The 43,904-nt window shown below is 61.7% G+C and carries 37 protein-coding genes, 1 tRNA gene and 1 riboswitch; of the genes, 25 read left to right on the top strand and 13 right to left on the bottom strand.

From position 1 onward, the window contains the following. Positions 1-396: 396 nt before the first annotated feature. From tolQ to serA, 12 genes are all read left to right on the top strand, one after another. Complete coding sequence (tolQ, locus tag CO666_RS26495; RefSeq protein ID WP_003582115.1) at positions 397-1,116, top strand: protein TolQ; 720 nt, start codon at positions 397-399, stop codon at positions 1,114-1,116. Positions 1,117-1,134: 18 nt separating this feature from the next. Beyond that, positions 1,135-1,590 (top strand): protein TolR, encoded by a 456-nt coding sequence (gene tolR / locus CO666_RS26500; RefSeq protein ID WP_003566333.1) that lies wholly within the window; start codon positions 1,135-1,137, stop codon positions 1,588-1,590. A gap of 8 nt (positions 1,591-1,598) precedes the next feature. Next, on the top strand, positions 1,599-2,741 hold the full coding sequence (locus tag CO666_RS26505) for a hypothetical protein (protein WP_097615012.1): 1,143 nt from the start codon (positions 1,599-1,601) through the stop codon (positions 2,739-2,741). Between the two features lie 153 nt (positions 2,742-2,894). After that, positions 2,895-4,202, top strand: a complete 1,308-nt coding sequence (gene tolB, locus CO666_RS26510; protein WP_097615013.1) for a Tol-Pal system beta propeller repeat protein TolB — start codon at positions 2,895-2,897, stop codon at positions 4,200-4,202. A 153-nt stretch (positions 4,203-4,355) separates the two neighbouring features. Beyond that, entirely contained in the window at positions 4,356-4,892 is a 537-nt protein-coding gene (pal, locus tag CO666_RS26515) for a peptidoglycan-associated lipoprotein Pal (RefSeq protein WP_097615014.1), read from the top strand. Positions 4,893-5,053: 161 nt separating this feature from the next. After that, positions 5,054-6,040, top strand: a complete 987-nt coding sequence (gene ybgF, locus CO666_RS26520) for a tol-pal system protein YbgF (protein WP_097615015.1) — start codon at positions 5,054-5,056, stop codon at positions 6,038-6,040. Positions 6,041-6,051: 11 nt separating this feature from the next. Beyond that, entirely contained in the window at positions 6,052-7,530 is a 1,479-nt protein-coding gene (gene tilS / locus CO666_RS26525; RefSeq protein WP_097615016.1) for a tRNA lysidine(34) synthetase TilS, read from the top strand. Between the two features lie 97 nt (positions 7,531-7,627). Further along, positions 7,628-9,559 (top strand): ATP-dependent zinc metalloprotease FtsH, encoded by a 1,932-nt coding sequence (gene ftsH / locus CO666_RS26530; RefSeq protein ID WP_097615017.1) that lies wholly within the window; start codon positions 7,628-7,630, stop codon positions 9,557-9,559. Between the two features lie 245 nt (positions 9,560-9,804). Beyond that, entirely contained in the window at positions 9,805-11,157 is a 1,353-nt protein-coding gene (gene glmM, locus CO666_RS26535; RefSeq protein ID WP_085738266.1) for a phosphoglucosamine mutase, read from the top strand. A gap of 321 nt (positions 11,158-11,478) precedes the next feature. Then, entirely contained in the window at positions 11,479-12,315 is an 837-nt protein-coding gene (locus tag CO666_RS26540) for an outer membrane protein (protein WP_097615018.1), read from the top strand. Between the two features lie 187 nt (positions 12,316-12,502). Then, on the top strand, positions 12,503-13,681 hold the full coding sequence (locus tag CO666_RS26550; RefSeq protein ID WP_097615020.1) for a phosphoserine transaminase: 1,179 nt from the start codon (positions 12,503-12,505) through the stop codon (positions 13,679-13,681). 83 nt (positions 13,682-13,764) lie between these two features. Beyond that, on the top strand, positions 13,765-15,360 hold the full coding sequence (gene serA / locus CO666_RS26555; protein ID WP_097615021.1) for a phosphoglycerate dehydrogenase: 1,596 nt from the start codon (positions 13,765-13,767) through the stop codon (positions 15,358-15,360). Positions 15,361-15,437: 77 nt separating this feature from the next. On the opposite strand, the gene CO666_RS26560 is transcribed toward serA, so the two are convergent. Together CO666_RS26560 and CO666_RS26565 are read right to left on the bottom strand one after the other, a co-directional pair. Further along, positions 15,438-15,704, bottom strand: coding sequence for a hypothetical protein (locus CO666_RS26560; protein ID WP_097615022.1), 267 nt, complete (start codon positions 15,702-15,704; stop codon positions 15,438-15,440). A gap of 177 nt (positions 15,705-15,881) precedes the next feature. Next, the gene (locus tag CO666_RS26565; RefSeq protein ID WP_097615023.1) at positions 15,882-16,838 is read right to left on the bottom strand and encodes a DMT family transporter; all 957 of its coding nucleotides are present in this window, start codon (positions 16,836-16,838) and stop codon (positions 15,882-15,884) included. Between the two features lie 264 nt (positions 16,839-17,102). Between CO666_RS26565 and mnmA the strand changes: the two genes are divergently transcribed. After that, positions 17,103-18,302, top strand: coding sequence for a tRNA 2-thiouridine(34) synthase MnmA (gene mnmA / locus CO666_RS26575; protein WP_097615025.1), 1,200 nt, complete (start codon positions 17,103-17,105; stop codon positions 18,300-18,302). Between the two features lie 136 nt (positions 18,303-18,438). Then, positions 18,439-18,515 (top strand) — tRNA-Met (locus tag CO666_RS26580). A 555-nt stretch (positions 18,516-19,070) separates the two neighbouring features. Here CO666_RS26580 and CO666_RS26585 read toward each other — a convergent pair. From CO666_RS26585 to pobA, 7 genes are all read right to left on the bottom strand, one after another. Further along, positions 19,071-19,919, bottom strand: coding sequence for a VCBS domain-containing protein (locus CO666_RS26585; RefSeq protein WP_280951827.1), 849 nt, complete (start codon positions 19,917-19,919; stop codon positions 19,071-19,073). A 319-nt stretch (positions 19,920-20,238) separates the two neighbouring features. Then, the gene (locus CO666_RS26590; protein ID WP_097615027.1) at positions 20,239-20,955 is read right to left on the bottom strand and encodes an ABC transporter ATP-binding protein; all 717 of its coding nucleotides are present in this window, start codon (positions 20,953-20,955) and stop codon (positions 20,239-20,241) included. Then, the gene (locus tag CO666_RS26595; protein ID WP_097615028.1) at positions 20,936-21,700 is read right to left on the bottom strand and encodes an ABC transporter ATP-binding protein; all 765 of its coding nucleotides are present in this window, start codon (positions 21,698-21,700) and stop codon (positions 20,936-20,938) included. Before CO666_RS26595 ends, CO666_RS26590 begins: the two co-directional genes overlap by 20 nt. Next, positions 21,697-22,701, bottom strand: coding sequence for a branched-chain amino acid ABC transporter permease (locus tag CO666_RS26600; protein WP_097615029.1), 1,005 nt, complete (start codon positions 22,699-22,701; stop codon positions 21,697-21,699). Before CO666_RS26600 ends, CO666_RS26595 begins: the two co-directional genes overlap by 4 nt. 1 nt (position 22,702) lies before the next feature. Continuing rightward, complete coding sequence (locus tag CO666_RS26605; RefSeq protein ID WP_097615030.1) at positions 22,703-23,566, bottom strand: branched-chain amino acid ABC transporter permease; 864 nt, start codon at positions 23,564-23,566, stop codon at positions 22,703-22,705. Positions 23,567-23,629: 63 nt separating this feature from the next. Then, positions 23,630-24,802: an ABC transporter substrate-binding protein gene (locus CO666_RS26610; protein ID WP_097615031.1), complete on the bottom strand. Its 1,173-nt coding sequence runs from the start codon at positions 24,800-24,802 to the stop codon at positions 23,630-23,632. A gap of 200 nt (positions 24,803-25,002) precedes the next feature. Next, a complete protein-coding gene (gene pobA, locus CO666_RS26615) occupies positions 25,003-26,175 on the bottom strand; it encodes a 4-hydroxybenzoate 3-monooxygenase (RefSeq protein WP_097615032.1) in 1,173 nt (390 codons plus the stop codon). 118 nt (positions 26,176-26,293) lie between these two features. On the opposite strand from pobA, the gene CO666_RS26620 reads away from it, so the two are divergent. Next, entirely contained in the window at positions 26,294-27,184 is an 891-nt protein-coding gene (locus CO666_RS26620; protein WP_097615033.1) for a helix-turn-helix domain-containing protein, read from the top strand. A 210-nt stretch (positions 27,185-27,394) separates the two neighbouring features. Here CO666_RS26620 and CO666_RS26625 read toward each other — a convergent pair whose 3' ends face one another. Further along, positions 27,395-28,573 (bottom strand): acetate/propionate family kinase, encoded by a 1,179-nt coding sequence (locus CO666_RS26625; RefSeq protein ID WP_097615034.1) that lies wholly within the window; start codon positions 28,571-28,573, stop codon positions 27,395-27,397. Positions 28,574-28,864: 291 nt separating this feature from the next. Here CO666_RS26625 and CO666_RS26630 point away from each other — a divergent pair, with 291 nt between their 5' ends. After that, positions 28,865-30,466, top strand: coding sequence for an inorganic phosphate transporter (locus CO666_RS26630; protein ID WP_097615035.1), 1,602 nt, complete (start codon positions 28,865-28,867; stop codon positions 30,464-30,466). 9 nt (positions 30,467-30,475) lie between these two features. Here the strand turns inward: CO666_RS26630 and CO666_RS26635 are convergent, their stop codons facing one another. Both CO666_RS26635 and CO666_RS26640 read right to left on the bottom strand, forming a co-directional pair. Beyond that, on the bottom strand, positions 30,476-32,047 hold the full coding sequence (locus CO666_RS26635) for a putative bifunctional diguanylate cyclase/phosphodiesterase (protein WP_097615036.1): 1,572 nt from the start codon (positions 32,045-32,047) through the stop codon (positions 30,476-30,478). A 446-nt stretch (positions 32,048-32,493) separates the two neighbouring features. Continuing rightward, positions 32,494-33,048: a histidine phosphatase family protein gene (locus tag CO666_RS26640; RefSeq protein WP_097615037.1), complete on the bottom strand. Its 555-nt coding sequence runs from the start codon at positions 33,046-33,048 to the stop codon at positions 32,494-32,496. 77 nt (positions 33,049-33,125) lie between these two features. Then, a riboswitch (adenosylcobalamin (AdoCbl) riboswitch) is annotated at positions 33,126-33,282 on the top strand. Between CO666_RS26640 and CO666_RS26645 the strand changes: the two genes are divergently transcribed. The 3 genes from CO666_RS26645 (at position 33,281) to CO666_RS26655 (ending at position 35,058) form a co-directional block, all read left to right on the top strand. After that, positions 33,281-33,490, top strand: coding sequence for a CbtB domain-containing protein (locus tag CO666_RS26645; RefSeq protein ID WP_085738252.1), 210 nt, complete (start codon positions 33,281-33,283; stop codon positions 33,488-33,490). It overlaps the preceding riboswitch by 2 nt. A 138-nt stretch (positions 33,491-33,628) precedes the next feature. Beyond that, entirely contained in the window at positions 33,629-34,375 is a 747-nt protein-coding gene (locus CO666_RS26650) for a CbtA family protein (protein ID WP_097615038.1), read from the top strand. 113 nt (positions 34,376-34,488) lie between these two features. Further along, positions 34,489-35,058 carry a hypothetical protein gene (locus CO666_RS26655; protein WP_425352436.1) on the top strand — a complete coding sequence of 190 codons (570 nt, stop codon included), beginning with the start codon at positions 34,489-34,491 and terminating at the stop codon, positions 35,056-35,058. Here CO666_RS26655 and CO666_RS26660 read toward each other — a convergent pair. Next, entirely contained in the window at positions 35,043-35,705 is a 663-nt protein-coding gene (locus tag CO666_RS26660) for a sulfite oxidase-like oxidoreductase (protein ID WP_097615040.1), read from the bottom strand. The two genes, CO666_RS26655 and CO666_RS26660, sit on opposite strands and share 16 nt — an antisense overlap. Positions 35,706-35,816: 111 nt before the next feature. On the opposite strand from CO666_RS26660, the gene CO666_RS26665 reads away from it, so the two are divergent. From CO666_RS26665 to CO666_RS26690, 6 genes are all read left to right on the top strand, one after another. Next, positions 35,817-37,691 (top strand): sensor histidine kinase, encoded by a 1,875-nt coding sequence (locus CO666_RS26665; RefSeq protein WP_280951826.1) that lies wholly within the window; start codon positions 35,817-35,819, stop codon positions 37,689-37,691. Further along, on the top strand, positions 37,688-39,022 hold the full coding sequence (locus CO666_RS26670) for a sigma-54-dependent transcriptional regulator (protein WP_097615041.1): 1,335 nt from the start codon (positions 37,688-37,690) through the stop codon (positions 39,020-39,022). The genes CO666_RS26665 and CO666_RS26670 overlap by 4 nt, the downstream gene beginning before the upstream one ends. 228 nt (positions 39,023-39,250) lie before the next feature. Then, the gene (locus CO666_RS26675; protein WP_097615042.1) at positions 39,251-40,234 is read left to right on the top strand and encodes a tripartite tricarboxylate transporter substrate-binding protein; all 984 of its coding nucleotides are present in this window, start codon (positions 39,251-39,253) and stop codon (positions 40,232-40,234) included. 222 nt (positions 40,235-40,456) lie between these two features. Then, entirely contained in the window at positions 40,457-40,918 is a 462-nt protein-coding gene (locus CO666_RS26680) for a tripartite tricarboxylate transporter TctB family protein (RefSeq protein ID WP_097615043.1), read from the top strand. 9 nt (positions 40,919-40,927) lie between these two features. After that, positions 40,928-42,433, top strand: coding sequence for a tripartite tricarboxylate transporter permease (locus CO666_RS26685; RefSeq protein WP_097615044.1), 1,506 nt, complete (start codon positions 40,928-40,930; stop codon positions 42,431-42,433). A gap of 108 nt (positions 42,434-42,541) precedes the next feature. Continuing rightward, positions 42,542-43,711 carry a M20 aminoacylase family protein gene (locus CO666_RS26690; protein ID WP_097615045.1) on the top strand — a complete coding sequence of 390 codons (1,170 nt, stop codon included), beginning with the start codon at positions 42,542-42,544 and terminating at the stop codon, positions 43,709-43,711. The last annotated feature ends 193 nt before the right edge of the window (positions 43,712-43,904 follow it).

Raw genomic sequence — 43,904 nt, forward strand, 5'->3', positions numbered from 1 at the left:
TTCTATTTTTTGATTTAGATGCTCCGAACCGCCTGGAATTCAGGCTTGTCAAAACTTGAACTTTATGTGAAGGAATTCCCGCGCCGCAGGATGAGCGCTCTCTCGGCAGCCGGATCTTGCTCCGGTCAAGTAATCCACGGAACGAAATCTTCCAAATACAGGCTTACTGTCACAGTCCAGCACTAACGATCTATTAACCATAATAGTGTCTTACTGGGAAAGTCGGAGTTTGTGCGGTGCACGCCTTCCTTTGACCAAATTTGACGGCAAGAAGGCGGAAGATGAGCTTGGAAGCTTGACCAGGGCTTTGGGCGGCGGTCGCCGGACACTTCTTGCGAGATCACTTTGTGCCGCCCGGTCCAGCACCGGGCGTTTGGATTCGGGGATTTTGGATCAATGGAACAAGTAGGATTGGCAGCAGCAACGACGGACGTCAGTCTCTGGTCGCTTTTCATGCAGGCCGGCATCGTCGTCAAGCTCGTCATGCTCGGGCTTATCGCGGCCTCGGTGTGGACCTGGGCAATCGTCATCGACAAATACCTCGCCTACGGCCGCGCGCGGCGCCAGTTTGACAAGTTCGAGCAGGTCTTCTGGTCGGGCCAGTCGCTGGAAGAGCTCTACCGCTCGCTGTCGGAACGCAACAATACCGGACTGGCGGCAATCTTCGTGGCTGCGATGCGCGAGTGGAAGAAGTCCTTCGAGCGCGGCGCCCGTTCGCCGATCGGCCTGCAGATGCGTATCGATCGGGCGATGGACGTGACGCTGTCACGCGAATCGGAATTTCTCGGCGCCCGTCTCGGGTCACTGGCAACGATCGGTTCGGCCGGTCCGTTCATCGGTCTCTTCGGCACGGTCGTCGGCATCATGACCTCGTTCCAGGCGATCGCCGGTTCGAAGTCCACCAACCTTGCGGTGGTGGCCCCCGGTATCGCCGAAGCGCTGCTTGCGACCGCGATCGGCCTCGTCGCCGCTATCCCGGCGGTTATCGCCTACAACAAATTCTCTGCCGATGCCGGCAAGCTGTCTGGCCGCATGGAAGGTTTCGCGGACGAATTCTCCGCCATACTTTCGCGCCAGATCGACGAGAAACTGCAGCCGCGCGCTGCCGCTCAGTAACCAACGGAGTATACTGACATGGGTATGGCTGTTGGAGGCAATGGCGGCGGGGGCGGCGGACGCCGCCGTCGCGGCGGTCGGAACAAGGCCGTGATTTCCGAAATCAACGTGACGCCGCTCGTCGACGTCATGCTGGTGCTGCTGATCATCTTCATGGTCGCGGCACCGATGATGACCGTCGGCGTGCCGATCGACCTGCCGGAAACGCAGGCCAAGGCGCTGAACTCCGAGACGCAGCCGATCACCATCTCCGTCAAGAACGATGGCGAAGTGTTCCTGCAGGAAACGCCGATCCCGGCCGCCGAGATCGCCGCCAAGCTCGAGGCGATTGCCACGACCGGTTATAACGAACGTATCTTCGTGCGCGGCGACGCAACGGCGCCTTACGGCGTCATCGCCGACGTCATGGCCCGTATCCAGGGCGCCGGCTTCAAGAATATCGGCCTCGTGACGCAGCAGAAGAAGGACCAATAGCGTTCAAGATGAAGACCAGCGTCGTCACATCTGCTGTTCTGCATTGCCTGGTGCTGACCTGGGCGATGGTATCGCTCAGCGCGCCGGAATCCTTCAAGGTGGAGGATTTCGAGGCGATGCCGGTCGATCTCGTGCCGGTGGAATCCATCACCCAGATGCAGCAAGGCGACAAGAAGGCTCCGAAGAAGGAGACATCAGCGCCTGTGCCGACGACCCGGCCGCCGATCGCGCAGCCGGCCGAAAATGCCGGCGACAACAATGTCGACCTGAAGACGCCGCCGGTTCCGAACGCCAAGCCGAGCAATAGTGAAGCAGCGGCGGCGAATTCGAGCGACAAGCCGCTGCCGACGATCGATCCCAAGCCGAACGACGTTAAGGAAGTCAACAAGGAAGAGACCGAGGTCGAGCAGCCGAAGGAAGTGGCTTCCATTCCGCCGCCGAAACCCGTCGAAGTGACGCCGCCGAAGCCGGAGGAAAAGCCGCCGGAAGAGCAGGCCAAGCCCGAGGAGCCGCCGAAACCGGATGCTGAGGCGCTGCCGGACAAGGTGCCGACCCCTGTCGCCAAGCCGCAGGTGAAGCCGCCGGAACCGCAGAAGCCTGCCGAAAAGCCGCCGGAAAAGACTCCGGACGAGCCGAAGGCCGCGGAAGCGCCGACGGACAAGAAGAAGGCCGACAAGAAGCAGGAAGTGGCGAAATCGGCCTCGACGATGAAGAGCGATTTCAATGCCGACGAGATTTCGGCTCTGCTGAACAAGACCGATCCTTCCGCCGGCGGCGCCAAGCGCTCGACGCAGGAGGCCTCGCTGGGGAACAAGAAGAGCAACAGCGGAGCCAAACTCAGCCAGAGCGAGGAGGATGCTGTAAAGGGCCAGATTTCCAGCAATTGGAGTGTTGTTTCAGGGCTAGCAGGTGCTAGCGAGGTGCAGCTTAAGGTTCGTTTTCAACTCGATCAGGCCGGCAATGTGGTTGGCGATCCAGAGGTCATTGCGACAGGTGGGCCGGATTCGACACGTCAAGCTCTTAAGAGCAGCGTTTATCGCGCTGTCATGAAATCATCTCCCCTCAAGAACTTACCAGCAGATAAGTATGAGGGCGAGAACGGCTGGAACGAAATGCTTCTTACCTTCGACGCAAGCGATTTTGGAATCTAGATGCTGAGAAGCTTATGCCATTTTTGCGTGCAATTATATATGCAGCTCCTTACACGATGTTTCCAAAAGACAAATACGATGCCTGGAAGGAAGTCATTTTGAACTTCGACGCCAGCCAACTGAACCTATAAAGTGCTGAAAGGCTTGTTTGACATGGTCAAGTGTTCCCTCATCCGCGCCCTGATGGTCGTCGCCGGTCTAGTCGGGGCCGCAGCCTTTACGACTCCGGCCAACGCTCTTGTCGAGCTCAATATCAACAAGGGTAATATTCAGCCGCTGCCGATCGCGGTGACGGACTTCCAGGGCGACATAGGCGCGCAGGTTTCGCAGGTCATCGCCGCCGACCTACAGCGTTCCGGCCTGTTTGCCCCGATTAACAAGGCGGCCTTTATCGAAAAGATCTCCAATCCGGATGCCGCGCCGCGTTTCGAGGACTGGAAGGTCATCAATGCGCAGGCCCTGGTCACCGGCCGGGTTACCAAGGAAGCGGATGGCCGCCTTCGCGCCGAATTCCGCCTGTGGGATACTTTTGCCGGGCAGCAGATGACCGGGCAGCAGTTTTATACGCAGCCGGAGAACTGGCGGCGTGTGGCTCACATCATCGCCGACGCGATCTACAAGCAGATCACCGGCGAAGAGGGTTATTTTGATACCCGCGTCGTCTTCGTCTCTGAATCCGGCACCAAGCAGCAGCGCAAGCGCCAACTGGCGATCATGGATCAGGATGGTTTCAACGTGCGGATGCTGACCGACGGCAGCGACCTTGTGCTGACGCCGCGCTTCTCGCCGAGCCGGCAGGAAGTCACCTACATGTCCTTTGCCAACCAGCAGCCGCGGGTCTATCTGCTGCAGCTCGAAACCGGGCAGCGCGAGGTCGTCGGCAATTTTCCGGGTATGACTTTCTCCCCACGCTTTTCGCCGGATGGCCAGAAAGTGATCATGAGCCTGCAGCAGGAAGGCAATTCCAACATCTATACGATGGACCTGCGCTCGCGCACGACGACGCGGCTGACCTCGACGTCTGCGATCGACACCTCGCCGTCCTATTCGCCTGATGGCGCGCGCGTCAGCTTCGAAAGCGATCGCGGCGGAAAGCCGCAGATCTACGTGATGAATGCCGATGGTTCCGGCCAGACCCGCATTTCCTTCGGCGACGGTTCCTATTCGACGCCGGTCTGGTCGCCGCGCGGCGATCTCATCGCCTTCACCAAGCAGGCCAATGGTAAGTTCTCGATCGGCGTAATGAAACCCGATGGTTCGGGCGAGCGCATCCTGACGACCGGCTTTCACAATGAGGGCCCGACCTGGGCGCCGAACGGCCGCGTGCTGATGTTCTTCCGCCAGGCGGCAGGCGCAGGCGGCCCTCAGCTCTATTCGATCGATCTGACCGGTTACAACGAACAGCTCATCAAGACTCCGAGCTATGGTTCCGACCCGGCCTGGTCGCCGCTTATGGAGTAGCAGGTGCGGCAATGCCTTCATGTCGCCTCAGAATCATGAAAACCGGGCGACTACGGGACAAATCAGTAAATTGTTAACCATAAACTTTGAGGGGCGGTTAACCGAGTGCGGTTACTGTCCGGAAACCCTGATGAACTCGCAAGGAGACCGGCCATGAGCCGAATTCATACCCCGGCAATGAGCCGCATGCAGAATTTCGCCCGCAACCCCGTCATGATCGCGCTTGTCGCCGGTCTCGCGCTTGCAAGCTGCGCCAAGAAGCCGCCGAACAGCGCGGGTGATCTTGGCCTCGGCGGCGCCGGCGCGGGTGGTGCCGCCACGCCCGGTTCGGCCCAGGACTTCACGGTCAATGTCGGCGACCGCATCTTCTTCGACACCGACTCCTCTTCGATCCGCGCCGATGCCTCGCAGACGCTCGACCGTCAGGCGCAGTGGCTCGCCCGCTACCCGAACTACCAGATCACCGTCGAAGGCCATGCCGACGAGCGCGGCACCCGCGAATACAACCTGGCACTCGGCGCCCGTCGTGCCGCTGCTGCCAAGGATTATCTCGCTTCGCGCGGTGTTCCGGCACAGCGCCTGAAGACGATCTCCTACGGCAAGGAACGTCCGGTTGCCGTCTGCGACGATATTTCCTGCTGGTCGCAGAACCGCCGCGCAGTCACGGTTCTCGGCGGCGCCGGCATGTAATCTGCCGATTTCAGTTCGCTTTCGAAAGGCGGTCCCATCCGGGGCCGCCTTTTCTTTTTGACCACACTTTGGCCAGACTCCGTTGCTTTTTGAAAGCAATTGGAAAAATCTCCTGTTCGTGCCATCGAGGTGCGAAGAATCACTGGGACAGGACGATACATATGAAGAAACTTGTCGTGGCAGGCATGCTGTGCCTCGCGGCTGTGACCGGGAGCGAACGGGCGGCCTATTCCGCCTCGTTCTTCGGGCTGCATCTCGGCGGCCGATCGGCGGAAAACCAGGCGGCGCCGCCCGTCGTCAAGGTGCAGAGCGGCGACGCCGAGATTCGCGTGCAGCAGCTCGAAGAGCAGTTGCGGCAGCTGAACGGCCGGATCGAGGAGATGAGCTTCCAGCTGCTGCAGATGCAGGAGACGATCCGCAAGCAGCAGGAAGACAATGAATTCCGCTTCCAGCAGTTGGAAAAGACGGGTTCCGGCGGCGGCGCCAAGGCGCCTGTCAAGAAGAGCGAGACCGATCCCGCTCCGGCGGCTTCCGGCAGCGACGACGTTGCCAGGGTGATCCAAGCACCGCAGGGAGCCGAAACGGCTCCCTCCACCAACGTGCCTGCCAATAGCGGCCTCGGCCAGCCGCCGAAGGAGCTCGGTTCGATCGATTTCGATCAGAACGGCAACGCGGTCGGCGGCACCGTCGACGACAACGCCACTGTCGGCTCCGGCCCGATCCCCGATGCCAATTCCGGCACGTCGCAGCAAACAGCCTCGCTCGGCGGTGAGGCGGATCAGTACAAGTCGGCCTACGGCCACGTATTGTCAGGCGATTACAGCACGGCCGAACAGGAATTCACGCAATATATCACCCGCTACCCGAGCAGCGCACGGGCGGCGGACGCTAATTTCTGGCTCGGCGAGGCGCTCTATTCGCAGGGCAAGTACAATGAGGCGGCCAAAACCTTTCTCAATGCGCACCAGAAATACGGCACGTCCGAAAAGGCGCCCGAGATGCTGCTGAAGCTCGGCATGTCGCTTGCCGCCCTCGACAATAAGGAGACGGCCTGCGCGACGTTGCGCGAAGTTTCGAAGCGTTATCCGAAGGCTTCGCGTGCCGTCATCAGCAAGGTTGCGAGCGAACAGAAACGCCTCGCCTGCTAAGGTCTTCCGGCATGTCTCCGGAAGCCACGTCGCCTCAACAGGCGATCCTCCAGTTTCTCACATCGCTTCAAAGCCCCGCACGCATTCTCGTCGCGATCTCGGGCGGCAGCGATTCCACCGGCCTGCTTCTCCTGCTCGATGAAGCCGTGAAGGCCGCGCCGCATCTCCAGTTTTCTCTATGCGCTGCAACCGTCGACCATGCGCTGCGCGCCGGCTCCGAAGACGAGGCGCGTGAGGTCGCGGCCCTCTGCGCATCGCTCGGTATTTTCCACACCGTCGCCACCTGGCGGGGCGACAAGCCGAAGACCGGCATCATGGCTGCAGCCCGCGAGGCGCGCTATGGCCTTCTGGCCGAGGCAGCGGAAGCATTCGGCGCCGACCTCATCGTCACCGGCCATACGTTCGACGATCAGCGCGAAACGCTTGCCATGCGTGAAATGCGAACGGAGCAGATTTCCACGGGTATTGCAGATGCGGTGCTTTTCGACCGGCGTTTCTGGATTTTAAGGCCGCTTCTTTTTTCCACCCGGGCAGATATCCGCACTTTCCTGAGAGAGCGAGGCGCGGGGTGGATCGACGATCCCAGCAACGAGGATATGAACTATGAGCGCGTGCGGACGCGCCGGCAGCTTTCGGCCAATACATCTGCTGAGAAGGATGTTCGTGCGGCCTGGGCGGAGCGGTTGGCACTGTCGTCCGCAGGTGCGGAATGGCTGGATCGTCATTTCACACTTCACGGTGGTCTGCTTGGGCAGGTGATGCCGGATGGATTGCGGCAGGATCGGGCCGTCCTCGATTATGCGCTTGGGCGCCTGACGGCGGTTTTCGGCGGGCAGCCGTTTGCGCCGGGGAGGGCGCATATGGAGCGCATCCTTGCATTTGCCACCGGCAGTGACCCGGGACGGATGACCGCCGGCAGGGTGGTGTTCGATCTCAGGCGTGACGGGCTTTATCTCGCGCGCGAGAGCCGGGGGATCTTGCCGCTGGTATTGCAGCCGGGAGAGGCGGGGGTGTGGGATGGGAGGTTTGAGGTTGCGAACGGCTCCGCGTCCAGCGTCGGGATCGAGGCGGTAGGGGTAGGGGCGAAACCTCGCTCCTCCCTCATTCCTGTGCTTGTCACAGGAATCCAGCCACCGCGCGTCGGCGCGGTGAATGACTCAATAATGCGTGAAGAGTCTTCCGCGCCCAAAGACTTGGGCGCACTGGATTCCTGTGACAAGCACAGGAATGAGGGAGAGGGCGGAACCGCGACGCTTCCGAAGACGGCTGTGAAACGTGCGATTGCGGCATCGCCGATCGTCTTGCCCTTGGAAGAGAGCGCACCGACCGCGAGATCGGAAGGCTATGTGCGCCTCACGCCTTATTTCGCACCCTTCGACCGCTTTTTGACACGATTTGATTTCATCTTTGCCAACAGGCTTTCGGCGGTTTTCGCGACGGCGCCCTATGCGAGGCCGCCTTTAAGAAGTATTGACGGAAAAACCATCTGACCTGGGGGATCGCCTTGGCAATCGCACGGCGCAACCCTATGTTAAGACCGAATAAGACGGTCGCCATGAGGCGGCTGTTCCAGTGCTGGGGAGTTCAATGAACCCTAACTTACGTAATTTCGCCTTGTGGGCGATCATAGCGCTTCTGCTGATCGCCCTTTTCAGTATGTTCCAGACGGCGCCGGCGCAGACAGGCTCCCGCGAAATCCCTTATTCGCAGTTTCTGCGTGAGGTCGATGCGGGCCGCGTGAAGGATGTCGTGGTCACCGGCAATCGGCTGAGCGGAACGTATCTGGAAAATAACAATAACTTCCAGACCTATTCGCCCGTCATCGACGACAGCTTGCTCGATCGCCTGCAGGCCAAAAATGTTGCTGTTACCGCGCGTCCGGAGACCGATGGTTCCTCCGGCTTTCTGAGCTACCTCGGAACGCTGCTGCCGATGCTGCTCATCCTCGGCGTCTGGCTGTTCTTCATGCGGCAGATGCAGGGCGGCTCACGCGGCGCGATGGGTTTCGGCAAGTCCAAGGCCAAGCTGCTGACCGAAGCGCATGGCCGGGTCACCTTCGAAGATGTCGCCGGTGTCGACGAGGCCAAGCAGGATCTCGAGGAAATCGTAGAATTCCTGCGGGATCCGCAGAAGTTCCAGCGCCTCGGCGGCAAGATCCCGCGCGGCGTGCTGCTCGTCGGTCCTCCGGGCACCGGCAAGACGCTGCTCGCCCGCTCGGTTGCCGGCGAAGCCAACGTGCCCTTCTTCACCATTTCCGGTTCGGATTTCGTCGAAATGTTCGTCGGCGTCGGCGCAAGCCGCGTGCGTGATATGTTCGAGCAGGCGAAGAAGAATGCGCCCTGCATCATCTTCATCGATGAAATCGATGCCGTCGGCCGCCATCGCGGCGCCGGTCTCGGTGGCGGCAATGACGAACGCGAGCAGACGCTGAACCAGCTGCTGGTCGAGATGGATGGTTTCGAGGCGAATGAAGGCGTGATCCTGATCGCCGCCACCAACCGCCCTGACGTCCTCGACCCGGCGCTGCTGCGTCCCGGCCGTTTCGACCGTCAGGTCGTGGTGCCGAACCCTGATATCGTCGGCCGCGAGCGCATCCTCAAGGTGCATGCCCGCAACGTGCCGCTGGCACCGAATGTCGATCTCAAGGTTCTCGCCCGCGGCACGCCCGGTTTTTCCGGCGCCGACCTGATGAACCTCGTCAACGAAGCCGCCCTCATGGCCGCCCGCCGCAACAAGCGCGTCGTCACCATGCAGGAATTCGAAGACGCGAAGGACAAGATCATGATGGGCGCCGAGCGCCGTTCTTCGGCCATGACCGAGGCGGAAAAGAAGCTCACTGCCTACCATGAGGCCGGACATGCCATTACCGCGCTCAATGTCGCGGTTGCCGATCCGCTGCACAAGGCGACGATCATTCCGCGCGGCCGTGCACTCGGCATGGTCATGCAGCTTCCCGAGGGCGATCGCTACTCGATGAGCTACAAGTGGATGGTTTCGCGCCTCTGCATCATGATGGGTGGCCGTGTTGCCGAAGAACTGACCTTCGGCAAGGAGAACATCACCTCAGGCGCTTCCTCCGATATCGAGCAGGCGACCAAGCTTGCCCGCGCTATGGTCACGCAATGGGGCTTCTCCGATCAGCTCGGCCAGGTCGCCTATGGCGAGAACCAGCAGGAAGTCTTCCTCGGTCACTCGGTTTCGCAGTCGAAGAATGTTTCGGAAGCGACCGCGCAGAAGATCGACAATGAAGTGCGCCGGTTGATCGACGAGGCCTATACGCAGGCCCGCACGATCCTGACGGAAAAGCACGACGAATTCGTCGCTCTTGCCGAAGGTCTGCTCGAATACGAAACGCTGACCGGCGAAGAGATCAAGGCGCTGATCCGTGGCGAGAAGCCGTCGCGCGATCTCGGTGATGATTCGCCGCCGAGCCGCGGTTCGGCTGTTCCGAAGGCCGGCGCACGGCCTGCCACCAAGGGCGATGAGCCCGAAGGCGGCCTCGAACCGCAGCCGCATTGAACGGCGGCGCCGCCACCCTGAACAAGGCCGGATTTCCCATCAGGGAAACCCGGCCTTTCTGTTGGTAACGGGATATATTCATTTTTCTCGGTAATTTACGTGCCGATTTCGATGTTTTATGGCATCCCGATGAAATAAGGCAGGTCCGACTCGCACGCTCTGGGATTGACGACGGACCTTTGAAGCCACATTCGCTTGGAACGATGCGCTGCCTTGAATGGCGCGCGGAAAGCGCAGGAGTGCAGATGAAAAGACGCTATTTCGGTACCGACGGCATTCGCGGCCAATCCAATGTCTTCCCGATGACACCGGATCTCGCGATGCGGGTCGGCATTGCCGCCGGCACGATCTTTCGCCGCGGCAACCATCGCCATCGCGTCGTCATCGGCAAGGACACGCGCCTTTCCGGCTACATGCTCGAGAATGCCATGGTCGCGGGCTTCACGGCCGCCGGTCTCGATGCCTTCATTCTCGGCCCGATCCCGACACCTGCCGTCGCCATGCTGACGCGGTCGCTGCGCTGCGATATCGGCGTGATGATCTCCGCTTCGCACAATCCTTACGAGGACAACGGCATCAAGCTCTTCGGTCCCGACGGCTACAAGCTCTCAGACGAGCTCGAAGCCGAGATCGAGGACCTGCTCGACAAGGACCTGAATGCGCAGCTTGCCAAATCCGATGACATCGGCCGCGCCAAGCGCGTCGACGGTGTGCATGACCGCTATATCGAACATGCCAAGCGCACCCTGCCGCGCGATGTGACGCTGCAGGGCCTGAGGATTGCGATCGACTGCGCTAACGGCGCTGCCTACAAGGTCGCTCCCGCCGTGCTCTGGGAGCTTGGCGCTGACGTCGTTACCATCGGCAACGAGCCGAACGGCACCAACATCAATCTCAATTGCGGTTCCACCAGCCCCGTCGCGCTGCAGAAGAAGGTCGACGAGGTGCGCGCCGATATCGGCATCGCGCTCGACGGCGACGCGGACCGCGTCATCATTATCGACGAGAATGGTTCGATCGTCGACGGCGACCAGCTGATGGCCGTCATTGCCGAAAGCTGGGCCGAGAGCCAGCAGCTGCGGGGCAACGGCATCGTCGCCACTGTCATGTCCAATCTCGGCCTCGAGCGTTTCCTCGACGAGCGCGGCATGGCGCTTGCCCGCACGAAAGTCGGCGACCGCTATGTTGTCGAGCATATGCGCCAGCACAATTACAATGTCGGCGGCGAGCAGTCCGGCCATATCGTGCTCTCGGATTACGGCACGACCGGCGACGGCCTCGTCGCGGCGCTGCAGATCCTTGCCGCGGTGAAGCGCACCGGCCGAACGGTCAGCGAAGTCTGCCGTCGGTTCGAGCCGGTGCCGCAGCTTCTGCGCAATGTCCGCATCAGCGGCGGCAAGCCGCTGGAGGATATCCAGGTGCAGAAGGCGATCGCCGATGCCGAAGCCGAACTCGCCAGGAGCGGCCGCCTCGTCATTCGCCCTTCCGGCACCGAACCGCTGATCCGCGTCATGGCCGAAGGCGACGACCGCGCCCAGATCGAGCGCATCGTCAACGAGCTGATCGGCACGATCTCGAACGTCCGGACCGCCGCCTGATTTCGTAAGCATAGGCTATCGAGAGCCGGTGCGAGCGCCGGCTCAGGCTGCCGACAGTAAAGAGTTGGGTTGTAGAAAATGGAGCCGGTGCGTAAGCGCCGGCTTTTCGATGTCTGCTTTGTCCCCGCAGATCGCAGGGCCGCCACAGGCCAGAGTCTTATTGCCGTAATCCCTGCTTTATCTGCGGCGAGATCCAAGAAATACGGTAAATAATCGTGGTTAAGCAGCTTTTAACGTTTCCCATTCATTATCCATGCCGAAGCGTATCAGATTGGCAGCGACTTGCACCTGCCGACGCAACCGGTTTTTGGAGTGGGATCCATGAAAAGAAGCTTGTCCGGCATCTTCGCCGCATTGTTGATTGCGACAAACGCCTATTCCGCGGACCTCGCTCCTGCCGAGCCTATCCCGGAGCAGCCGCCCGAGGTAACGGTCACCGAAGCGACCGGCTGGTACCTGCGCGGGGATGTCGGTTATGCCTTCACCGATCTGCGCGGCGCGCGCTATTTCCAGGGCAGCAACGCCACGGAAGTCGATTTCGACGATGCTGACCTTGACGACGCATGGACCATCGGCGGCGGTGTCGGTTATCAGATCAACAGCTATCTGCGCACCGATCTCACTCTCGACTATCTCACGCAGGCTGATTTCAAGGGCTCGACATCCGGGCAGTGCGGCTTCCCGCTGGTGGATTGCACCTCGAGCGACCGCTCTTCGCTGACCGCCTACACGCTGCTCGCCAATGCCTATGTCGATCTCGGCACCTACGGCTACGTGACGCCTTATGTCGGCGCAGGTATCGGTGGCTCCTACGTCAAGTGGAAGAACCTGCGCAACGTCGCCTGCGCCGATGACGGCAGCTTCTGCGACGACGAGGTCAACCATGGCGGCAAGGGCAACTGGCGCTTCACCTATGCTCTCATGGCTGGCGCCTCGATCGATGTGACCTGCAACGTCAAGGCCGATGTCGGCTACCGCTATCTGCATATCGATGGCGGCAACATGTTCGGTTATGCCGAAAATGGCGGCCCGGGCCGCGACAAGGGTCTCAGCGTTCACGAAGCCCGCGTCGGTGCTCGCTATCTGTTCGGTGGCTGCGCCCAGGCGAGCTACGAACCGCCGCCGGAAATTCCGCTGCAGCAGCCGGTCTACAAGTAATTTTCATTCCCTTGCATCCGAAAGCCGCCCCGAACCGGGCGGCTTTTTTTGTTCCGTCAAGTTCACCTGCGTCAAAATATCCTCCCTCTGCGACACTTCGATCTTGACTATGACGCCTGCTGTCCATACACACGGCGGCGGGACACCCTTCCCCAACGAAGGGCTTTCTATCTGAGAGGATAGCATCATGGCGAAGACCGCAAAGCCGGACATCCGTCCGCACAATACTCATTTTTCTTCTGGCCCCTGCTCGAAGCGCCCCGGTTGGTCGCTCGACGTTCTTTCCGACGCGGCCCTTGGCCGTTCGCACCGCGCGAAGGTCGGCAAGACCAAGCTGAAGCAGGCCATCGACCTTACCCGTGAAATTCTCGAGGTGCCGGCGGATTACCGCATCGGCATCGTTCCGGCTTCCGATACCGGCGCCGTCGAAATGGCGCTCTGGTCGCTGCTCGGCGAACGCGGCGTCGATATGCTCGCCTGGGAAAGCTTCGGCGCCGGCTGGGTCACCGACGTCGTCAAGCAGTTGAAGCTCAAGGATGTGCGCAAGCTCGAAGCCGGTTACGGTGAGCTTCCCGATCTCTCCACGGTCGATTTCGACCGCGATGTCGTCTTCACCTGGAACGGCACCACATCAGGCGTGCGCGTTGCGAATGCCGATTTCATTCCGGCCGACCGCAAGGGCCTGACGATCTGCGACGCCACTTCGGCGGCCTTCGCGCAGGAGCTTGATTTCGCCAAGCTCGATGTCGTCACCTTCTCCTGGCAGAAGGTTCTGGGCGGCGAGGGCGCACACGGCGTCATCATTCTCTCGCCGCGCGCCGTCGAACGTCTCACCACCTATACGCCGGCCTGGCCGCTGCCGAAGATCTTCCGCCTGACCTCGGGCGGCAAGCTGACGGAAGGCATTTTCCAGGGCGAGACGATCAATACGCCGTCGATGCTCTGCGTCGAGGACTATATCGATGCGCTGCTCTGGGCGAAGGGCCTCGGCGGCCTCAAGGCGCTGATCGCGCGTGCCGATGCCAATGCCAAGGTCATCCACGATTTCGTCGCCGCGAACGACTGGATCGCCAATCTCGCCGTCAAGGCGGAAACGGCCTCCAACACTTCCGTCTGCCTGAAGATCGTCGACAAGGACATTACGGCGCTCGACGACGACGGCCAGGCGGCTTTCGCCAAGGGCCTGGTCGGCCTGCTGGAAAGGGAAGGTGTGGCCTATGACATCGGCCATTACCGTGACGCGCCGTCGGGCCTGCGCATCTGGGCCGGCGCCACGATCGAGGCATCCGACATGCAGAAGCTGATGCCCTGGCTTTCCTGGGCCTTCGAAACGCAGAAGGCACAGCTCGCTCAGGCCGCCGCCTGACGTGATCGCATTCGGCTCCGCCACTGGCGGAGCCCAGCATCCCCATTTTCATTCATCGCTGAACACTTTTGAAGGAGGCCACAATGGCACCTCGCGTTCTCGTATCCGACGAATTGTCGGAAACCGCCGTCCAGATCTTCCGCGACCGCGGCGTCGAAGTCGATTTCGAACCGCAGCTCGGCAAGGACAAGGACCGTCTGCTCGAAGTCATCGGCAAGTATGATGGTCTCGCCATCCGCTCCGCCACCAAGGTCACGGAAAAGATCATCGAAGGGGCGAAGAACCTCAAGGTCGTCGGCCGCGCCGGCATCGGCGTCGACAATGTCGATATCCCGGCCGCTTCGCGCCGCGGCATCATCGTCATGAACACGCCTTTCGGCAATTCGATCACGACGGCGGAACACGCGATCGCGCTGATGTTCGCTGTCGCCCGTCAGCTTCCGGCAGCCGATACCTCGACGCAGGCCGGCAAGTGGGAGAAGTCGAAATTCATGGGTGTCGAGATCACCGGCAAGACGCTCGGTGTTGTCGGCGCCGGCAATATCGGCTCGATCGTCTGCGCCCGCGCCATCGGCCTCAAGATGCACGTCGTCGCCTACGATCCGTTCCTCTCCAAGGAGCGCGCCGAGGAGATGGGCGTCACCAAGGTCGAGCTCGATGAGCTTTTCGCCCGGGCCGATTTCATCACCCTGCATGTGCCGATGACCGACAAGACGCGCGGCATCCTCAACAAGGAAGCGCTGGCAAAGACCAAGCCGGGCGTGCGCATCATCAACTGCGCCCGTGGCGGCCTGGTCGATGAGGCGGCCCTTGCCGAGGCGATCAAATCCGGTCATGTCGCCGGCGCTGCCTTCGACGTCTTCGAGGTTGAACCGGCCAAGGAAAGCCCGCTCTTCGGCCTGCCGAACGTCGTCTGCACGCCGCATCTCGGCGCTTCGACGACCGAGGCGCAGGAAAATGTCGCTCTGCAGGTGGCCGAACAGATGTCGGATTACCTCGTCAAGGGTGCCGTCTCCAACGCCATCAACATGCCGTCGATCACGGCTGAGGAAGCGCCGATCCTGAAGCCCTTCATCCGTCTTGCCGACGTTCTCGGCGCCTTTGTCGGCCAGGTCACCGAGGAGCCGATCAAGGAAATCGAAATCCTCTACGACGGCATTACCGCCAACATGAACACGCGGGCGCTGACGAGTGCGGTGCTCGCCGGCCTCATCCGCCCGCAGGTTGCTGACGTCAACATGGTTTCGGCGCCGATCATGATCAAGGAAAAGGGTATCGTGCTTTCCGAGGTCAAGCGCGACAAGACGGGCGTCTTCGACGGCTATATCAAGCTGACGGTGACGACCGAAAGCATGACGCGCTCGGTTGCTGGCACGGTGTTTTCGGATGGCAAGCCGCGCTTCATCCAGATCAAGGGCATTAACCTCGATGCCGATGTCGGCTCGCATATGATCTACATCACCAACACCGACGTTCCGGGCATGATCGGCTTCATCGGCACGACGCTTGGTACTGCCGGCGTCAACATCGCCAACTTCCAGCTCGGCCGCGACAAGCAGGGCGGCGACGCCATTGCGCTGCTCTATGTAGACGGCGAGGTGGATGACGGCGTGCTTGCACAGCTGACAGCGCACCAGGCGATCCGCCAGGCAAAGCTGCTGACCTTCAACATCGACTGAGTTTCCCTCCCAAGGAAATATTGAAAACCCGGCGCGGGAAACTGCGCCGGGTTTTCTGCGTCAGGAACGAATGAATTTCAGTGAGGCAAGCGTTTCCGGCGGACGAGCTTGCTGAAGCGCGCTCTATCGTCCTCAGCCTTCGTGCGGTGAAGGAAGGCGAGCCTGCTGCCGTCGAGGCCCTGGAAGAATTCGTCCCAGGAAATATTCTCCTGCGTTTCCGGAGAGAAATCGACCCGGACAGTTTCGCTGTCGCTCGCGTTCTTGATACGGGCGGGATGGCCGCCTCGCTCTTCGATCCAATGCTTGATTCTGCGGTATTCCGTCGTCGTGCCGAACCTGCCCATGTAACCCTCCTCAGCAATTCGATTGCGGCATTTCTGTCCCTGCAACGCATGATCGACGGGATCGTTCCATGGCGCATCAACTATTTTAGTAAGATCGGATTAATCCGGGGGCGGCATCGGGAAGCCGATCGACGAACGAACCACAGGCGCAAAATCGATGTGAGGGGCCGAATGAGCCTATCGCGCGGGTGCCTGCGCATCGCCTTCGGCCGGCGTCGTGGCAAGCGGCGATTGTGCGTCGCCGGAGGCGACGGCTGCGGGCAGGGGCACGTGGCGCTTGCGCTCGCGGATCAGCGTCAGCAGACCGGAGCAGATGATGAGCACGATGCCGAGAGCCATCGGCAGGTCGACGTGATCGTTGAAGAAGAGGTAGCCGAAGCCGATGGCCCAGATCATCTGGCTGTATTGCGGTGTCGCTACGAGCGTTGCAGGGGCGAGTCGCGCTGCTGTCATCAGCATCACGTTTCCCGCGGCGCCGAGCAATCCGTAGCCTGCAAGAAAGATCCATTGCTGTGGGCTCGGCACGACGATCTCGGAGAGCATGAGAACGCCGCTGACGGCAAGCGTGCCGAGCAGGGAGGCGCCATAGAGCGACAGGCGCTTCTCTGCCGGGCCGAGCGCGCGCAGGATGACGATGGCGACGGCAGCGGAGACCGCGCCGATGGTTGCAGCCAGATGGCCGACGGACAGCTCGCGGAAGCCCGGCCGGAGAACGACCAGCACACCAAGGAAGCCGACGATGACGGCAGCCCAGCGCTGCCAGCGCACGTCCTCCTTCAGGAAGATCACCGAGAGGATGGTGACGACCGACGGCAGCAGGAACAGCAGGCAGAAGGCCTCGGCCATCGGCAGCTTGGTGAAGGCTATGATCGAAGCGATCGATCCGGTCGCGCCGGCGGCAAATCGCGCCATCCAGAGCGGCCGGTTCGTCGTTGCGAATATGTCGAGCCATGAATCGCCCCGTCCCTTGATGAAGGGAAGGGCCGACAGGCTGAGCACAGCGCCGGTGAAGGCGATCTGGAAGGAGGGAACGGCGCCGTGCAGGGCTTTGATGGATGCATCGCTGAAGGCAAAGACGGCATAGCCGACAAATGCGACAAGGACGCCGCGAAGCGTGGTTGAGGCGGTTGTCATTTATTCGAATCTTCTAAAGGTGGGGCGTTTCATCTACGCGACGAAATGCCGGCTGGCAAAGACCGATTGCGAATAGCTGCAATGCATGAGCGGCGTGTGAGGCTGGCGATGCCGGCCGAAACGTCGGCACTTGCGCGCGGGCGCAATAATTTCTATATCCGTCGCCCATGAAAGCTGGCGGCCGATCCCGCCGGAAATGCAGGAAATCCGCCACATTCCGAAGTCAGAACGGCGGATCGAAACAGCGCAGAATTGGCACTATCGTTGAACACACTGGATTTTGACAAGAAGCCGGAAGAGACCCGTGTCGTCGTCGCCATGTCGGGCGGCGTCGATTCATCCGTCGTTGCCGGCCTTCTCAAACAGCAGGGTTACGATGTGCTCGGCATCACGCTGCAGCTTTACGACCATGGAGCGGCCGTCCACCGTGCCGGGTCCTGCTGCGCGGGCCAGGATATCGACGATGCGCGTCGCGTCTGCGAAACGCTCGGCATCCCGCATTACGTGCTCGACTACGAGAAGCGCTTTCGCGAGACGGTGATCAATCCCTTCGCCGAAAGCTATGTGGCCGGCGAAACGCCGATCCCCTGCGTCTCCTGCAATCAGACTGTCAAATTCGCCGATCTGCTGGCGACCGCCAAGGAGCTCGGCGCCGATGCGCTGGCGACGGGCCACTATATCCGCTCCCGTCCGAACCCTTCGCCTGACAGTCCCGGCCGCCGCGCGCTGTTCCGCCCGGCCGATGCCGACCGGGATCAGAGCTATTTCCTCTTCGCCACGACGCAGGAACAGATCGATTATCTTCGTTTTCCTTTGGGCGGCCTGCCGAAGGCCGAGACCCGCAGGCTTGCCGAAGAGATGGGCCTCGTCGTCGCCAAGAAGGCCGACAGCCAGGACATTTGCTTCGTGCCGCAGGGCAAATATTCCGACATCATCACCAAGCTGAAGCCGAATGCGGCGCTTGCCGGCGAGATCGTCCATCTCGACGGCCGCGTGCTCGGCACCCATGAAGGTATTCTGCACTTCACCATCGGCCAGCGCCGCGGTATCGGCATCGCCACCGGCGAGCCGCTTTACGTCGTCTTTCTCGACGCCCGCTCGCGCCGCGTCATCGTCGGCCCGAAGGAAGCACTGGAGACGCACCGCGTCTATCTGCGCGACGTCAACTGGCTGGGCGACGAGACGCTTGCGGATGCCGCCTCCGGCAAGGGCTTCGCCTGCTATGCCAAGGTCCGCTCGACGAGGGCGCCGGCGCCGGCCGTACTGCACGTCGATGCCAACGGCACCTATGTCGACCTGACGGTCGGTGAGGCAGGCATTGCGCCCGGCCAGGCTTGCGCGCTTTACTCGGCCCCCGGCGACGACGCACGGGTCTTCGGCGGCGGTTTCATCGAGCGCTCCGAGCGCGAAGCTTCAGCCGAGGCCTCGCTGAAAGCGCTTTTGTCCAGCCCCGTCGCCGCCTGAAACGGCCCGGAAACGGCCGGCGGCAAAGCCCACCGTTTTTCTCGATCATGCGCTTGACACAAAGCAGAGCCGCACCTTATAAGCCGCTCATCCCACGAACCGGTATCGCTTCACGATGCCGATATCGTTGACCAGTGGCGGAGTAGCTCAGTAGGTCAGAGCAGAGGAATCATAATCCTTGTGTCGGGGGTTCAAATCCCTCCTCCGCTACCACGGTTCCCAATACAGAATTCGCGATTTTTGCGGCTCGATTTTGATCCGGTTCCGGCCGCCGCCATAGCACATTGGTCGTGCGCCAAACGCGGCGGCGAGGCGACAAAACAGTTCAGCTCTGATCTGCAGGATTTCCGCTAAGGCGCGTCGCATAGAACTGGAGTCATGCGGCGCGCTTTAGTCTTCGGGTTTATGCATGTCGCTATCCCGGAACCGCTATACCCTTCCGGGACATGCATTAACGCCGATAAGAAGGTTATCTGTAGAGCGCCAAAAGCAATACAGGCATCCTCATCGCCCAAAGATGGGAAGCGGCAGCGATGATAATAGCCCATACGGCCAGCGAGAACATGACCGCCGCTAACCTGATCCCGACTGACTCCATCATTTCCTCCATCCCAGTATGATCCGTGCCCCCCACGGATGATCCAATGTTAGCAAGGCTGAGGTCGCTCAGCTATCGCAAGAAATTGGTACCCGATAGAAGCTGCTGATCGTGCGCTCGGGAAAGATGCAGAGCTTTCGGCGATTACGACGCTCGTTTCACCCCGCCGGTCAAACGAGGAAATGAAAATTGTCGTATTGCGCGCCGAAATAATCAGGGCCGCTGTCTTCCGTGATGATCGGTTCGCTATCGAGCAGGAGATAGTCGATCGGGCCGTAGGCGCTGAGATCGATCAGTTGGGGATTGTGGATGCTGTCGGCGGTGATGGTCACTGTTGTGGAGAAGACGATATTGCCGTTCAGCTGGCCTTCGATCGTCAGAACGTTGTCATAGTTCGACGTTCCGTTGGCAACTTCGAATTGCTTGATCTGGAATGGGCCACCATCCGCTGAATAGATGGGTGTCCAGAACACGCCGCCTCCCAGATAGTGGTTGCCGTCGGCCTCCTGTCGCACCGTTGCATCGTCTCCGTCCCGCCAGGCGCCCCAGTCGAAGCCTTTGTAGCCGGTGGGAAAGTCGCTATGGCCGACGTCTTCGAAATTGACGAACACATCGCCGCGTTCCGGCAGGTCTATTGCGATGCTGAGCGCGCCGACGTCGGTGGCACCTTTGCCGTCTGATATCTTGAAGGTGAACTTTTCGACGAGCGCATCCCCCGGTCCGAGCGCTGCGACCTCAGGCTTCGAGTGATCGAGCGCATAGGTGTAGCTGCCGTCGGAATAAACGGTGAGTGTGCCGTATTTTCCTTCGATTGCCGTGCTCGTGGCAGGGGATCCATTGGCCGGTTGCGGAATGCGTTGTCCGTTGACGAAGTTGAGGCGTACCGTATCTCCGTCGACATCCGTGGAACTGGTATTTTCGAGAATGTCGCCGGTAATCGCATCGTCGATATTGAAAACAGGCAAGTATACGTCGCCAGCGACTGGCTTGTGATTTACCATTTCTACCTCCCGTGTGATTTTCGTTTCGACTATGCAATCCTATCGGGTAATCTGGCAATGGAAATTGGCGAAGCTTCGGATTAATTCGTTTGCGGCAGCCGACAGATTTCGAGAGGGCGCCGTACCGACATCCAAGTAGAGGGGCGGCGTTTGAGTCGAATCTGTTTGTGATTCGGAGCTTCTATGCTCTGTCCCGTGCTGCTGCCGTTCTGTCGTTCATGGAAAGGCATCATGATAATGGCTGGCCGACGATGATGTCGTCATGACGATATACTGGCTATATTGCTGTCCGTGCCGAGCGCAGCAGAATGTAGGACGACTCGACGGCGTCAAGCCGTCAATGCAGGCCACCGACCCCGAGCAGGCTCTCGACCGTCTCGTGATCCCGGGCGAGGCTCTCCGGCGTTCCCGTCCAGGCCAGTCGCCCTCGTTCGAGGATGACGACCTGATCGGCGAAATCGAGCGCGCTTTGGATACGCTGTTCGACCAGCAGGATGGTCATATCGCCTGCCTGGGCGAGTTCGGTGAAGGCGGCCATCAGTTCCTCGCAAATGACGGGTGCGAGACCCTCCAGCGGTTCGTCGAGCAGCAGGACGGAGGGGCGGCCGAGAATGGTGCGGGCCGTCGAGAGCATCTGCTGCTCGCCGCCGGAGAGCTGGTTGCCGAGGTTGCGGCGGCGCTCCTTCAGGCGTGGGAACATGGCGTAGGCTTCTTCCAGCGCCGTCTTCGGGCGCGTCTTCAAGCCGACGAAAAGGTTCTCTTCGACCGTCAGTGTCGGAAAGATGCAGCGTGTCTGCGGCACATATCCCAGGCCCTTGTGCGCCCGTGCGGCGCTCGGCGCCGTGGTGACGTCCGAGCCGCCGAGGCGGATCTGGCCCTCATATCGCCTGGTCTGCCCGGCAAGGGTCGCCAGCAGCGTGGTCTTGCCCATGCCGTTGCGGCCGAGCACGGCCAGCCGTGCGCCGGCCGGCACGGAGAGGGAAATGCCCTCGAGCACGCGTGTCGGTCCATATCCGGCCGACAGATTTTCGACCTCAAGCGATATGGCTGGCATTGGCATAGCTCCCGAGATAGGCCTCGCGCACGCGCGCATCCTTGGTGACGTCTTCAGGCAGGCCGTCGAAGATGATCGCGCCCGATGCAAGCACGATGACGCGTTTGGCAAAACGGAAGACGAGGTCCATGTCGTGTTCGATCATCAGCACGGCGAGATCGGCGGGCAGATCGGCAAGCGCCTGCTCGATGCGGCCGGTATCGCTTTGCGGCACGCCGGCTGCCGGTTCGTCGAGCAGCAGCACCTTTGGTTTCAGCGCCAGCGCCACGGCGATCTCGAGAAGCCGCTGCTGACCATAGGCGATCTCGCTGACCTTGCGATGCATCAGCGCCGCCAGCCCGAGCTTTTCAAGGAGATCGCCGATCTCCGCCATGACATCGGGCATATGCAGGAAATTGCCGAACATGCGTCCGGTCCTTCCGTCCCGCTGAAGAACGGCGAGCCCGACATGTTCGGCCGGTGTCATATCCTGGAAAAGCCGCGTCACCTGAAAGGATCTGATGAGACCGCGTTTGACCCGGCCGATCGCGCCGACTTTCGTGACCACCTCGCCGCCGAGGCGCACCTCGCCCGAATCGGGGGAGAGATTGCCGGTCACCAGATTAACGAAGGTGGTCTTGCCGGCGCCGTTCGGGCCGATCAGCGCCACACGATCGCCCGGTGACATTGCCAGCGAGACATCATTGGTAACGGCAAGGCCGCCGAAGGCCTTTTTGAGATTGGCGACTTCGAAGACGGGACTCATGAATGCTGCTCCCTGCGGCGGCCGATAAAATTCGCGGCGGTCCCGTAGAGACCTTTCGGTGCGAAAAGTACGACGGCGATCAGCAGTGCACCGACCATCGTCAGCCAGTGGAAGGGATTGGCCGCCGAGACGTAATCCTCGAAAAGCATGAAGACGACGGTGCCGGAAAGCGCGCCGAAGAGAGAACCGGTGCCACCGAGCACCAGCATGACAAGCGCTTCGGCCGATTGCGTGAAAGACAGGCTGTCGAGGCCGACGACCTGCGTCGAGATCGCATTCAATGCGCCACCGATACCGGCCACGGCACCCGATATCCCATACATGCTGATAAGAGCCGCCTTCGGCGAAGCACCCATGGCGCGGACACGCAGCGGGTCTTGTTTGATGGCCCGGCAGAGCATGCCGAAGGGAGAGCGGACCAGCAACCGCAGCAGCATGAAGACAGCAAGCAGCAGCGCCATTCCGAAGAAGAAGGCGGTTTGACCGTAAAGATCGAATTCGAAAATGCCGAAGATGGGGTCCGGCGCGATACCGGAAAGCCCGTCGCTGCCTCCCGTCCATGACGATGCCTTGTTGGCGAATTCATGGAAGAGGTTGATGAGCGCGATCGACAGCACGAGCTGCGGCAATCCGTGCGCCCGCAGGATGACGACGCCGCAGAAGAGCCCGGCAACCGCCCCGCCTGCAATGCCGGCCAGCATCATCAGCAGCGGATCATTGATGCCGTAATGCGCCGACAGGATGCCGGCGGCATAGGCGCCGGCGCCGAACAGTGCGGCATGGCCGAGCGTCGCGACGCCGCAATAACCGGTGACGAGATCGAGCGACAGGACGAGCAGCGCGATCGTCATCATCCGGGTCAGCAGTGCGAGATTGTCGGGGAATGCGACATAGCCGATCGCGGCGATGGCTGTGATCACCGCTATCCCGGCGAGATCGCGGCCGATGGCCCCGCGCCGATGCTGGAGGCGTCCGTTTTCGTTGTTCATCACGAGCGCCATCTCATTTTGCCCTTCCGGCGAGGCCGCGCGGGAAGACGCAGATGATCGCGATCACGGCGAGATAGAAGAAGAATTCTCCGAATTCCGGCATCAGATAACGGCCTGTCGTATCGATCGCGCCGAGCAGCAGGCAGGCGATCAGTGCGCCCGGAATGGAGCCCGCGCCGCCGACGGAGACGACGACGAGAAAGGTGACCATGTAGCGCAGCGCGTAATAGGGTTCGACTGGCAGGAGTTCGGCGCCGACCACGCCGCCGAAAGCGGCGAGCCCGACGGCGACAGCGAAGCTCACGGCGTAGATGATCTCGGTGCGCACGCCGAGCGCTGCCGCCATCGCCGCGTCATCCACGGAGGCGCGCAGCTTGACGCCGAAGCTCGTCCTGTCGATTGCGAACCAGAGCGCCAGAGCAACGGCGAGCCCGCAGAAGATGACGAAAAGCCGGTGAACGGGAATGGTGCGGAAGCCGAGATCGGCCGATCCCTGCAATATGGCAGGAAGCGGTATGGTTTTCAGCGTCGGCCCCATTCCGTAATTCGCCAGGCCGATGACGCAGAAGGTGATGCCGATCGTCATCAGCACCTGGGTCAGCTCGGGCGCGCCATAGATTCGGCGATAGAGAAAGCGCTCCAGCGGTATCGCGATGACGATCGTGATGACAACGGCGGCGATAACCGCTACCGCATAACCGAGGCCGAGGTCGCGGGCGGCATAGGAGGCGATGTAGCCTCCGATCATGGCAAAAGCGCCGTGCGCCAGGTTGACGACACGCATCAGTCCCATGGTCACGGAAAGGCCGATCGAGATCACGAAGAGCACCATGCCATAGGCAAAGGCGTCGACGGCGATGCTGAAGACTGTCTGCATTGAAATCCCTTGCTTCGCTGCGACGGGCTCTGCGTAAGCCCGTCGCTTATCGGGTGCCGGATCTTACTTGGCAGCGGCTAGGCCCGGATCGCCCTGCTTCTCGAAAGTCTGGACCTCCTTATTGATGTAGGTCCCGTCAGCGGCCTTGGCGACTTCGCGCAGATAGATGTTCTGGGTGATGTGCCGGCTTTCCGGATCGATCGAAACCGGGCCGCGCGGACTTACCCAGGCAAGACCCTTCACGGCGTCGACAGCCTTCTCGGCATCCTGCTTGCCACCTGTCGCCTCGATCATCTTGCAGATGACATACATGCCGTCATAGGCGCTGACCGAGGGGAAGGAGAGTTCGGCCCTGTTGCCGATCGCCTTGGCGGCTGCCTCGACGAAAGCCTTGTTCTCGGGAGAATCGTGCGACACCGCGTAGTGGAATGTCGTCTGAATGCCGAGCGCGGCATCGCCGAGCGCCGGCAGGTCGGATTCCTGCGTCAGGTCGCCCGGCGCGAAGAACTTGATGCCGGCGGCCTTCAGGCCGTTCTCGTTGTAGGCCTTGACGAAGCCGAGGGTCGTCGGGCCGGACGGCAGGAAGGCGAAGACGCCCTCAGCGCCGGAATCCTTAATGCGCTGCATGATCGGGCTGAAGTCCTTGGTCGCAAGCGGCATGCGGATCGCCTCGACCACCTGGCCGCCGGCTTTTTCAAACCCTGTCTTGAAGGCATTCTCGGCGTCGATGCCGGGGCCGTAATCGCTGACGACCGAAATCACCTTCTTGACACCGGCGTCGAAGGCGACCTTGGCGATCGGCGTCGAGGTCTGCCAGGTCGTAAACGAGGTGCGCACGACAAGCGGGCTCTTGGTAACGATCGCCGAGGTCGCGGCGTTCATGATGACCATCGGCACGTTGCCTTGCTTCAGGATCGGCGTCACCGCCATGGCATCCGGCGTGAAGTAGAAGCCGGCGAGATACTGGACCTTCTCCTTGACGATCAGTTCCTGCGCCAGCGCCTTGGACTGGGCCGGATCGGCCTGCGGTACGTCGCGATAGACGATCTCGATCGTGTCGTTGCCGACCTTGCTGCCGTTGACCGCCATATAGGCATCGATGCCGGCCTTGAAGTTCTTGCCCTGAAGCGCAAATGGACCGGAGAACGGCCCGATGACGCCGACCTTGATCGTGTCGGCATAGGCGCTCGCGCCCATGGCGATGGCCGCAACGGCGGCCAGAAGCAGCTTTTTCATTCTCTCTCTCCCTTTTGGGCGCACTCCCGGCGCCGTATTTCCTAGTCGCTCAAAATTGAGCGTCAGCTTGTCATGCGAAATAGTGATGTAAAATGAAATAAACGCCGGAATTCATGTTCACACGGTTATGAACTGGAGCAGAAACACTTGGCGGCCAGCTCCGTGTTCGACGCGGCTTGCATCCGTCGCCAATCTCCCCGTCAGAACGGCAATCCCACATAGTTTTCCGCGAGTACCGTCGAGGCGGCGCGGGAATGGGTGAGATAGTCGAGTTCGGCCTCCTGGATCTTTTGTTCGAAATCACCGGTATCAGGAAAACGATGCATCATCGTCGTCATCCACCAGGAGAAGCGAACGGCCTTCCACACCCGGGCGAGTGCGGTCTGCGAATAGGCGTCGATGCCGCTATTCGAGCGTTCCTGATAATGCTCGACGAGCCCGGAGAAAAGGTAATGGACATCGCTGGCTGCAAGGTTCAACCCCTTGGCGCCGGTCGGCGGCACGATATGGGCGGCGTCGCCGACCAGGAAAAGCCGGCCGAAACGCATCGGTTCGGCGACGAAGGAGCGCAGCGGAGCGATCGATTTCTCGAAGGACGGCGCGGTCACCAATGCCTCGGCATGATGCGCCGGCAGGCGCCTTCTCAGTTCGTCCCAGAAGCGGTCGTCGCTCCAGGCCTCGACCTTTTCGTCGAGCGCGCATTGGATGTAATAGCGGCTGCGCGTGGCCGAGCGCATCGAACAGAGCGCAAAACCCCTTGGATGGTTGGCGTAGATCAGTTCATGGCTGACCGGCGCCACGTCGGCAAGCAGACCCAGCCAGCCGAAGGGATAGATCTTCTCGAAATGCCTGATCGCCTGTTCGGGAACGGCCTTACGGCTGACGCCATGAAAGCCGTCGCAACCGGCGGTGAAGTCGCAATCGATGCGCTTGGTGACGCCGTCTTTCGTATAAGTGACGAAAGGAGAATGCCCATTGAAATCATGGGGCGTGACATCGGCGGCATCGTAGATCGACAGAGCGCCGCTTGCTTCGCGCCGCTCCATCAGATCGCGCGTCACCTCGGTCTGGCCGTAGACGGTAACACGCCTGCCGCCGGTCAGCTCATGCAGATCGATGCGATGGTCGCGGCCGTCGAAGGCCAGTGAGAAACCGTCATGCGGCAGGCCTTCGGCATGCAGTCTCGCTCCCGCTTTGGCTTGGTCCAGCAGCCCGACGGTGCCTTCCTCCAGAACGCCGGCGCGCACCCGGTCGAGAATGTATTCCTTGTTGACGCGATCGAGAATGACATTGTCGATGCCCGCGTCGGTCAGAAGCTGACCGAGCAGCAGGCCGGATGGTCCCGAACCGATGATGGCGACCTGGATTCGCAACTGCGTCCTCCCTGACATTTTTGCGTTTTGTCAGATTCTGCCGTGGGCTCCCTGTCGCAGCAATGGACATCCCGGCCTAAAAATTGCACTAATCGAACATTGGTGCGGAAGGAGCCCCATGCGCAGACATGTACCGACCTACGAGCTCTACGGCGAAAATACCGGGAGAAAGCCGGATTTTTGGTTGCATTGCGAAACAATTCGCTCCCGCAGCAGCCTGCATCACTGGGAGATTCGCCTGCATCGCCACGAGAGTTTCTTTCAGATATTGTACATCGAAGGCGGTTCCGGAGATGCGATCTTCGCCGACAAGAGTCATCCCATCCGACCGCCGGCCGTCATCACGGTGCCGCCGGGGCTCAATCACGGCTTTCGGTTTTCACGCGATATCGACGGCCTCGTCATCACCCTGTTGAGATCGCATCTCAGCCAGCCGCTCGGCGACCGCAGCCACCTCGGCGAATGGCTGGCTGCGCCGCATCTGACGCCGCTCGATCCCGATAATGCCGAGGCTGCCTATGTCATGCAGACGTTGCGGCGGCTCAGCGACGAATTCGAAAACCGCCGCAGCGGCCGCAACGAGACGCTGGGCGCGTATGTTGCTTTGGCGCTGCGGCTGACGGCGAGGATTTCAGATGAGGGAAACAGTTACGAATTGCCGTCGAACGAGAACGAGCGGCGCATGGACATGCTGAACGAACTTCTTCAACAGCATTTCCGATCGCACAAACCCGCTTCCTTCTACGCGAGGGAGATTGGGGTTTCGCCGACCCATCTTACCCGTATCGTCCGGTCCATGACCGGCAGCACCCCGCACGAGTTGATCGCCGGCAAACTCATCGAAGAGGCGAAGCGCCAGCTTGTTTTTACCCTCGGCAGCGTTCAGGAGATCGGATTTCGGCTCGGCTTTGCCGATCCCGCCTATTTCTCGCGTTTCTTTCTCAAATATACGGGAGAAACGCCGCGGGTCTGGCGCGTGAAGGAGAAGGTTCGGCTCGAGGGCGCATGAATTGCATGCATGCACCCACTTCGTGATTCTAAAGTTACAGAGGCGCTGTAGGTGCATTCGCAGGCCTGCGGCCGCCAGTAGCGGTCGATGAGAGTGAGTTCGCTGTCTGGCAGGGCAGCGGTCGAGACATGCCGTTCCATTGGTTTCTCCCGTTCGAAAACCTGTTCGACGTCAATTCTATCGGCCGGCGCCGGCACGGTATCGATCTGTTCAGCCACTGCCAAGAAGCGACAGCGCCTCGTCGGCGATGATCTGCTCCTCATCGGTGGCGATGACATGAGCGGCGATGCGGCTTTCCCCGGTGCTGATCATGAACTCATTGGCGGAATTGGCCTTTTCGTCGATCTCAAGGCCAAGCCAGGCGAGCCGCTTGGCCACGCCGGCACGGATCTCCGGCTGATGCTCGCCGATACCGGCTGTAAAGACGACGGCGTCAAGGCCGCCGAGCGTTGTTGCCATGCGGCCGACTTCGCCGGCGATGCGCAGGGTGAAGAGGTCGATCGCCTGGCGCGCCTCCAGCCGTGCATCCCGCAAAAGGTCGCGGGTATCGGCGCTGATGCCCGACAGGCCGAGCAGGCCGGAGTGGTGGTAGAGCAGGTCTTCGATTTCCCCGAAGGATTGTTTCCTCGCTCCGGCCAGATGCAGAATGACGCCGGGATCGAGCGCGCCTGGGCGCGTCGCCATCGGGATGCCGTCGAGCGTCGAAAAGCCCATGCTGCAATCGCGGCTGAGGCCTCGACCGAGCGCACAGAGGCTGGCGCCGCTGCCGAGATGGGCAACCACCGCCTTTGCCGCGCGTGGCGCTTTGCGGGCAAGCTCAGCGGCAATGAATTTGTAGGAAAGGCCATGGAAGCCGTAGCGCTTGATGCCGTCGTCGTGCAGTGCACGGGGAATGGCGAAGCGGCGAACGAGGTCGTCCTGCGTTGCATGGAAGGCTGTGTCGAAGGAGGCCGTCTGGGCAAGATGCGGTTTCAGATGCCGCAGCGCACGGATGAAACGCAGCGCCTGCGGCTGATGCAGGGGCGCGAGCGGCCTCAGCGCATCGATGGCATCGATTGCGGCGTCGTCGAGGAGGATCGCGCTGGTGAAACGGTCGCCGCCATGGACGACGCGGTGGCCGGCGACACGGAGGGCGGCAACGTCGAAATGACCGGCGAGAAGCGCGAAAGTTTCATCGATGACGTCGCGTAGGTCTTCCGTCATCTTGGCCTTCAACGGCACGTCGAATATCTGCGATCCCCGACTCAAACCGAGCGAGAGCGGTTCGGCGCGGAAGTCGATCACACCCTTGCCGATGCGCCGCGCCTTGTGGCCATCCATGGCGAAGATACCGATCTTGACGGTCGAGGAGCCGGCGTTGAAGGTCAGGAGAAGGTCGGTCGATGACATGATCTTCGTGGGCTCTGCGCGTATGTGAGATGGCTGAATTTAGTGTCGGGGTCGCGGAGGGAAAGGCATCCATTCGTCCCGCGCATGTTTTCTCTCTGTACATCCTCTCATTTTGTTCGGCTGGAGTTGCGATGCGGCGTCTTCCCGGGATGCGCAGGCGGCAAGCCGGCGACGGCCGATGTCATCAGATGTCAGTGCCCACCAGGCGGACCAGACAGGCGTCATGAGAGCTTCACGCGGTAGAATTATTAACAAAAGGCAAATTTGCAAAACGGAATAAGGAACTATGCCATGGCCGATATTGCCCCCAGCCAGGTTCATAGCGACGCTTCCCACCCGCTCCACAGTTCGAATTCATCCGGCAAATGGTTCTTGCCGGTCTTCGCACTCGTTCTGGTCTGCGGCCTTGGATATGTCGCTTATGCCCTCGGACGCGACCTGACAACAGCCGCCGCCGTTCCCTGGATTCTCTTGGGCCTTGCGCTGCTGATCGCGCTCGGCTTCGAGTTCGTCAACGGTTTCCACGATACGGCCAATGCCGTCGCCACCGTCATCTACACCCGTTCCATGCCGGCGGAATTCGCCGTCATCTGGTCGGGCTTCTTCAACTTCCTCGGCGTGCTGACCTCCAGCGGCGCCGTTGCCTTCGGCATTCTGGCGCTGCTGCCGGTGGAACTGATCCTGCAGGTCGGCTCCGGCTCCGGCCTTGCCATGGTCTTTGCGCTGCTGATCGCCGCGATCGTCTGGAATCTCGGAACCTGGTATCTCGGCCTGCCGTCGTCGAGCTCGCATACGCTGGTGGGATCGATCATCGGCGTCGGCCTCGCGAACCAGTTCCTGGCGCCGGCCGGCACGGCGACGAGCGGCGTCGACTGGTCGCAGGCGACCAATATCGGCCTGTCGCTTCTGATCTCGCCGCTGATCGGCTTCGGTCTTTCGGCCGTGCTTCTGCTGGTCATGAAGGTTCTGGTGCGCAACAAGGCGCTCTACGACGAACCGAAGGGCAATCAGCCGCCGCCGCTCTGGATTCGTGCGATCCTGATCTTCACCTGCACCGGCGTCAGCTTCGCCCACGGCTCCAATGACGGCCAGAAGGGCATGGGTCTGATCATGCTCATCCTGATCGGCCTGGTGCCGACGGCCTTCGCGCTGAACCGCACGCCCGACGTCAACTATCTCGAAGCCTACAAGTCGGCGTCGGTCCAGGTGGAAACGGCGCTCGGCAAATATGTGAAGCCCGGCGTGACCGTCGCCGACTACAAGGCCGAAGTCAGCAACGCCGTCAAGAACAAGAGCTGGACGGATGCGACGACGCCGGCCCTGCAACAATATATCCATCAGACGAGCGCCGAAGTCGCCGCCTTCCCGACCCTCGAAGCGGTGCCGACCAATCTCGTCGGCAACGTCCGCAATGACATCTACCTGATCGGCGAGGCGCTGAAGCTGATCGACAAGCAGAAGCTGCTGCCGATGGACGCCGGCGATTTGACGGCGGTGACGAACTACCACAAGGCGGTCGACAACGCGACGAAGTTCATCCCGCTCTGGGTCAAGGTGGCGGTCGCGATCGCGCTCGGCCTCGGCACGATGGTGGGCTGGAAGCGCATCGTCGTCACCGTCGGCGAGAAGATCGGCAAGACGCATCTGACCTACGGCCAGGGCGCGGCAGCCGAAGTCGTGGCGATGGTCACCATCGCCTCGGCCGATCATCTCGGCCTGCCGGTCTCGACCACGCATGTGCTGTCATCCGGCGTTGCCGGCACCATGGCGGCGAACGGGTCCGGCCTGCAATGGTCGACCGTGCGCAACATGCTGATGGCCTGGGTGCTGACGCTGCCGGCCTCGATCGCGATCGCCTTCGTGCTCTTCGTGATCCTGCGCCAGCTGTTCTAAAAACGAGTATCAGGCCGTCGAGGCCAGACTGGCATTGCGATCGCTGATGAAGATGCTCGCCTCGGCGGCGGGCATCGCCTTGCCGAAAAGATAACCCTGGCCGATGTCGCAGCCGAGTTGCAGCAGGAAGGCGAGCTGGCCATGCTCCTCGACGCCTTCGGCTGTTGTCTTGATGTTGAGGCTCCTGCCGAGGCCGAGCATGGCGCGGACGATCTTTTCCTGCCGTTCGTCGTCGCGATAGGTGGCGACGAAACTTTTGTCGATCTTGATCTTGTCGAAACGATAACGCGCGAGCTGGGCGAGACTCGAATAACCCGTACCGAAATCATCGAGCGCGATCTGGATGCCGGCCGCGTGCAGTTCGTCGAGGACGACAGCGGCGACGGCCGGATCCTGGATCAGTGCATTTTCGGTGATCTCGACTTCCAGGCGCTGCGGCGGCAGCCGGCTCGCCGAGAGCACTTTGAGGATACGGGAGGCGAGCAGCCTGTCTTCCATCTGCACCGGCGAGACATTGAAGGACAGGGTTACGTGTTCCGGCCAGTCGAGCGCGTCGCTGCAGGCCTGGGCAAGCAGATCTTCGAAGAGGGCGGTGATCATGCCGGTTTCTTCGGCAATGTCGATGAAGACGGGCGGCGGGATGTGGACGCCGTCGTCGCCGATCCAGCGCGCCAAGGCTTCGAAGCCGCAGAGCTGGCCGGTCTTGAGGTCGATCAGCGGCTGATAGAAGGGTTTGATCGCCTTCTTGGAGATTGCCGCGCGCAGCCTGGTTTCCAGCGCGGCGCGTTCCGTCACCTTGTCCTGCATCGAGGCTTCGAAGACGAGAGAGTGATTGGGCCCGCGCGATTTCGCCTCGTACATGGCAAGGTCGGCGCGGTGAGCGGCATCCTCAAGCGGCTCGGCTCCCTCGGCCCAGCGGTCGTAGCCGACGCTGGCGCCGACTTCGACGGCAAAGCCGTCGATGAGGATCGGCCGGGTGACGGCATGGATCAAAAGCTTGGCAAAACGCTCTTCGCGCTGTGCGGTCAGGCCGAAGGCGACGACGATGAATTCGTCACCGCCGAAGCGATAGACGCAATCGGCATTGCCGAGCGCGCAGATACGCTTTGCGACCTCGATCAGGAGGCCATCGCCGCCCTTGTGGCCAACCAGATCGTTGACTTTCTTGAAGCCGTCGAGGTCGACGGAAAAGATGGTAACGTTGCGAGCCCAATCCTCGATCTCGGCTTCCTCATCAAGGATCGGCCGCGAGAGGAGCTTGCGCTCGAAGGCGTAGCGGTTTGGCAGCTTGGTCAGATGGTCGTGGGTCGCGGTCCAATCGGCCTTCGCCTGGGCGGCGTCGCGCAGGTCCATTTCCTTGCGCAGATCGGCGATGCGCAGCACCGAATAGATGAAACTCATGGCGCCGGCGATGCCGAGGGCCAGGACGAGCTTGTCGGCGCCGTACTCACTGAAACCGATCATGAAGGTGACGAGGCCGTCGTCGAAGTGCAACAGCGTGCCGAGGAGCCAGAGGGTTACTCCGAACACCACAATCGACACACATTGCCGTCCGGCCCTGCTTTGGAAAAACGCCGGCATTATCGCCTTCTCCATCTCCACCCTGCGCGGAATTATCACGAAAATCTGAAATGTTCGTTGAACTCAGGGGGCGAATTGTTGGAGGGGCGGCCTGTTGCGGCGCTATCGGGACGGCAGCCTTGCTGCGGCCGTTCGTCGGCTTTTTGGGGAGATAGAGGATGTTTGGCGAGGGCTCGGGAAGAACGAGGGCGAGCGTGCTGTTGCATCGCTCGCCCTGTCTCGCTTTTCAGGCGGTGACGATCAGCAGCGGGACGCTGACGACCAGACCGACCAGAATCACGGTGAACGTCGCAACCCGCATCAAACGCAGGCGCCGCGTACGTTCCCCACTCCAATCATATGCCATGTCTTCCATCTCCTTGAGACAAGGAAGTAGTCCCGGTCAAACCCGGTTCAATAGAGATGACGCGATTTGCTTGCGTAAGGCTGGATCGTATGAGGCATCTCTAATGCTGAAGGCGCAGCGACCAGCGCCGCCCGTTGCTGGTCATGCGGATGACGGCGAGCGGTTCGACGTCGACAAGCCAGAAGGAGGAAAGCGGTGCGTGAAGCACATGCGCGATGGCTGCTCTTATGACGGATGCATGGGTAACGGCCACCACATGGCCGCCGAGTGTAGATTGCTCATCCATCCAGCCTGCGATGCGCGTGCGCAGATCGGCAATGCTCTCGCCGCCGTACGGGGCAGCTTCCGGATCACTCATCCACGCCATGAGGCCCTCCGGCTCTTCGGCCTCGATCGTTGTGATCGATCTGCCGGCCCAGCGGCCGTGATCGCAATCGCAAAGCGCCTGATCTATCCGGGCTTCGAGGTGGAGCGCTTCCGCGGTCTGGCGGGCGCGCAAAGCGGGGCTCATGACGATACGATCGGCGCGGGGAGGGGCGGCCATCCTGCCTGCTTCCGCCATGGCCTTTTCTTCCAGCGGTTCGTCGAGCGGGAACAGGCCCTTGCGGCTTGCCGCCGTTGCGCCGTGGCAGATCCAGGTGAGGCGCATGTTCACGGTCGTTCCGATCTCCGGATAGCGGTGGGGACAGCCTTTGCCGGCTTCGTGAAGTGTCGTTGACAGTCTCTTCGGCGAACAGATATAACCGTGCTGTTGCGGGTTTGGAAGCCGGTGGAAATCCGGCGCGGTCGCGCCACTGTGACCAGCGTGTCGAAAGCTCTTCGTGCTGGAAGTCAGACCTTACCGCACAAACACTCTTTCGACTGAACGCGTCATTCCGGAGGAATACATGTCTGACACCACTTTCACGCCCGTCGCGGCACCGGCGCCAATCCCGCTCGGAGATATCCTGCCCTGGGCGATCTTCGGCGGTCTGCTGATGCTCATCGTCCTCTATTTCGTCGGCACCGAGGAAGGCGCGATGGCACTGTTCAACGGCATGTACGTGCACGAATTCGTGCATGACGCCCGTCATCTCCTCGGCTTTCCCTGCCACTAAAGCGCATCGCGATCTTTCAGGTTCGCTTCTCACGCTTTAGGTCTTTGTTTTATGCATGTCTCGGCAAAAGCGTTTCACGCTTTGCCTGGCAAAACCGCTCACACAGTTTTGCGCAACATGCTTTGGGGAGTTCGTGACATGGTTGGAAACCTTTTGCTTCGCGGCATGCTCGCGGGCCTGATTGCCGGCATCCTCGTTTTTGCCTTCGCCCATACCTTCGGCGAGCCGCTCGTCGATGCGGCGATCGCGTTCGAGGAAGCGAGTGCCCAGGCGGCTGGCGAAGCTGCCGAACCTGAGCTCGTCAGCCGGGCCACGCAAGCCGGTCCCGGCCTCTTCATCGGCGTAATGGCTTACAGCATCGCCGTCGGTGGGCTTTTTTCGCTTGCCTTCGCTTTCGTGCACGGCCGCCTCAGCAGCCTTTCGCCGCGCGGCACCTCGGCCGTCATCGCCGTGGCCGCCTTCGTGGCGATCGTGCTCGTTCCCGGCATCAAGTATCCGGCCAACCCGCCGGCGGTCGGCAATCCCGATACGATCGGTGTCAGGACCGAGCTATTCTTCCTGATGATCGTCGTCTCGCTTGCCGCGCTGATCGCCGCGGTGGCGCTGTCGCGCCGTCTTTCCGGACGTTTCGGTCTCTGGAACGGCGCGATCATCGCCGGTGTCGCCTATCTCATCTTCATCGGCCTCGTTCTCTATCTCTTGCCGCCGATTAACGAGGTGCCCGAGAATTTCTCGGCGCTGGTGCTCTGGCGTTTCCGCACGACAACGCTCGCCATGCACGCGATCCTCTGGGCAGCGCTCGGCCTTGCCTTCGGAGCGCTGGCCGAAAGGCAGCTCGCCGTCAAGGGTGGGCAGCGCGGACGGCCGGCGAGGGCATTTCGCTAAATGCATCCAAGGGCGCAGCCTGGTCTGCGCCCCGAACTTTCAGGGCGATCATGAGACGCGAGAGAACCGGGCTATTTCTGCCGACGACATTTGCCGTCATCGCCTGCCTTTTCATGATCGCCGGAAACTGCTTTGCGCATAGCCGCAGTGCCGGCGGCAATCCTACCGGTCTCGATATTCCGGAAATTTCCCACGGCGAGATGGCGGTGATTTCAGACTATCGCCGTGGGATCATCGACCTCGCATCCCGTGCCGTCGATACCAACGAACCGTTCCGCCGTATCCTGAACTATGCCGAAATCCAATATTCCTATTGCCTGTGGGGCAGGGTGCCCGGCAGCGTGACGGACGAGGAAAGTCCGTTCAACGAATGCGCCCATGCCTATCTCGCGGCGACGAAGGCGGTGCTGATGGCGATGCGGGAGATGCCGCGGGAGGCGCCTGCCGCAGGAGAAATCATCTCCGCCATGGATGCCGACATGGTGCGGCGCGGTCTTGCGCTTGTCACCTGCCAGTTCAGCGGCGAGGCTTTCAACACGGCCGATATCATCAAGCCGCGCTGGAGCCGGATACCGCTTCATCCCGCCAGCATGGCGTCGCTGACGGGGCTCGCCGCCTTGTTGGGGCTTGCCATCCTAGCGCTTCGCCGTTTCCTGCAGCCGAGGGCTCAGTCGTCGGAATAGCGCTGCTCGCGCCACGGATCGCCAAGCATGTGGTAGCCGTTCTTTTCCCAGAAACCGGCCATGTCTTCGGGCATCAGCTCGATGCGGCGCAGCCATTTGGCGCTTTTCCAGAAATAGAGATGCGGCACGACGAGGCGCATCGGGCCGCCGTGATCCGGCGTCAGCGGCAGGCCCTCCCATGATGTCGCGAGGATGGCGTCCTCGGCGGCAAAATCGGCAAGCGGCAGGTTGGTGGTATAGCCGTCATAACTCGTCAGCATGACGTAAGCTGCTTCCGGTTTCGGCATGGCGCGGTCGAGCAGATCGCGCGTCGAAACGCCCTTCCATCTGTTGTCGTAGCGCGACCAGGTGGTGACGCAGTGAATATCGCTGATATTGCTGCTCTGCTCGATCGCCTGGAAATCGGCCCAGGTGAGGGTAACAGTCGTTTCGACCAGGCCGCGCACCTCAAGCCGCCAGCTCTCGGTGGAAATGACGGGCTGCTGGCCGAGATCGAGCACCGGCCAGTTCTTGACGAGGTGCTGGCCGGGCGGCAGGCGCTCGGCTTCGGGACGGCTGATGCGGCCGGTCAGGAACTTGCCCTCCGCCGCCCAGCGGCGCTTGGAGCTGGTGAGCTTGCTGTCGGCGGGCGTCTGGTCGTCGTTCATGGACTGGGTCTCCTTGCGGTGCAGCAATAGGACATCCGCCTCTGCGGAGTGTCAAGTTTCGGCAAGCTCTTGGAAATCCTCGCTTGCCTCATTAAGCTGAGCCCGTCGGGCATGCCTTGCTGGGGAGTGAGGGCAGAAAGGGAGGAGCCGGATCTGTCTTCGAGATATCGTGCGATAGCGGCCCTGCTGGTGGTGCCGCTCGTCATTTTCGCCTTCTTCACCTACGGAAGCGCGATTGCGACGCGCGCCTATATGCAGGAGGCGTCAGCCCAGGCGGGAACGGCGCTGCGCCTTGCCGTCTCGGCGCTCAGCGGTCATCTCAACCGCTATGAGGCGCTGCCGGCGCTGATTGCCGATCATGACGATATCAAGGAGCTGGTCAGCGCGCCTGACGACATGGTGCTGCGCGATGCCGCCAATCTCTATCTCAAGGAGATCAACGGGCTCCTGAAATCCTCCGACATCTATGTGGTGAAACCGGACGGGGAGACGATCGCGGCGAGCAATTACGATGGACCGGGAAGTTTCGTCGGCCAGAATTTCAACTACCGCCCCTATTTCCAGGAAGCGATCGAAGGCCGGCAGGCCCGGTTTTACGCCCTCGGCACCACGTCCTTGAAGCGCGGCTACTATTTTTCGGCGCCGATCAGGGTCGGCGCGGATATTCGCGGCGTCATCGTCTTCAAGGTCGATATCGACATGATCGAATCCTCCTGGAGCGGCGGGGAATACAAGATCTTCGTCTCCGATCCCGAAGGCATCATCTTCATGTCCGGCAGTCCGGAATGGCTCTACGGCGCGATCTTGCCGTTGACGGCCGAGCGGGTTGCACGCACGCAAGCCTCGCGGCGTTATGCCAATGCGACACTGACGGCGCTGCCGGTGACGCGCCATCGCTTCGAGCCGCATGATCTGATGACATTTGCAGGCGACCGGAGTTCAAGCGAATATCTGATGCTGTCGCATTACATGCCGGCCGAGGACTGGACGGTGAACGTGCTGATGGAGACGAGTTCCATCCGCGCTCAGGCGCGCACCGCGCTTGTCGCCGTCTTTCTCATCCTTTGCATTGCCGGGCTTGCTGTTGCGGTCATTCGCCAGCGGCGGGCGCGGCTAGCCGAGCGCATGCAGATGCAGGCCGAAGCGCGGGATGAGCTGGAGCGGCGGGTGGAGGAGCGCACGGCGGATCTTGCCCGCGTCAACAGCCGCATCGAGGAGGAGATCGCCGAGCGGCGGTTGACCGAGCAGCAGCTTCGCCAGACCCAGGCCGATCTTATCCAGGCCGGCAAACTTGCCGGCCTCGGGCAGATGTCGGCTGCGCTTTCGCATGAATTCAACCAGCCGCTCGCCGCCGCCAAGACCTATACGGACAGCGCTTCCGTTCTGATCGATCGCGGCCGGACGGAGGAGGCGCACGACAATATAAGGCGGATCGGCGGGCTGATCGACCGCATGGCTGCGATCAGCCGGCATTTGCGTAACTTCGCCCGCAAACCGAACGAGAAGCTCGGGCCGGTTCCCCTCGACGAGGCGATGCGCGATACGCTCGAGATCATCGCCTGGCGGCTGAAGGCGGCCGACGCCGAGCTCCGGCTCGATCTCGGAATGCGGCCGCCGGTCGTGCGCGCCGGTTCGGTACGTCTGCAGCAGGTGCTGGTGAACGTGATCTCCAATGCGGCCGATGCGGTTGAAGGGCTGGATGACAGACGCATCGAGATTTCGGCCTTCGAGGCGGCGGGCAAGGTGGTGCTGACGATACGCGATCACGGGCCGGGCGTGCCGGCGGCAATCGCCGAGCGCATCTTCGATCCCTTCTTCACGACCAAGGGTGTCGGCAAGGGGCTCGGCTTGGGGCTTTCGATCTCCTACAACATCGTCAAGGATTTCGGCGGCAGCCTGACGGCTGCCAATCACCCCGAAGGGGGCGCGGTGTTCCGTATCGAGCTGCAATCGGCGGCAGGGCTGATGCCGGAGGCGGCGGAATGAACGATGCCAAAATCCTGCTCGTCGACGACGAGGAAGAGTTGCGCCGCTCGACGGCGCAGGCGCTCGAGCTCTCCGGCTTCAGTGTCGAGACTTTTTCGAACGGCGATCATGTGCTGGAACTGATCGGCTACAGTTTTCCCGGCGTCGTCGTCAGCGATATCCGCATGCCCGGCATGGACGGCATGACGCTGATGCAGAGGATCCGCGAACTCGACCCGGAAGTGCCGGTCATTCTCGTCACCGGCCATGGCGACGTTCAGCTTGCGGTCAAGGCGATGCGCGAAGGCGCCTATGATTTCATCGAGAAGCCGTTTACGCCCGAGATGCTGGCCGGTGTCATCCGCCGGGCGATGGAACGGCGGGGCTTGGTGCTTGAAAACCGGTTGCTGAAGGCGGTCGCCGGCAAACGCGACGATATCGAGGCGCGGCTGCCGGGGCGCACACAGGTGATGGTGGATCTGCGCTACCGTATCCGCGCGATCGGCGCCAGCGATGCCGATACGCTCATCGTCGGCGAGACCGGGGCCGGCAAGGAAGTGGTGGCACGCGCGCTGCACGATATCAGCGCCCGGGCGAGCCGGCCGTTCATCGCGATCAATTGCGCCGCGCTGCCGGCAAACCTGATCGAGAGCGAGCTCTTCGGCCATGAGATCGGGGCCTTTCCGGGGGCGGTGAGGCCGCGCTACGGAAAGTTCGAGCATGGGCGCGGCGGCACCATCCTGCTCGACGAAATCGGCTCCATGCCTTTCGACCTGCAGGCTAAATTCCTGCGGGTGCTGCAGGAGCGGGTGATCTCCAGGCTCGGATCGAACGAAATCGTGGCGCTCGACGTCCGCTTCATCGCGACGAGCAAAGTCGACCTGGAGGCGGAAGTGGCTGCAGGGCGCTTCCGCGCCGACCTCTTCTACCGGCTTGATGTCGCAACGCTGCATGTGCCGTCGCTGTCGCAGCGGCGGGCGGATGTTCCGCTGCTTTTCCTGCAGTTGGTGCGAGAAGCGGCCGCGCGGTACGGCCGCGACGAGATGACCGTGCTGCCGGAGGTGATCTCCGACATCGCCCAGCGCGACTGGCCCGGCAATGTGCGGGAACTGAGGAACGCTGCCGACCGCCTAGTCCTCGGCCTCGACAATGGCGGACGGCAGGCCGAGGAGGCGACGGGGCTTGCGGAGCGGGTCGCCGAATTCGAGCGAGGGGTCATCTCCAGTGCACTGGTCGCGCATGGCGGCAGCCTCAAGCCGGTCTACGAGTCGCTCGGTATTTCCCGGAAGACGCTTTACGAAAAGATGCAGAAATACGGCCTGGATAAGCGGATGATGATCAGCGAAGGTTAGTCTTCGCCGGCGGGCTGTGCTTTCTCACCGGATGCGATGGGTGGATTTCCACCCATCGCATCCGCCGTTTGTTTCCAAATCGACCCATGCTGCATCGCACCGTCGCAGAATCGTCTTCCAAAAGCGGTGGCGATGATTGCGGCTCGATTTTTCCCGGCGGCAAATAGGCAATCCGAACCGGCGCGGAGGAGTGTCGGCGGGCTCGCTTATTTCATCAGGGAGGAAACGATGAAAATCCTGAAGGCCATGCTCGGCCTGACCGCAGCTGCTGCGGTCTCTCTTCTCGCCGGTGCCGCTTCGGCGCAGACCTATCCTGAACGCACCATCACCATGGTCGTACCGTTTGCGGCCGGCGGCCCGACCGATACGGTTGCACGCCTCGTCGCCGAATCCATGTCGAAGGATCTCGGCCAGCAGATCGTCGTCGAAAATGTCGGCGGCGCCGGCGGTACGCTCGGCGCTGGCCGCGTCGCGAGCGCCGATCCCGATGGTTATACGATCCTGCTGCACCATATCGGCATGGCGACCAGCGCCACGCTCTACCGCAAGCTCGCCTATGATACGCTCGGCGCCTTCGACTATGTCGGCCTCGTCACCGAGGTGCCGATGACGATCGTCGCGCGCAAGGATTTCGAGCCGACCGACCTCAAGGGCCTGATCGACTATGTCAAGGCCAACAAGGACAAGGTGACGGTTGCCAATGCCGGCATCGGCGCGGCTTCGCATCTCTGCGGCATGATGTTCATGAGCGCCATCCAGACGCCGCTGACGACCGTTCCCTACAAGGGCACGGGCCCTGCCATGACCGACCTGCTTGGCGGCCAGGTCGATATCATGTGCGACCAGACGACCAACACCACGAAACAGATCCAGGGCGGCACGATCAAGGCCTATGCCGTGACCTCGCCGAAGCGCCTCGATGTGATGAAGGACATTCCGACGGCTGTCGAAGCCGGCCTGCCGGGCTTCGAAGTCGGCATATGGCATGGCATCTATACGCCGAAGGGCACGCCGGCTGAAATCAACGAACGGCTGTCGAAGTCGCTGCAGGTCGCGCTGAAAGACCCGAATGTCGGCGCCCGCTTCGCCGAACTCGGCACGGCGCCTTCCTCCGACGCCGATGCGACGCCGGCTGCGCTGAAGGCCAAGCTCGAAAGCGAGATCGCCCGCTGGAAGCCGGTGATCGAGGCGGCCGGAGAATATGCCGACTGAGGTTTCTCCTCGTCCGGGCATGCCGAAAAGAGCCCCTCACCCTAGCCCTCTCCCCGTAAGAACGGGGAGAGGGGACGTGCCATGCGAGATGCGGCGGGGAACGGAGAGGTTGCGGTGTGTTCCCTTCTCCCCGTTTGCGGGGAGAAGGTGCCGGCAGGCGGATGAGGGGCGGCCACCACAGCAGCAACGCGTCACGAACCATCTCCAACCCCAGGAGACACCATGAAATCCATCAGTTTCGATAGCACCAATGCGATCTGCGGCGCGCTTTTCGTCGCGACCGGCGCTTTTTTCGCCTTCCAGTCGCTGGGGCTCGACCTCGGCACGGCATTGCGCATGGGCCCCGGTTATTTTCCATTCATCCTCGCCTGCGCGCTCGTGCTGCTCGGGGCGATCATCTTCATTCAGGCGCTGCGCGTCGAGGGAGAGCCGATCGGCGCCTGGGCCTGGCGCGGCATGCTCTTCATCCTTCCGGCGCCGGTGTTCTTCGGGCTGACGGTTCGCGGGCTCGGATTTGCGCCGGCGCTGTTCCTCACCGCCTTCATCGCCTGCTTCGCATCGCAAAAGATGAACCTGTTCTTCGCAATCATTCTTTCGCTGCTGCTGACGGTTTTTTCCGTGGCGGTCTTCAGCTACGGGCTCGGCCTGCCGTTCGAGCGCTTCGGTCCCTGGGTCCGGTTCTAGGAGGCGATGATGGATCTTTTCAGCAATCTCGCTCTCGGTTTTGCGACAGCCGGCACGCTTGACAATCTGCTCTTCTGCCTGATCGGCGTGCTGCTCGGCACGCTGATCGGCGTGCTGCCCGGCATCGGCGCCACGGCGACGATCGCCATGCTCCTGCCGATCACCTTCCAGCTTGAGCCGGTCTCCTCGCTGATCATGCTCGCCGGCATCTATTACGGCGCACAGTACGGCGGTTCGACGACGGCGATCCTCATCAACATGCCGGGCGAATCGTCTTCGGCCGTCACCGCGATCGACGGTTATCAGATGGCGCGCAAGGGCAGGGCGGGGGCAGCGCTGGCGATCGCCGCGCTCGGCTCGTTTTTTGCCGGCACGGTCTCGACCTTTCTCGTCGCGATCTTCGCGCCGCCGCTCACTGCCATCGCGCTGCAATTCGGCTCGGCCGAATATTTCTCGCTGATGATCGTCGGTCTGGTCTCCTCGATCGCTTTGGCGCATGGCTCGGTCGTCAAGGCCCTGGCGATGGTGGCGCTCGGGCTGCTGCTCGGTCTCGTCGGCACCGACATCTATACCGGCACGCCGCGCTTCACGCTCGGCATCCGCGAATATGCCGACGGGCTGAACTTCGTGGCGCTCGCCGTCGGCGTTTTTGGCGTCGCAGAAATCCTGCGCAATCTGGAAGGCGAGTCGACCCGCACCGTGCTGATGGCCAAGGTGTCCGGCCTCTTGCCGTCCCGCCAGGAATTCAAGGAGATGATCGCGCCGGTCATTCGCGGCACGGCCATCGGCTCGGCGCTCGGCATCCTGCCGGGCGGCGGCGCCATCCTTGCCTCCTTCGCCTCCTACACGGTGGAAAAGCGCATGTCGAAGACGCCGGAGGAATTCGGCAAGGGTGCGGTTGCCGGCGTCGCCGGGCCGGAATCGGCCAACAATGCCGGGGCGCAGACCTCGTTCATTCCGCTGCTGACGCTCGGTATTCCGGCCAATCCGGTCATGGCGCTGATGATCGGCGCGATGATCATCCAGGGCATCGTGCCGGGGCCGAATGTCGCCACCGAGCAGCCGGCGCTGTTCTGGGGCATCATCGCCTCGATGTGGATCGGCAACCTGATGCTCGTCATCCTCAACCTGCCGCTGATCGGCCTGTGGGTGAAGCTGCTGACCGTGCCCTATTATGTGCTCTTCCCAGTCATCATGGCCTTCTGCTCGATCGGGGTCTACAGCGTCAACGCCAATGTCTACGACCTCTATGCCGTCGCCTTCTTCGGGCTCATCGGCTACGTGCTGGCAAAGCTTCGCTGCGAGCCGGCGCCGCTCTTGCTCGGCTTCGTGCTCGGGCCGCTGCTCGAGGAAAACCTGCGGCGTGCGATGATCCTGTCGCGCGGCGATCCCAGTACCTTCGTCACGCGGCCGATCAGCGCCACGCTTCTGGCCATCGCGGTCGCCGTCCTCATCGTCGTCTTCCTGCCGAGCGTCAAGAAGAAGCGCGAAGAGGTGTTCGTCGAAGAAGCCTGAGGGGTTGAACTTGCAGTCTGTTTGATCAACAAGGAATGATCTGACGCGGGCGCCGGTGGGGCGCCCGTTTCTCATGACAGGATATCCAGGCCCCAGGAGCATTGCCCGATGAGCATCCCCGCCCGGATCAGCGCCGATCTGCCGTTCCTCACATCCTTGCGCCGCGATCTGCATGCCCATCCCGAACTGGGTTTCGAGGAAGAGCGCACCAGCGGCATTGTCGCGAGGCTTCTCGAGGAAGCCGGCGTCACGGTGCATCGCGGACTGGCCGGCACCGGCGTGGTCGGCACGCTCAAGGTCGGCAACGGCACGCGCAAGATCGGGCTCAGGGCCGACATGGATGCGCTCGCCATGCCTGAATTGGCGGAGCGGCCTTACAAATCGACGGTCCCCGGCAAGATGCATGCCTGCGGCCATGACGGCCACACGGCGATGCTGCTGGGCGCCGCCCGGCATCTGGCGGCAACGCGAGGATTTTCCGGCACGGTGCATTTCATTTTCCAGCCGGCCGAAGAGGGGCGCGGCGGAGCAAAGCGCATGGTGGAGGAGGGGCTCTTCCGGCTTTTCCCCTGCGATGCCGTTTATGGCCTGCACAATATGCCCGGGCTTGCGGTCGACGAGATCGCCGTCGTCGAAGGGCCGCAGCTTGCCTCCTCCGACAGCTGGCGCATGACCTTCCGGGGGACCGGCACACACGGCGCCAAGCCGCATCTCGGCCGTGATCCGATCACGGCGGCCGGCACCTTCCTGTCGTCGCTGCAGACGATCGTCGGGCGCGTGATCGACCCGCTGCAGCCGGCGGTCGTCAGTGCCTGTTTTCTGCAGGCGGGTGATTCCAAGGCGCTGAACGTCATCCCGGATGTCGTGGAGATCGGCGGGACGGCGCGGGCCTATTCACCCGAGGTGCGCGATCAGTTGGAGACCGAGATCGGGCGGCTGGCGCATGGTACTGCTGCCATGTACGGCATCACTGTGGACTATCATTTCGAGCGACGGATTCCACCTGTCATCAACGACGTGGATGCGACGACGCGGGCGCTGGCTGCGGCCGGTGCTGTCTTCGGCGAGAAGGTGCGCGCCAGCTTTCCACCGTCGACGGCCGGAGACGATTTTGCCTTCTTCGCTCAGAATGCGCCGGGTTGTTACGTCTGGCTCGGCAACGGGCTGGCCGTCGATGGAGCGCTGCATCACAACACGGCCTTTGACTTTAACGATGCGGCGCTTGGATACGGGGCGGCCTATTGGGTGGCCTTGGTGGAGCGGGAGTTGAAAGGGTAAGCCTGCGTTTGTAGCCCCCTCAACCGCCTGCCGGCACCTTCTCCCCGCTGGGGAGAAGGGATATGCCGCGACGTCTCGACTCCCTCTTCTCCCCAGCGGGGAGAAGGTGCCCGTAGGGCGGATGAGCATCTGTGTTTGATGTCAAGGCGGATTTGGGGTCCAGATGCGGTTTTTGGTGATGAGAGTATTTGCC

Origin of the sequence: Rhizobium chutanense, from assembly GCF_002531935.1 — a bacterium.
Taxonomy (GTDB): Bacteria; Pseudomonadota; Alphaproteobacteria; order Rhizobiales; family Rhizobiaceae; genus Rhizobium; species Rhizobium chutanense.

What these genes read in the sequence shown, in the direction of transcription:
- tolQ (WP_003582115.1), top strand. Translation starts at nt 397, where the DNA reads ATGGAACAAGTAGGATTGGCAGCAGCAACGACGGACGTCAGTCTCTGG.
- tolR (WP_003566333.1), top strand. Translation starts at nt 1,135, where the DNA reads ATGGGTATGGCTGTTGGAGGCAATGGCGGCGGGGGCGGCGGACGCCGC.
- CO666_RS26505 (WP_097615012.1), top strand. Translation starts at nt 1,599, where the DNA reads ATGAAGACCAGCGTCGTCACATCTGCTGTTCTGCATTGCCTGGTGCTG.
- tolB (WP_097615013.1), top strand. Translation starts at nt 2,895, where the DNA reads ATGGTCAAGTGTTCCCTCATCCGCGCCCTGATGGTCGTCGCCGGTCTA.
- pal (WP_097615014.1), top strand. Translation starts at nt 4,356, where the DNA reads ATGAGCCGAATTCATACCCCGGCAATGAGCCGCATGCAGAATTTCGCC.
- ybgF (WP_097615015.1), top strand. Translation starts at nt 5,054, where the DNA reads ATGAAGAAACTTGTCGTGGCAGGCATGCTGTGCCTCGCGGCTGTGACC.
- tilS (WP_097615016.1), top strand. Translation starts at nt 6,052, where the DNA reads ATGTCTCCGGAAGCCACGTCGCCTCAACAGGCGATCCTCCAGTTTCTC.
- ftsH (WP_097615017.1), top strand. Translation starts at nt 7,628, where the DNA reads ATGAACCCTAACTTACGTAATTTCGCCTTGTGGGCGATCATAGCGCTT.
- glmM (WP_085738266.1), top strand. Translation starts at nt 9,805, where the DNA reads ATGAAAAGACGCTATTTCGGTACCGACGGCATTCGCGGCCAATCCAAT.
- CO666_RS26540 (WP_097615018.1), top strand. Translation starts at nt 11,479, where the DNA reads ATGAAAAGAAGCTTGTCCGGCATCTTCGCCGCATTGTTGATTGCGACA.
- CO666_RS26550 (WP_097615020.1), top strand. Translation starts at nt 12,503, where the DNA reads ATGGCGAAGACCGCAAAGCCGGACATCCGTCCGCACAATACTCATTTT.
- serA (WP_097615021.1), top strand. Translation starts at nt 13,765, where the DNA reads ATGGCACCTCGCGTTCTCGTATCCGACGAATTGTCGGAAACCGCCGTC.
- CO666_RS26560 (WP_097615022.1), bottom strand. Translation starts at nt 15,704, where the DNA reads ATGGGCAGGTTCGGCACGACGACGGAATACCGCAGAATCAAGCATTGG.
- CO666_RS26565 (WP_097615023.1), bottom strand. Translation starts at nt 16,838, where the DNA reads ATGACAACCGCCTCAACCACGCTTCGCGGCGTCCTTGTCGCATTTGTC.
- CO666_RS26590 (WP_097615027.1), bottom strand. Translation starts at nt 20,955, where the DNA reads ATGCCAGCCATATCGCTTGAGGTCGAAAATCTGTCGGCCGGATATGGA.
- CO666_RS26595 (WP_097615028.1), bottom strand. Translation starts at nt 21,700, where the DNA reads ATGAGTCCCGTCTTCGAAGTCGCCAATCTCAAAAAGGCCTTCGGCGGC.
- CO666_RS26600 (WP_097615029.1), bottom strand. Translation starts at nt 22,701, where the DNA reads ATGGCGCTCGTGATGAACAACGAAAACGGACGCCTCCAGCATCGGCGC.
- CO666_RS26605 (WP_097615030.1), bottom strand. Translation starts at nt 23,566, where the DNA reads ATGCAGACAGTCTTCAGCATCGCCGTCGACGCCTTTGCCTATGGCATG.
- CO666_RS26610 (WP_097615031.1), bottom strand. Translation starts at nt 24,802, where the DNA reads ATGAAAAAGCTGCTTCTGGCCGCCGTTGCGGCCATCGCCATGGGCGCG.
- CO666_RS26620 (WP_097615033.1), top strand. Translation starts at nt 26,294, where the DNA reads ATGCGCAGACATGTACCGACCTACGAGCTCTACGGCGAAAATACCGGG.
- CO666_RS26625 (WP_097615034.1), bottom strand. Translation starts at nt 28,573, where the DNA reads ATGTCATCGACCGACCTTCTCCTGACCTTCAACGCCGGCTCCTCGACC.
- CO666_RS26630 (WP_097615035.1), top strand. Translation starts at nt 28,865, where the DNA reads ATGGCCGATATTGCCCCCAGCCAGGTTCATAGCGACGCTTCCCACCCG.
- CO666_RS26635 (WP_097615036.1), bottom strand. Translation starts at nt 32,047, where the DNA reads ATGCCGGCGTTTTTCCAAAGCAGGGCCGGACGGCAATGTGTGTCGATT.
- CO666_RS26645 (WP_085738252.1), top strand. Translation starts at nt 33,281, where the DNA reads ATGTCTGACACCACTTTCACGCCCGTCGCGGCACCGGCGCCAATCCCG.
- CO666_RS26650 (WP_097615038.1), top strand. Translation starts at nt 33,629, where the DNA reads ATGGTTGGAAACCTTTTGCTTCGCGGCATGCTCGCGGGCCTGATTGCC.
- CO666_RS26655 (WP_425352436.1), top strand. Translation starts at nt 34,489, where the DNA reads ATGATCGCCGGAAACTGCTTTGCGCATAGCCGCAGTGCCGGCGGCAAT.
- CO666_RS26660 (WP_097615040.1), bottom strand. Translation starts at nt 35,705, where the DNA reads ATGAACGACGACCAGACGCCCGCCGACAGCAAGCTCACCAGCTCCAAG.
- CO666_RS26665 (WP_280951826.1), top strand. Translation starts at nt 35,817, where the DNA reads ATGCCTTGCTGGGGAGTGAGGGCAGAAAGGGAGGAGCCGGATCTGTCT.
- CO666_RS26670 (WP_097615041.1), top strand. Translation starts at nt 37,688, where the DNA reads ATGAACGATGCCAAAATCCTGCTCGTCGACGACGAGGAAGAGTTGCGC.
- CO666_RS26675 (WP_097615042.1), top strand. Translation starts at nt 39,251, where the DNA reads ATGAAAATCCTGAAGGCCATGCTCGGCCTGACCGCAGCTGCTGCGGTC.
- CO666_RS26680 (WP_097615043.1), top strand. Translation starts at nt 40,457, where the DNA reads ATGAAATCCATCAGTTTCGATAGCACCAATGCGATCTGCGGCGCGCTT.
- CO666_RS26685 (WP_097615044.1), top strand. Translation starts at nt 40,928, where the DNA reads ATGGATCTTTTCAGCAATCTCGCTCTCGGTTTTGCGACAGCCGGCACG.
- CO666_RS26690 (WP_097615045.1), top strand. Translation starts at nt 42,542, where the DNA reads ATGAGCATCCCCGCCCGGATCAGCGCCGATCTGCCGTTCCTCACATCC.